This is a genomic window from Cognatazoarcus halotolerans (assembly GCF_009800965.1).
GTDB lineage: Bacteria > Pseudomonadota > Gammaproteobacteria > Burkholderiales > Rhodocyclaceae > Cognatazoarcus > Cognatazoarcus halotolerans.
Map to the genome: position 1 here is coordinate 1 of NZ_WUAF01000025.1, position 55,638 is coordinate 55,638.

Annotated in this window: 57 protein-coding genes and 3 tRNA genes; 40 read left to right on the top strand and 20 right to left on the bottom strand. The window is 61.8% G+C overall.

Annotated features, from left to right (window positions below):
• Positions 1-170: 170 nt before the first annotated feature.
• Together GQB03_RS20530 and GQB03_RS20535 are read left to right on the top strand one after the other, a co-directional pair.
• Positions 171-1,292: a hypothetical protein gene (locus tag GQB03_RS20530; RefSeq protein ID WP_159693301.1), complete on the top strand. Its 1,122-nt coding sequence runs from the start codon at positions 171-173 to the stop codon at positions 1,290-1,292.
• Positions 1,293-1,379: 87 nt separating this feature from the next.
• The gene (locus GQB03_RS20535; protein ID WP_159693303.1) at positions 1,380-1,826 is read left to right on the top strand and encodes a hypothetical protein; all 447 of its coding nucleotides are present in this window, start codon (positions 1,380-1,382) and stop codon (positions 1,824-1,826) included.
• Between the two features lie 39 nt (positions 1,827-1,865).
• Here GQB03_RS20535 and GQB03_RS20540 read toward each other — a convergent pair whose 3' ends face one another.
• Both GQB03_RS20540 and GQB03_RS20545 read right to left on the bottom strand, forming a co-directional pair.
• Positions 1,866-2,879, bottom strand: coding sequence for an IS110 family RNA-guided transposase (locus GQB03_RS20540; protein ID WP_159693305.1), 1,014 nt, complete (start codon positions 2,877-2,879; stop codon positions 1,866-1,868).
• Positions 2,880-3,319: 440 nt separating this feature from the next.
• Positions 3,320-4,558, bottom strand: a complete 1,239-nt coding sequence (locus GQB03_RS20545) for a hypothetical protein (RefSeq protein ID WP_159693307.1) — start codon at positions 4,556-4,558, stop codon at positions 3,320-3,322.
• Positions 4,559-5,246: 688 nt separating this feature from the next.
• On the opposite strand from GQB03_RS20545, the gene GQB03_RS20550 reads away from it, so the two are divergent.
• Positions 5,247-6,203: a ketopantoate reductase family protein gene (locus tag GQB03_RS20550; protein ID WP_159693309.1), complete on the top strand. Its 957-nt coding sequence runs from the start codon at positions 5,247-5,249 to the stop codon at positions 6,201-6,203.
• A gap of 125 nt (positions 6,204-6,328) precedes the next feature.
• Here the strand turns inward: GQB03_RS20550 and GQB03_RS20555 are convergent, their stop codons facing one another.
• On the bottom strand, positions 6,329-7,537 hold the full coding sequence (locus GQB03_RS20555) for an amino acid aminotransferase (protein ID WP_159693311.1): 1,209 nt from the start codon (positions 7,535-7,537) through the stop codon (positions 6,329-6,331).
• Between the two features lie 189 nt (positions 7,538-7,726).
• Here GQB03_RS20555 and GQB03_RS20560 point away from each other — a divergent pair, with 189 nt between their 5' ends.
• The 3 genes from GQB03_RS20560 to GQB03_RS20570 are packed head-to-tail and all read left to right on the top strand — an operon-like array spanning position 7,727 to position 10,691.
• Positions 7,727-8,110: a thioredoxin family protein gene (locus GQB03_RS20560; RefSeq protein WP_159693313.1), complete on the top strand. Its 384-nt coding sequence runs from the start codon at positions 7,727-7,729 to the stop codon at positions 8,108-8,110.
• A 6-nt stretch (positions 8,111-8,116) separates the two neighbouring features.
• On the top strand, positions 8,117-10,165 hold the full coding sequence (uvrB, locus tag GQB03_RS20565; RefSeq protein WP_159693315.1) for an excinuclease ABC subunit UvrB: 2,049 nt from the start codon (positions 8,117-8,119) through the stop codon (positions 10,163-10,165).
• A 46-nt stretch (positions 10,166-10,211) separates the two neighbouring features.
• Entirely contained in the window at positions 10,212-10,691 is a 480-nt protein-coding gene (locus GQB03_RS20570; RefSeq protein WP_159693317.1) for a low molecular weight protein-tyrosine-phosphatase, read from the top strand.
• Positions 10,692-10,763: 72 nt separating this feature from the next.
• Here GQB03_RS20570 and GQB03_RS20575 read toward each other — a convergent pair whose 3' ends face one another.
• Positions 10,764-13,829: an Rne/Rng family ribonuclease gene (locus tag GQB03_RS20575; protein ID WP_159693319.1), complete on the bottom strand. Its 3,066-nt coding sequence runs from the start codon at positions 13,827-13,829 to the stop codon at positions 10,764-10,766.
• A 372-nt stretch (positions 13,830-14,201) separates the two neighbouring features.
• Between GQB03_RS20575 and GQB03_RS20580 the strand changes: the two genes are divergently transcribed.
• Genes GQB03_RS20580 through GQB03_RS20590 form a run of 3 tightly spaced genes read left to right on the top strand, consistent with a single transcriptional unit; the run spans position 14,202 to position 16,133 of the window.
• A complete protein-coding gene (locus GQB03_RS20580; RefSeq protein ID WP_159693321.1) occupies positions 14,202-15,158 on the top strand; it encodes an RluA family pseudouridine synthase in 957 nt (318 codons plus the stop codon).
• The gene (locus GQB03_RS20585) at positions 15,151-15,807 is read left to right on the top strand and encodes an HAD-IIIA family hydrolase (protein WP_159693323.1); all 657 of its coding nucleotides are present in this window, start codon (positions 15,151-15,153) and stop codon (positions 15,805-15,807) included. Before GQB03_RS20580 ends, GQB03_RS20585 begins: the two co-directional genes overlap by 8 nt.
• Complete coding sequence (locus tag GQB03_RS20590; RefSeq protein WP_159693325.1) at positions 15,786-16,133, top strand: Rieske (2Fe-2S) protein; 348 nt, start codon at positions 15,786-15,788, stop codon at positions 16,131-16,133. Before GQB03_RS20585 ends, GQB03_RS20590 begins: the two co-directional genes overlap by 22 nt.
• A 22-nt stretch (positions 16,134-16,155) precedes the next feature.
• On the opposite strand, the gene GQB03_RS20595 is transcribed toward GQB03_RS20590, so the two are convergent.
• Together GQB03_RS20595 and GQB03_RS20600 are read right to left on the bottom strand one after the other, a co-directional pair.
• Positions 16,156-16,881: an SAM-dependent methyltransferase gene (locus tag GQB03_RS20595; RefSeq protein ID WP_159693327.1), complete on the bottom strand. Its 726-nt coding sequence runs from the start codon at positions 16,879-16,881 to the stop codon at positions 16,156-16,158.
• Positions 16,878-17,453, bottom strand: a complete 576-nt coding sequence (locus GQB03_RS20600) for a Maf family protein (protein ID WP_159693329.1) — start codon at positions 17,451-17,453, stop codon at positions 16,878-16,880. The genes GQB03_RS20595 and GQB03_RS20600 overlap by 4 nt, the downstream gene beginning before the upstream one ends.
• Before the next feature lie 74 nt (positions 17,454-17,527).
• Between GQB03_RS20600 and GQB03_RS20605 the strand changes: the two genes are divergently transcribed.
• The 9 genes from GQB03_RS20605 (at position 17,528) to GQB03_RS20645 (ending at position 24,348) form a co-directional block, all read left to right on the top strand.
• Positions 17,528-18,025: a YceD family protein gene (locus GQB03_RS20605; protein ID WP_159693331.1), complete on the top strand. Its 498-nt coding sequence runs from the start codon at positions 17,528-17,530 to the stop codon at positions 18,023-18,025.
• A gap of 27 nt (positions 18,026-18,052) precedes the next feature.
• Positions 18,053-18,232, top strand: coding sequence for a 50S ribosomal protein L32 (gene rpmF, locus GQB03_RS20610; RefSeq protein ID WP_159693333.1), 180 nt, complete (start codon positions 18,053-18,055; stop codon positions 18,230-18,232).
• A gap of 83 nt (positions 18,233-18,315) precedes the next feature.
• Entirely contained in the window at positions 18,316-19,329 is a 1,014-nt protein-coding gene (gene plsX / locus GQB03_RS20615) for a phosphate acyltransferase PlsX (RefSeq protein WP_159693335.1), read from the top strand.
• The gene (locus tag GQB03_RS20620; protein ID WP_159693337.1) at positions 19,326-20,291 is read left to right on the top strand and encodes a beta-ketoacyl-ACP synthase III; all 966 of its coding nucleotides are present in this window, start codon (positions 19,326-19,328) and stop codon (positions 20,289-20,291) included. The genes plsX and GQB03_RS20620 overlap by 4 nt, the downstream gene beginning before the upstream one ends.
• Before the next feature lie 187 nt (positions 20,292-20,478).
• A complete protein-coding gene (fabD, locus tag GQB03_RS20625) occupies positions 20,479-21,411 on the top strand; it encodes an ACP S-malonyltransferase (protein ID WP_159693339.1) in 933 nt (310 codons plus the stop codon).
• Positions 21,412-21,413: 2 nt separating this feature from the next.
• Complete coding sequence (fabG, locus tag GQB03_RS20630; protein WP_159693341.1) at positions 21,414-22,163, top strand: 3-oxoacyl-ACP reductase FabG; 750 nt, start codon at positions 21,414-21,416, stop codon at positions 22,161-22,163.
• 88 nt (positions 22,164-22,251) lie between these two features.
• Positions 22,252-22,491, top strand: a complete 240-nt coding sequence (acpP, locus tag GQB03_RS20635; RefSeq protein ID WP_159693343.1) for an acyl carrier protein — start codon at positions 22,252-22,254, stop codon at positions 22,489-22,491.
• 131 nt (positions 22,492-22,622) lie between these two features.
• Complete coding sequence (fabF, locus tag GQB03_RS20640; RefSeq protein WP_159693345.1) at positions 22,623-23,858, top strand: beta-ketoacyl-ACP synthase II; 1,236 nt, start codon at positions 22,623-22,625, stop codon at positions 23,856-23,858.
• Entirely contained in the window at positions 23,821-24,348 is a 528-nt protein-coding gene (locus GQB03_RS20645; RefSeq protein WP_327517306.1) for a protein YgfX, read from the top strand. Before fabF ends, GQB03_RS20645 begins: the two co-directional genes overlap by 38 nt.
• A 75-nt stretch (positions 24,349-24,423) precedes the next feature.
• On the opposite strand, the gene nadB is transcribed toward GQB03_RS20645, so the two are convergent.
• Complete coding sequence (gene nadB / locus GQB03_RS20650; RefSeq protein ID WP_235027163.1) at positions 24,424-26,037, bottom strand: L-aspartate oxidase; 1,614 nt, start codon at positions 26,035-26,037, stop codon at positions 24,424-24,426.
• A gap of 200 nt (positions 26,038-26,237) precedes the next feature.
• On the opposite strand from nadB, the gene rpoE reads away from it, so the two are divergent.
• From rpoE to GQB03_RS20760, 22 genes are all read left to right on the top strand, one after another.
• Positions 26,238-26,837, top strand: a complete 600-nt coding sequence (gene rpoE / locus GQB03_RS20655) for an RNA polymerase sigma factor RpoE (RefSeq protein WP_159693405.1) — start codon at positions 26,238-26,240, stop codon at positions 26,835-26,837.
• A gap of 2 nt (positions 26,838-26,839) precedes the next feature.
• A complete protein-coding gene (locus tag GQB03_RS20660) occupies positions 26,840-27,391 on the top strand; it encodes a sigma-E factor negative regulatory protein (RefSeq protein ID WP_159693349.1) in 552 nt (183 codons plus the stop codon).
• Positions 27,388-28,350, top strand: coding sequence for a MucB/RseB C-terminal domain-containing protein (locus GQB03_RS20665; protein WP_159693351.1), 963 nt, complete (start codon positions 27,388-27,390; stop codon positions 28,348-28,350). Before GQB03_RS20660 ends, GQB03_RS20665 begins: the two co-directional genes overlap by 4 nt.
• Positions 28,347-28,802, top strand: coding sequence for a SoxR reducing system RseC family protein (locus tag GQB03_RS20670; protein ID WP_159693353.1), 456 nt, complete (start codon positions 28,347-28,349; stop codon positions 28,800-28,802). Before GQB03_RS20665 ends, GQB03_RS20670 begins: the two co-directional genes overlap by 4 nt.
• A gap of 9 nt (positions 28,803-28,811) precedes the next feature.
• On the top strand, positions 28,812-30,224 hold the full coding sequence (locus GQB03_RS20675; RefSeq protein ID WP_159693355.1) for a Do family serine endopeptidase: 1,413 nt from the start codon (positions 28,812-28,814) through the stop codon (positions 30,222-30,224).
• Positions 30,224-30,466 carry a glutaredoxin family protein gene (locus tag GQB03_RS20680; protein WP_159693357.1) on the top strand — a complete coding sequence of 81 codons (243 nt, stop codon included), beginning with the start codon at positions 30,224-30,226 and terminating at the stop codon, positions 30,464-30,466. Before GQB03_RS20675 ends, GQB03_RS20680 begins: the two co-directional genes overlap by 1 nt.
• A gap of 60 nt (positions 30,467-30,526) precedes the next feature.
• Positions 30,527-32,323: a translation elongation factor 4 gene (gene lepA / locus GQB03_RS20685; protein WP_159693359.1), complete on the top strand. Its 1,797-nt coding sequence runs from the start codon at positions 30,527-30,529 to the stop codon at positions 32,321-32,323.
• 34 nt (positions 32,324-32,357) lie between these two features.
• Positions 32,358-33,146, top strand: coding sequence for a signal peptidase I (gene lepB / locus GQB03_RS20690; RefSeq protein ID WP_159693361.1), 789 nt, complete (start codon positions 32,358-32,360; stop codon positions 33,144-33,146).
• A gap of 14 nt (positions 33,147-33,160) precedes the next feature.
• Positions 33,161-33,514: a DUF4845 domain-containing protein gene (locus GQB03_RS20695; RefSeq protein WP_159693363.1), complete on the top strand. Its 354-nt coding sequence runs from the start codon at positions 33,161-33,163 to the stop codon at positions 33,512-33,514.
• Positions 33,515-33,528: 14 nt separating this feature from the next.
• Positions 33,529-34,200 carry a ribonuclease III gene (gene rnc, locus GQB03_RS20700; RefSeq protein ID WP_159693365.1) on the top strand — a complete coding sequence of 224 codons (672 nt, stop codon included), beginning with the start codon at positions 33,529-33,531 and terminating at the stop codon, positions 34,198-34,200.
• A gap of 8 nt (positions 34,201-34,208) precedes the next feature.
• On the top strand, positions 34,209-35,108 hold the full coding sequence (gene era, locus GQB03_RS20705) for a GTPase Era (protein ID WP_407644553.1): 900 nt from the start codon (positions 34,209-34,211) through the stop codon (positions 35,106-35,108).
• Between the two features lie 12 nt (positions 35,109-35,120).
• Positions 35,121-35,843, top strand: a complete 723-nt coding sequence (gene recO, locus GQB03_RS20710; RefSeq protein ID WP_159693369.1) for a DNA repair protein RecO — start codon at positions 35,121-35,123, stop codon at positions 35,841-35,843.
• Entirely contained in the window at positions 35,840-36,595 is a 756-nt protein-coding gene (locus tag GQB03_RS20715) for a pyridoxine 5'-phosphate synthase (protein ID WP_159693371.1), read from the top strand. Before recO ends, GQB03_RS20715 begins: the two co-directional genes overlap by 4 nt.
• A gap of 9 nt (positions 36,596-36,604) precedes the next feature.
• Positions 36,605-36,982, top strand: coding sequence for a holo-ACP synthase (gene acpS, locus GQB03_RS20720; RefSeq protein ID WP_159693373.1), 378 nt, complete (start codon positions 36,605-36,607; stop codon positions 36,980-36,982).
• Positions 36,979-38,034 carry a beta-N-acetylhexosaminidase gene (nagZ, locus tag GQB03_RS20725; protein ID WP_235027164.1) on the top strand — a complete coding sequence of 352 codons (1,056 nt, stop codon included), beginning with the start codon at positions 36,979-36,981 and terminating at the stop codon, positions 38,032-38,034. Before acpS ends, nagZ begins: the two co-directional genes overlap by 4 nt.
• Complete coding sequence (gene uvrC, locus GQB03_RS20730; protein WP_159693375.1) at positions 38,035-39,852, top strand: excinuclease ABC subunit UvrC; 1,818 nt, start codon at positions 38,035-38,037, stop codon at positions 39,850-39,852.
• 36 nt (positions 39,853-39,888) lie between these two features.
• Positions 39,889-40,455 (top strand): CDP-diacylglycerol--glycerol-3-phosphate 3-phosphatidyltransferase, encoded by a 567-nt coding sequence (gene pgsA / locus GQB03_RS20735; RefSeq protein ID WP_159693377.1) that lies wholly within the window; start codon positions 39,889-39,891, stop codon positions 40,453-40,455.
• Between the two features lie 57 nt (positions 40,456-40,512).
• Positions 40,513-40,588: transfer RNA gene (locus GQB03_RS20740), tRNA-Gly, on the top strand.
• An 84-nt stretch (positions 40,589-40,672) separates the two neighbouring features.
• Positions 40,673-40,746: transfer RNA gene (locus tag GQB03_RS20745), tRNA-Cys, on the top strand.
• Between the two features lie 9 nt (positions 40,747-40,755).
• Positions 40,756-40,831, top strand: a tRNA-Gly gene (locus GQB03_RS20750).
• A 180-nt stretch (positions 40,832-41,011) separates the two neighbouring features.
• Complete coding sequence (locus GQB03_RS20755; RefSeq protein ID WP_159693379.1) at positions 41,012-42,259, top strand: alkaline phosphatase family protein; 1,248 nt, start codon at positions 41,012-41,014, stop codon at positions 42,257-42,259.
• Between the two features lie 81 nt (positions 42,260-42,340).
• Positions 42,341-42,484: a hypothetical protein gene (locus tag GQB03_RS20760; protein ID WP_159693381.1), complete on the top strand. Its 144-nt coding sequence runs from the start codon at positions 42,341-42,343 to the stop codon at positions 42,482-42,484.
• Here the strand turns inward: GQB03_RS20760 and GQB03_RS20765 are convergent.
• From GQB03_RS20765 to GQB03_RS20825, 13 genes are all read right to left on the bottom strand, one after another.
• The gene (locus GQB03_RS20765; protein WP_327517299.1) at positions 42,478-42,984 is read right to left on the bottom strand and encodes a DUF1178 family protein; all 507 of its coding nucleotides are present in this window, start codon (positions 42,982-42,984) and stop codon (positions 42,478-42,480) included. The genes GQB03_RS20760 and GQB03_RS20765 overlap by 7 nt on opposite strands.
• Positions 42,985-43,122: 138 nt before the next feature.
• Positions 43,123-43,998, bottom strand: coding sequence for a cache domain-containing protein (locus tag GQB03_RS20770; RefSeq protein WP_159693383.1), 876 nt, complete (start codon positions 43,996-43,998; stop codon positions 43,123-43,125).
• A 75-nt stretch (positions 43,999-44,073) separates the two neighbouring features.
• Positions 44,074-45,414, bottom strand: a complete 1,341-nt coding sequence (locus GQB03_RS20775) for a TRAP transporter large permease (protein ID WP_159693385.1) — start codon at positions 45,412-45,414, stop codon at positions 44,074-44,076.
• Positions 45,415-45,442: 28 nt separating this feature from the next.
• A complete protein-coding gene (locus tag GQB03_RS20780; protein ID WP_159693387.1) occupies positions 45,443-45,988 on the bottom strand; it encodes a TRAP transporter small permease in 546 nt (181 codons plus the stop codon).
• Positions 45,989-46,139: 151 nt separating this feature from the next.
• Entirely contained in the window at positions 46,140-47,135 is a 996-nt protein-coding gene (locus GQB03_RS20785; protein ID WP_159693389.1) for a TRAP transporter substrate-binding protein, read from the bottom strand.
• Between the two features lie 118 nt (positions 47,136-47,253).
• Complete coding sequence (locus GQB03_RS20790; protein ID WP_159693391.1) at positions 47,254-48,684, bottom strand: NAD(P)/FAD-dependent oxidoreductase; 1,431 nt, start codon at positions 48,682-48,684, stop codon at positions 47,254-47,256.
• A gap of 38 nt (positions 48,685-48,722) precedes the next feature.
• Positions 48,723-49,109: a nuclear transport factor 2 family protein gene (locus GQB03_RS20795; protein WP_159693393.1), complete on the bottom strand. Its 387-nt coding sequence runs from the start codon at positions 49,107-49,109 to the stop codon at positions 48,723-48,725.
• A gap of 159 nt (positions 49,110-49,268) precedes the next feature.
• The gene (pdxR, locus tag GQB03_RS20800; RefSeq protein WP_159693395.1) at positions 49,269-50,780 is read right to left on the bottom strand and encodes a MocR-like pyridoxine biosynthesis transcription factor PdxR; all 1,512 of its coding nucleotides are present in this window, start codon (positions 50,778-50,780) and stop codon (positions 49,269-49,271) included.
• A 144-nt stretch (positions 50,781-50,924) separates the two neighbouring features.
• Positions 50,925-51,737: a thiazole synthase gene (locus tag GQB03_RS20805; RefSeq protein ID WP_159693397.1), complete on the bottom strand. Its 813-nt coding sequence runs from the start codon at positions 51,735-51,737 to the stop codon at positions 50,925-50,927.
• Positions 51,738-51,771: 34 nt separating this feature from the next.
• Positions 51,772-51,975 (bottom strand): sulfur carrier protein ThiS, encoded by a 204-nt coding sequence (gene thiS / locus GQB03_RS20810; RefSeq protein ID WP_159693399.1) that lies wholly within the window; start codon positions 51,973-51,975, stop codon positions 51,772-51,774.
• A 2-nt stretch (positions 51,976-51,977) separates the two neighbouring features.
• Positions 51,978-53,894 (bottom strand): phosphomethylpyrimidine synthase ThiC, encoded by a 1,917-nt coding sequence (gene thiC, locus GQB03_RS20815; protein ID WP_159693401.1) that lies wholly within the window; start codon positions 53,892-53,894, stop codon positions 51,978-51,980.
• 17 nt (positions 53,895-53,911) lie between these two features.
• Complete coding sequence (locus GQB03_RS20820; RefSeq protein ID WP_235027166.1) at positions 53,912-54,949, bottom strand: YeiH family protein; 1,038 nt, start codon at positions 54,947-54,949, stop codon at positions 53,912-53,914.
• 144 nt (positions 54,950-55,093) lie between these two features.
• On the bottom strand, positions 55,094-55,638 hold a 545-nt coding region (locus tag GQB03_RS20825; protein ID WP_235027167.1), incomplete at its 5' end, for a thiamine pyrophosphate-dependent enzyme.

A 55,638-nucleotide genomic window follows, 5' to 3' on the forward strand; every position in this document is an offset into this window, starting at 1 on the left:
AAGGCCAGTATCAAGACCAAGCGATTGTTGGCGGCAACATCCGATGAGTACCGCGCCGAGTTGCTCGGATTCGAGCCGGAAGACGAGGATGACGATTGATGACGTTCGCGTAGCTGCGGGAGCCCTGGGAAGTCTACGACAACCAATCCCAAGAAAAATTTGTCGCGGTGGTGTCTGAGAAAGACGGTCAAGGAAAGCCGTTTCTACCGATCTACTACAAGTCGCGGATATACATTGACCTTAGCGAACCAGATAAGTACAGCGACAATTTTGAGAGGCTTCTGCGGTGGGTTTTCGACAAGCCTCTCTATCAAAAGCCGGCCCTCGGGGAAAAGCCAGCGTTTCTAAGCGATGGAGAACACATTTCGCTTGGAACTACTCCTGCATTCAAACGATGCATCGACGCGATAAAGAACAGCAAGCCTTTCGCATCTGGAGCGTTGGAAGAATATTGCGAACTATTCGTGCAGAATTTCGAGCGATTTCGCATCTCAAAGGTTGATGGTCGCGAATTCGATGATGAACTCATCAGGAATATTGAAGATTTCCTGCCTTATAGAAACGAAGCAATCCAACTATTTATTACGGTGGCGCAGTACGCCCCGAATCAGGAGTTCATTGGGCGCATTCATCGCTTCTTTGAGTCTCTCATTCCTTACATGCAGAGGCCCAGTGACATTCAGCAATCGAACGAATGGGATTTTGATAATTTCAAGTTTCTGGTGCACGAGCTGTTTCTATATGCGGTTGCAGCACTACTCAAACAAGACCGATTAGAAGAAGCAGCCGACTTTTTGTCACGCCAGTACTACCTCCCAGGCAACTCGGACTATGGCCGGGACTCAATGGTTGGATATTTGGTGTTCCGTGAATATCTGAAGTCCCTTGAGCATAGGAACGAAAGGCTGAATCTTCGTAAATTGTCGCTCCATTCGAATTTATTGAAGGAGCGATCTGCCGGGATAAGCATCGAGTTCCGCCACTTGATGCAAGCCGACTTCATCGCGTTCCTTCGCGCAGAAATTGAAATCAACGACGAATGGAACCGCTGGTGGCCCGAAACACTTCTTCATGTCGGCCATTTTCATAGTGCTTTCGAGGTGTTTGCACGATCATCCTCTAAAGCCTACTTCGACCGAGCAAAACGTCTGATTGCAATTCAATCGCCGTCCGATCTCGCTCCACTGTTCGAGCAATACCAGACCGGTCGTCGCAAGCTGCCCACCTGGGAAATGAATAGGTTCAGGCCGGCAGCACTTGTCGGTTTTGAACATCTAGCAACCCGAGCGTAATCAGTGAAAAGGCATAACTCTGTGGCCCACTGGACGCTGCGCGATAATGCCGCGCAGCGCCGGTGACCTTCACGTTGGGCATAAGCCATGCGCGACGAAATCTACATTCTCAACTTGTGCGACGCAATCTTGAGATCGCGATCGGAGCGTCAGTGTCGGTTCTCATTCTTGGTGGGTGATACCGGAAGAAGACTTCCGGTCGACGCCTATTACCCGCATCTCCGCCTGGTGATTGAATACCACGAAAGGCAGCATTCCGTGGCGGTGCCGTTCTTCGACAACAAAGCTACGGTCAGCGGTGTTCCTCGCGGAGTACAGAGAGCCATCTATGATCAGCGGCGAAGAGAAGTCCTTCCTCAACACGGGCTGCAATTGATCGAGTTCAGTGTTGCCGAATTCATCTGCAAAGGGCGACGCTTGAAGCGCCGCGAAGGGGAAGACTTGCAAGTCATTCGCCAGAAGTTGCAGCCGTTCATTGCCCAACAAGGCGCTTCATCCGACCGTCAAAATGCTGCGCATTTTGTCGTCGGCTGAGCTTTGTCGTTGGGCGTCAAAGTGAGGACGACATGAGGGTCAGATACCGTCTTTCGAGTCAAGGGCTGGCAGGCAAAAGTCTGGCCGAAACGGCTCTCCAGATCGGACCACGCCATAGATCAGGTGAACGAGCTTTCTCATCGCTGCACCAATGACCGCCTTGGGCGCCAGACCGTTGGCACGTAATCGTTCGCCGAAGACTTTCAGGATCGGATTGTGGCGTAGGGCCACCATGCCGGGCATGTAGAGCGCCTTCCTGATCGACGTATGGCCGGTTCGGCTGATCACGCTGCGGCCACGCACCGATGAGCCTGAGAGTCTCAGGCGAGGGCTCACCCCCACAAAGGCTGCAAGGGCCTTGGCCGATCGGAAGCGGCGCACATCTCCCAGATAGGCGAGGACCTTGGCAACGGTCGAGGGGCCGACACCGGGGATGGATTTCATCAACTCGGCATCCTTCTTCAGTTCTGGATGGCGGTCGATGTGATCATCGATATCGTCGCTCAGGTGTGCAATTTTCTGCTCGAGCCATTCAAGGTGCTCGCGCACTTCAGTCATCATCTCGCTGTCTGCGTTGGCCCGATGGGCTTCGAGCCGGTTCGCTTCCTGCTGATGCATCTGTTTGAGTGCCTCCACGCGCTCGACCTTGAGGCGAAGCTGCCGGTAGGCTGGCGGCGGGGCGCTCCAGGGAGCAGGACGAATCGCAGCACAGAACCGGGCCAACAAGGCAGCATCGGCCTTGTCGGTCTTGTTTCGAACCAGCTCACTCTGGGCAAACCCTTTGATCTGAGCCGGATTGACCACACTTACCCGCCAGCCCCGGTCAGCAAGGAACACCGCCACCGACTCACTGTACGGGCCTGTTGCTTCCAGGCAGATATGGCAATTGCCTTCATGGGCGCCACGCTCACGCACCCACCCTTCAAGCTCCGGATGACCGGTGCTGTCGTTGCTTACAACCTTTGAGCGCACCTTGCCTGCGTGAAGCAGCGCAAGATCAAGCTTTCGCTTTGAAACATCGATACCAAGAACAAACTGGACTGAATTGTTCATCGCACGACCTACCTCGTATGCGGGCTCACGCCGATACCGTGACCCAAGTCACCGTCCGGACTGACGCGCTGAACATAATGGGCGGGGCACCTATCTGACCCACGGGCTCAGAGGCCCAAAGTCTCGCCAATGTCATCCCGCCCAGCCTCGAGAACATCGACTCGATTGTCTTTGTTTGCAAGGCGATCGGAAAGATACGAGGTCTAGAACCGTTTAAAGAGGAGACTATAGCTCTCTCGTTCGCACTGTCCGTGCCCTTATCACAGGCCCGACTGTCGTAAAGTGCATGCCGAACGCCTCGATGTGCGAATCATGACATGAGGTCGGATCAATGTAGTGAACCGGGACCCGCAGCGGTGCGTGCCGAGTCGGTCGGGGAATTGGTTTGCGTGGCCTGCTTTGGCCGCGGACCAAGCGCTGCAGCGGCGTCCGCTTGCACCTCAGCGTGGTTCGGGTGGTGTCAGCAGGTGCTGCTGCAGCCGCCCTGCGGCCAGTTCGGCATCGAGCCATTCACCCAGGATCTCGACCACTTGCTTCGACCACAGCTCACCGCCAGGAAACTCCGACTGCACCACAAGTTGGCGCTTCGCCGCATCGTAGCCGATGGCGACGGGCACATGCGCCATCATCAACCGAGCGAAGCTCGTTGATGGCGGGTCTCCGGCCTCGGCTGCCGCGCGGCGGCCTTGTAGTTCGTCTTCGGCGTAACTTAGCAGGGCCCACCACATTGCCGGCGCAACCGGCCATAGCAGGTAGCGCGGTGCACGCACGGCGCGGCCCATCGGCGCTTGCGACCCGATCTCGTAGCGGGATTGCCAGCGTGGCTTCGGCTCAGCTGGCGGCGCTCGGCGCAGCAGGTGCTCGTCGCCCTTTGGCCCGCGCGTCCACACGAAGTGCTCAGCCAGCCATTCTCGGGTCGTCGCCTCGGGGGTGCTCGCGCCCAGAACCTTGGCATCGAAGTGCAGCAGGTCGCGCTGACCGTCCGCCAGGTTGATGAGCAACAGGGCGCCATCGTGTGCCGAGGCGGCTTCGCTCTGCAGCTGCGACACCAGCTTGCTGCCTTGCGGCGACAGGGCGAGAACCGGCTCGCCCGGGGCCGTGAAGCCGGGCGCCTGCATGAGTTCCACCGCCTGACTTTGCAAGGTGGTCACATCAAGCACCACGCGGTGATTCAGCAACAGACGGCGCCCGCCTTGCAACTGGCGCACATCCTCGGCCGAATCGCGAATGTTCACGTGATGCACCGGGCCGGGTTGACCACCGTCGGCATCGAGCCACTGCACGGTGGCACGGCGGCGCTCATTGGCGGGTGCCACCATCAGGGCCTGCAGCTGACCCGCGTCTTCGGTGAACAGGTAGAGCGCTTCCTTGCCCGCCAGCACGGCGGGGCGGGGCGCGCCGGGCAGCACCCAGGCATCCCAGAAATCCTGGTCCGCCGATTGGCCCGCCGGGCCGGGCAACGCGACCGGACGCCCCTGGTGCAATACCTCGAACCGCAGCACGGTGTGCCGGGTGAAGCCGACGTTGGCATTGAAATCGCGCGTGCGCTCCGTGGTCTCGACGATGCTGATCCCGCCCACGGCGGCCACGGGTGCAGCCGTGCTGCCCTGGCCAAACAAGCCTGCGGAGACCAAGGGCGCCGCGAGGGGCAACAGGGACAGTGCCCACCATCGTTTCATTCGCCACCTCCGAGTAACCCACACGTATGCCAGGCGCGGCCAGTGTGTGCGGGATTTGTTCTGGGCGTTGATCCGCTGATGGTGCGGGTGACAGCCGATAGGCACGGAAAATGGTATTTGCCGGTCGTCGCGCGCAACAGGGCGGTCAGTCAAGCCGCTCGCCAACACAGCCGGCATTCTGCGCCGTGTTGTGAACGGTTTTTGCCATTTTTTTGCGCCCGACGACTCTGCGTAGTGGCGGCGGCTGACCGCCAACCGGGAGGGCGTCCCTCTCTCCCTCAAGCGATGTACCCATGGATGCCGAATTTATCCTCGGACCTGCCGGCAAGGAAAGGACGGTACCTCTGGAAAGGCGCGAAGGGTGAGGTGAGATTGGATCAATGTCTGAAGTGCATTCTGACTCGGCGGGAGGCAACCCCGTTGGCTATGGGGTCAGTGCCCGGGCTGTGCGGAACACCGGTAAATCTGCACATGAGCCTTGGGTCATGAGCCAGACACCGGCATTGACCCCGGTGCTACCACGTCGTACCTTCCTTGCGACGGAGACAGACGGAACAGGCCGCTTGAAATGGGCTGTTGTTCATTGGCCGGTCAGGTGCTCCTTATTTGCTGCGGTGTCCGAGGGGGAAGCCGCGAGGCGGATGCCTATCCCGACTGGATTTGTTGTGAATCGACAGGAAGGTGAATCTTGAAAGAGACAACCCGCATTTTCATTGTCGGCGGAGGGGCTATCGGGTTTTCGCTGGCCGCACACCTCAAAGCAGCTGGTCGGGATGTGACCGTTCTTCGAGTCAGCGGGAACGCCCCGGAGGAAGCAACCCAAACCATCGCTGTGCGGTCGGGAGAGGGGGACATCCTTGAGCAGGAAGTCGTTTCCAGGCCCTTGTCATCGCAGGGCGAGATTGACGGACTCGTCGTCCTGGCAACCAAGGCCAACGTGAACGACTACTTGGCGGAGGTATTGTCGAGGAGCGCACATTCGACCGATCTTCTGGTCATGCAAAACGGCATCGGTGTTGAACGCCCCTTCCTGGGAAAAGGCTTCAGTAGTCTTTCGCGATGTGTTGTGTACATCACGGCTGAGAAGGTCGGAGACGGCAGCTATACAGCGCGGATGGTCAAACCGTCACCGATCGGTTCGGTCGGTGCTGCCGATGACAGGAGCGCAGAGATTGCAGGAAGGCTCAGCACAGAAACGCTGGCTTTTTACAGAGAAGACGACATCGACCGTGAGATCTGGAAGAAAGGAATCATAAACACGGTCTTCAATTCGGTGTGCCCGTTGCTGGATGTGGACAACGGTATTTTTGATCGTGATGACACGGTAATGGGGCTTGCGAGGGAAATCGTCATGGAGTGCGTCCCCGTCGCAAGCAGGCTCGGGGTCGCGGTCAGCGCCGAAGAGATTCTTGATCAGATAGTCATGATCAGCAGAAGGTCAAAGGGTCAGCTTATTTCAACCCTTCAGGACATCAGGGCAAATCGAGATACCGAGATTGCTTACTTCAACCTGGAGATCTGTCGGGTTGGGGGCGAAACAGAACCACCAATTGATCTCCCATTGACAAGGATGTTGGGGCTATTGACCCTGAAGAAGGCAGAGATCGCCAAGGAGCGAGCCAAAATCGGGGAAAAAGCACACTGATCAAGGTCGGATCGTGTTCGCGGAGCGAGCCACGAGCAAATTGTTCTATTGAACGCGACCGGATCTGAAGGCAAAGAAAAAGCGGGGCATCAAGCCCCGCCGTGTGTTGTCAGCTCGGCCTGCAGTCAGGCTTTCACCACCGCTGCGATCGCGTCGGCGACGTAGTCGATGTTTTTCGAGTTGAGCGCCGCGAGGCAGATGCGGCCGGTGGACACCGCGTAGATGCCGAACTCGTTCTTCAGCAACTCGACCTGGGCGACGGTGAGACCGGTGTAGGAGAACATGCCGCGTTGCTTGGCGACAAAGGAGAAGTCCTGTGCCACGCCGCGGCTGGCGAGTTTTTCGACCAGGCCGGTGCGCATGCTGCGAATCCGCACGCGCATGCCGGCGAGTTCGTCTTCCCACATCTGGCGCAGTTCGGGCGAGTTGAGCACCGCAGCGACGACCGCGCCGCCGTGGATCGGCGGGTTGGAGTAGTTGGTGCGGATCACCCGCTTGACCTGCGACATCACGCGGGCGGCTTCATCTTTGCTGGCGGTGACGATGGACAGCGCGCCGACTCGCTCGCCGTACAGCGAGAAGGATTTGGAGAAGGAGCTGGAGACGAAGAACTGCAGGCCCGACGCAGTGAAGGCGCGAACCGCCACGGCATCGGGCTCGATGCCTTCGGCAAAACCCTGGTAGGCCATGTCGAGGAAGGGCACCAGCGCGTGCTCGCGGCACAACTCGACGACCTCGTTCCACTGGGCGTCGGAGAGATCGGCACCGGTGGGGTTGTGGCAGCATGCGTGCAGCACGATGACCGAGCCCGGCGGCAGGCTGGCGAGCTTCGTCTTCATGCCGTCGAAGTTCACGCCGCGGGTGGCGGCATCGTAATAGGGGTAGGTTTCGACCGGGAAGCCGGCGCCTTCGAACAGTGCGCGGTGGTTTTCCCAGCTGGGGTCGGAGATATACACGGTGGTGCCGGGCAGCAGGCGCTTGAGGTAGTCGGCGCCGACCTTGAGCGCGCCGGTGCCGCCGAGAGCCTGGATGGTGACGACCTGGCCATTGGCCAGCAGGGCGGAGTCCTTGCCGAAGAGCAGGTTCTGTACGCCGGAGTTGTAGGCGGCGTTGCCTTCGATGGGCTGGTAGCCGCGCGGCGGCTGGGCTTCGAGGCGGGCTTTTTCAGCGCTGCGAACCGCCGCGAGCAGCGGGATCTTGCCGTTGTCATCGTAGTAGACGCCGACGCCGAGATTGACCTTGCTGCCGCGGGTGTCCGCTGCAAAGGCCTCGTTGAGGCCAAGGATCGGATCGCGGGGGGCCATCTCGACAGCGGAGAAGATCGAACTGGACATGGATGCTCCTGGTGTGCCGTGTTGCGGATGTTGGTGGGTAGATTCCGGGGCCGTCCGGGCAATCCGGAAGGCGCAGTAGTCTAGCACGCCGGAGGGAGCGTACGCGCGGGCGACCCGCGGGCTTGTTGCGGAATATAATCACCGGTTTGCGACACGCCCGGCGAGGGCGGCGCGCTGGAGTCTGGACTCATGGTCGAAGCAGCTTCCTGCGGATTTTCGGTGGTCTGTCTGTGTGCGGACTGGTGCGGTACCTGCCGCGACTACCGCGCGCAGTTCGATGCGCTGGCCGCGGAGTTCGCCGACGGGCGCTTCGTCTGGTTCGACATCGAGGACGATGCCGAACGTGTCGGGCACATCGACGTCGAGACCTTCCCGACCTTGCTCATCGAACGCGCCGGTCATGTGGTGTACCTCGGTGCGGTGTTGCCGGACCCGGGCCATGCGCGACGTCTCATCGCCTCGTTTGCCGGAATGACGGGGGATGAGGCGGGGCGATACGCGCAGGCAAACGCCGAGCGGGCCGAATGGCAGTCGCTCATGCCGACCCTGGAACCTGAAACCCGCGAGGGCTGAGCAGGCATGGACGAACCCCAGATTGTCACCTATCCCGGCAGCCCCTTCCGCCTTCACCAGCCGTTCCCGCCGGCCGGCGACCAGCCCGAGGCGATTCGCCTGCTGGTCGAGGGGATCGACGACGGCCTGTTGTTCCAGACCCTGCTGGGCGTGACCGGTTCGGGCAAGACCTACACGATGGCCAACGTCATCGCCCGCTGCGGCCGTCCGGCGCTGGTGCTGGCCCATAACAAGACGCTGGCGGCACAGCTCTACGCGGAGTTTCGCGAGTTCCTGCCCGAGAACGCGGTCGAGTACTTCGTTTCCTACTACGACTACTACCAGCCCGAGGCCTATGTGCCTTCGCGTGACCTGTTCATCGAAAAGGACTCGTCGATCAACGAGCACATCGAGCAGATGCGCCTGTCGGCCACCAAGAGCCTGATGGAGCGCCGGGACGTGGTGATCGTGGCGAGCGTGTCGTGCATCTACGGTATCGGCGATCCGGTGGATTATCACAGCATGGTGCTGCATCTGCGCGAGGGCGAGAAGGTGGCTCATCGCGAGCTGATCCAGCGCCTGGTGGCGATGCAATACACCCGCGCCGACCTGGATTTCCGCCGTGGGACCTTTCGGGTGCGCGGCGACGTGGTCGATGTGTTCCCGGCGGAGAACGCGGAACTCGCAGTGAGGGTGGAGATGTTCGACGACGAGATCGAGCACCTGACCCTGTTCGATCCGCTCACCGGTCACCTCAAGCAGAAGCTGGTGCGCTTCACCGTTTACCCGTCGAGTCATTACGTGACGCCGCGGGCCACCGTGCTGGAGGCGATCGAGCGGATCAAGGAGGAGTTGCGCGATCGCATCGAGCATTACCAGCGCAGCGCCAAGCTGGTGGAGGCGCAGCGCATCGAGCAGCGCACCCGCTTCGACCTCGAGATGCTCAACGAGCTGGGGTTCTGCAAGGGCATCGAGAACTACTCGCGCCATCTCTCGGGGCGTGGGCCGGGCGAGGCGCCTCCGACGCTGATCGACTATCTGCCGTCCGACGCGCTGATGTTCATCGACGAGTCGCATGTGTCGATCGGGCAGGTCGGGGCGATGTACAAGGGCGACCGCTCGCGCAAGGAGAACCTCGTCGAGTACGGCTTCCGCCTGCCTTCGGCGATGGACAACCGGCCGCTCAAGTTCGACGAGTTCGAACGCCTGCTGCCGCAGACCATCTTCGTTTCTGCGACGCCTGCCGCCTACGAGGCCGAACATCAGGGGCAGGTGGTGGAGCAGGTGGTGCGCCCGACGGGGCTGATCGATCCGGTGGTGGAGGTACGGCCGGCGCTGACCCAGGTGGACGACTTGCTGATGGAACTCAAGCGCCGGATCGAGGTACATGAGCGGGTGCTGGTCACTGTGCTGACCAAGCGTCTGGCCGAGGATCTGACCGACTACCTGGCCGAGAACGGCATCAAGGTGCGTTACCTGCATTCGGACATCGACACGGTCGAGCGGGTGGAGATCATTCGCGACCTGCGCCTCGGCGAATTCGATGTGCTGGTGGGCATCAACCTGCTGCGCGAGGGCCTCGATATTCCCGAGGTGTCGCTGGTCGCGATTCTGGACGCGGACAAGGAGGGTTTCCTGCGCTCCGAGCGTTCGTTGATCCAGACCATCGGCCGCGCGGCGCGCCATATCAACGGAACCGCCATCCTCTACGCGGACCGGATCACTGATTCGATGCGCGCGGCCATCGGCGAGACCGAGCGCCGTCGCGAGAAGCAGATTGCCCACAACCTCGCGAATGGCATCGTCCCGCGGACGGTGAGCAAGCGCATCAAGGACATCATCGACGGCGTCTATGACGAGGCGCAGGATGAAAAGGCCAGCGTCGGCGGGGGCAAGGGCGCGGTCGACTATGCGGCGATGGACGAGAAGTCGCTTGCCAAGGCGATCAAGAAGCTCGAGAAGGAGATGCAGGAGTTCGCCCGCAATCTCGAGTTCGAGAAGGCTGCAGCCGCCCGCGATGAGCTCTTCAAGTTGAGAAGGACGGCGTTCGGCGCCGATCAGCACGGCGATGCTTAAGCGCTGGCTGCGAGGGGCGCTCAAGGGGGAAGAGGAGAATCCCGCAATGCACCGGATACTTTTTGTCTGTTCGGGCAATATCTGCCGTTCGCCGACCGCGGACGGGATAGCGCGGCACTGGATAGGCGAATACGGGTTGTCCGGCCTGATAGCGGTCGACTCCGCCGGCACCGGGGGCTACCACGTTGGCGAAGCGCCCGACCCGCGGGCACAGAAGGCTGCCTTGCGGCGGGGCTATGACCTCTCGAAGCTACGCGCGCGCAAGCTGGTCGCGCAGGACTACGAGAAGTTTGACCTGTTGCTGGCGATGGACGATGGCCACCTTCAATTCATGCGCCGCCAGTGCCCGCCGGAGCATGCCGGCAAGCTGAAACTGCTCATGGATTTTGCCCTGCAGGCGGGTTCGGACGAGGTGCCCGATCCATACTACGGCGGCGAGGCGGGCTTCGAAGTGGTGCTGGACTTGTGCGAAGCCGGCGTGCAAGGCGTTCTCTCGCACTTCCGCGCAAGGTCGGGGGCGGCCTGAGCGAAGCTGCGGTGAAGAAAAAAGGCCAGCCCGCAGGCTGGCCTTTTTCATGTGCGCCTTTCGGAGCGGTGCTTACTTGCCGTGGGTCTGCACCTGCTGCAGTTCCTCGGTCTCGACAACCGGCCTCGGACGCGGACGGCGACCCAGCTTGACCGGGGCCTCCGTTTCGGCAACGACCGCGGTAGCCAGCTTGGCAGGGTTGGTTTCGACCATCTGCAGACCGATTTCCTCGAGCGGCGCGCCAAGGTCTATTGCCTGCTGAACGATTGCGGGTGCCGGTTCGGGCTCTGCTGCGGGAAGCGCCTCGGCGATGGGGGCCGCGGCCTGAACAGGTTCGGTCTCCGGGGCCGATGCGACGACGACTTCTGGTGCCGGCTCGACGGTCGGCGTTTCGGACGACGTATCGACCGGCACATCGGCCACTGCGGCTTCGGCTTGGGTGGAAGTCATTTCTTCCCGTACCTCGGCGATGATGGCTGGTGCCTCGTCGGCCGCGACAACGAGTGCCGGAGCTGCTTCGGGCGTCTCGTTCTCGACGGCAGCGGGTTCGACCGCCGCGATGACGACGCTCTCGCGCGGTTCAGCCTGAGGTGTTTCCGCTTCGACCACAGGCACCGGCATCGGGGCGGGCGCCTCGTCAAGCGCCGGCGAGGTGATTTCTTCTGCCGGACCCGCCGCTACCGGCAGCGGTGCCGGTTCGACCGGTGCCGCGACCGGCTCAGCCAGCGTGGTATCGGCTTCGCGAGCCTCGGCGCGAGGCGTTTCGCTGATTTCGAGCTGGACGGCCTCGACGACGGCCGCTGCCGCGATCGGTGCAGCCGCTGCTACGGCGGCGGCGCCCTCGACACCCAGATTCTCGCTGGAGCCGTCCGCATTGCGCTGCTCGTCGCTGCGACGCTCGCCACGGCGACCACGGCGGCTGCGGCGGCTACGCGGCGGCGTTGCACCTTCAGCGGCCTCGTCGGCCGGTGCGTCAGGGACCGGATTCACGGTCTCTTCTGCGCTGGCCACGACGGCAAGCGGCAAGGTGCTCTGCGACTCGTCAACCGGCTTTTGTGCGGCGTCCTTCTTCTGGCGCGGCTCGCGCGGCGGGCGGGGCTGACGCGGCTCGCGCGCCTGGGCCTGGCCTTCGGCTTTTTCTTCGCTGCGCTCACCACCCTTGCGACGGTTGTTGCCACGCTCCTCGCCACGCTCGCTGCGGTTGCGCGCGGCCTGCTTTTCGGCATCGCGCTCGGCGCGATCCGGGCGTTCCGCACGATCGTTGCGCTCGCCGCGCGACTCGTCACGCTGGCCGTCCCGGCGATTGCGGCCGCCGCGACCACCGTCACGCCGGCCGTCACTGCGACCGTTGCGGCCTTCGCGACGGGCGGGCTCGGCCGGCTTGGGCTCGGCCACCGGTGCGGCAGGCTGTTGCGGCTCGCCGCGGAACCACGAGAACAGCTTCGAGAAGATGCCCTTGGCGGGCGCGGTGACAGGCGCTGCGATGCTTGCCTCGGGTTGCGGCTGGGTTTCGACCACCGGGGCGGGTTGTCCCGGCGAGATACCCTTGACCGCGGCTTCCTGGCGGGCGGGTGCGGCTTCGTTGCGTGCCGAAGGCGGACGATAGCCTTCCTCCGCCGGTTTGGCGGCCATCTGGTAGCTCGGAACGGTTGACTCTTCGGCGTTGAGCTGGTCGTGGCGCAGGCGGATGATCTCGTGCTGTGGTGTTTCGAGATGGCGATTGGGAATCACGACGATGTTGACCTTGTGCCGCATCTCGATATGCGCGATGTCGACCCGCTTTTCGTTGAGCAGGAAGGTCGCGACATCGACCGGCACCTGGCAATGCACTGCGCCGGTGTTGTCCTTCATCGCCTCTTCTTCGATGATCCGCACGATGTGCAGGGCCGAGGACTCGGTGCTGCGGATGTGACCGGTGCCGTTGCAGCGCGGGCAGGGGATATAGCTGGTTTCGGCCAGCGCCGGGCGCAGCCGCTGGCGCGACAGTTCGAGCAGGCCGAAGCGGCTGATCTTGCCAGTCTGGACCCGGGCACGGTCATGGCGAAGCGCATCGCGCAGGCGGTTCTCGACTTCGCGCTGGTTCTTCTGCGACTCCATGTCGATGAAGTCAATGACGATCAGGCCGCCCAAGTCGCGCAGGCGAAGCTGGCGGGCAATCTCGTCGGCGGCTTCCTGGTTGGTGCGAAGCGCGGTTTCCTCGATGTCGGCACCGCGGGTCGCACGGCCGGAGTTCACGTCCACCGAAACCAGCGCTTCGGTGTGATCGATCACCACCGCGCCACCCGATGGCAGGTTGACCTGGCGGGAGTAGGCGGATTCGATCTGGTGTTCGATCTGGAAGCGCGAGAAGAGCGGTACGTCGTCGTGATAGCGCTTCACCCGGTTCACGTTCTGCGGCATCACGTGGGCCATGAACTGGCGCGCCTGCTCATAGACGTCGTCGGTGTCGATCAGGATTTCGCCGATGTCAGGCTGGAAGTAGTCGCGAATCGCGCGGATGACGAGGCTGCCTTCCTGGTAGATCAGGAATGCGCCGGGCTGGGTATTGGCGGCCCCTTCGATGGCCAGCCACAGCTGCATCAGGTAGTTGAGGTCCCACTGCAGCTCTTCGCTGTTGCGACCGATGGCGGCGGTGCGAGCGATCAGGCTCATGCCGTTTGGCACTTCGAGCTGATCCATGACCTCGCGAAGCTCGGCACGTTCATCACCCTCCACACGGCGCGAAACGCCGCCGCCGCGGGGATTGTTGGGCATCAGTACCAGATACCGGCCGGCGAGAGAGATGTAGGTGGTGAGTGCCGCGCCTTTGTTGCCGCGCTCGTCCTTTTCGACCTGGACGATCAGCTCCTGACCTTCCTTCAGCGCGTCCTGGATGCGCGGGCGGCCCTCGCCATTGCCGGCGGCGAAGTAACTCTTGGAAATTTCCTTGAATGGCAGGAAGCCGTGACGTTCCGCGCCGTAATCGACGAATGCAGCTTCCAGGCTGGGTTCGATGCGGGTGATGACCGCCTTGTAAATGTTGCTTTTGCGTTCTTCTTTGGTGGCCGATTCGATATCGAGGTCGATCAGTTTCTGACCGTCAACGATTCCAACGCGGAGTTCCTCGGCCTGCGTTGCATTGAAAAGCATGCGCTTCATCTGGATCTGTCTCCCGCGTAAACACGGGCAGGACAAACCGCGCACCTTCGTGCAGACGGGGATTTCAGCTGATTTTGGGTTTGCTCATCCGGAGTCTTGATTGCTTAACGAGGGGTGGCTGTCTGTTTTTCAAAGCGTCCCGCCTGACGGGCCGGACGAAGAATTCCTGCGTGTGTGTCGTACGCGCAAATAAAACCAACGTGATCAAAAGGGTGTCTGTTGCGGTACCATCGCAGCCTTTTTGCGGCTGCGGCAGACCGTTGATCGTACGGGAGCTCGCTAGTGGGCTCATGACTGTCCACCCGTAGCCGCATTCGTGCGGCAAGAATGTCAGCCCTTACCAGGGCGATCAGTGCAGAAGTATAGGGCAGGATGAAGGACTTAGGCAAAACGCTTGAAGTGCGACGTGAAAAGGTGGACGAGGCCTCGGCAGGGCAGCGTATCGACAATTTCCTGATGCGCCTGCTGAAAGGCGTGCCGAAGAGCCATGTCTACCGCATTCTGCGAAGCGGTGAGGTGCGCGTGAATGGCGGACGCATCCCCCAGACCTACCGTCTTTGCGAGGGTGACGAGGTGCGGGTGCCGCCCGTGCGGGTGGCGAGCCGTGAGGAGCCGGCGGTGCCGATCGGTACGCCGTTCGACATCGTTTATGAAGATGACGCACTTCTGGTCGTGAACAAACCGGCTGGATTGGCGGTGCATGGCGGCAGCGGCGTGAGCTTCGGTCTGATCGAGCAGCTCCGCCGACAGCGGCCGGAGGCTCGCTTCCTTGAGCTGGTCCATCGACTCGATCGCGAGACTTCGGGCTTGCTGATCGTGGCCCGCAGGCGTTCCGCGCTTACCGTCCTGCACGACCAGATGCGCGAAGGGCGGGTCAACAAGCGCTACCAGACGCTCGTTTCGGGGCGCTGGATGAATCCGCAGCAGCACATCAAGGAGCCGCTGTTCAAATATCTGACGCCCGAGGGCGAGCGACGGGTGCGGGTCGACCGTGACGGTAAGCCGGCGCACAGCGTGGTGCGGCTGTTGCGCCGCTGGCAGCGATTCAGCCTGCTCGAGGTGGAACTCAGGACGGGTCGGACCCATCAGATCCGGGTGCATCTCGCGCATCGAGGTTTTCCGCTTGCGGGAGACGACAAGTACGGGGATTTTCCGCTCAACAAGCAGCTGCAGCGCGAAGGGCTCAGGCGGATGTTCCTCCACGCCTGGCAGTTGAAGTTCCGTCATCCGTTGACGGACGCGCAGATAGAATTGTCGGCACGACTGCCGGATGATCTGGCCGGTTATCTGGCCGTGCTGGAGCAAACTGAGGAGCGGGACTATGGCTGAGCGATACCCGTGTCTGGTCTTTGACTGGGACGGTACCATCCTTGATTCGGCGGCGGCGATCGTCGAGGGCATCAAGCTCGCCAGTCGCGATCTGGGTTTGCCGGAGCCGAGCGACGAGCGCGCCCGGCACGTGATCGGGCTCGGTCTTCAGGATGCACTGAGTTATGCGGTGCCGGAACTGGCACCGTCGGATTATCCGCGGATGGTGGAGCGGTATCGCTACCACTACCTCTCGCGGGATCACGAGCTGAGCCTGTTCAACGGGGTATCGGAGATGATCGCCGAACTCGCCGAGCGCGGTCACCGACTCGCGGTTGCCACCGGCAAGAGTCGCAAGGGGCTCGATCGCGCGCTGGCCCACAGCGGGCTTGGCGTCCACTTCCACGCGACCCGCTGCGCCGACGAGTGTTTCTCGAAGCCCAATCCGGCAATGCTTTACGAACTCATGGACGAACTGGGCGCAGCGCCTTCCGAAGTGCTGATGATCGGCGACACCACCCACGATCTGCAGATGGCGGGCAATGCCGGCGTCGATGCGCTGGCGGTCAGCTTCGGTGCGCATCCCCGGTCACTGCTGCTTGCCGAATCGCCGGTTGCGTGCATCGATACCCCGGCCGATCTGCGGACATGGCTGCTCGCGAACGCCTGATCTGCGCGTCCGAAGCGCTGGAGGAGCGCGGCGACGGGGTGCGTTTCGAAATCGGTTCCGGCGCGGGGAAGCGCTGCGGCTTCGTGATCCGCTTTGATGGCCTGCCGCGCGCCTATTTCAATGAATGTGCACACATTCCGGTGGAACTCGACTGGTTGCCAGGGCAGTTCTTCGATGACGAGCGGCGGCTCCTGGTCTGCGCGACGCATGGGGCGATGTACGAGCCTGCTTCCGGATTCTGCGTTTCGGGTCCGTGCCGGGGCGCTCGGCTGCGACGGCTCGAAGTCGTGGAGCGCGACGGCAACATCTATCTGCAGGAAGACTGAGGGTCGGTCAGGTACCGGCTGTTCAGCCCGCGAGCAGGAGGAAGATCGTCGGACGTTTGGTGATCGCCGGTCTTTCGCGCTTGCGCCAGGCGCCGATGGTGTCGGTTCCGATCCATTCTTCGGCAGTCGACAGATCGCAGGCCACGCAAAGACGGGTGTGGCCATCGCAGTTGGCCAGCAGAGCATCGAACATCCTATCGTTGCGATACGGCGTCTCGATGAAGAGCTGTGTCTGGTCCTGACGGCGTGATTCCGCTTCGAGTTCGCGCAGGCGCCTGGCGCGCTCCTTTTCGTCAACCGGCAGATAGCCATGGAACGCGAACCGCTGTCCATTCAATCCGGAGCCCATCAGGGCGAGCAGCAGTGATGATGGGCCGGTGAGCGGGGTGACGCGGATTCCATGGCGATGTGCGGCGCCGACGAGCAGTGCGCCGGGATCGGCTACCGCCGGACAACCTGCTTCGGACATCAAGCCGAGATCGTTGCCGGCAAGCAGCGGCGCGAGCAGTGCCTCGAGCTCTTCGGCGCTCGGCGAGGCCGGAAGCTCACGAATATCAAGTTCGCGCATCGGCTTCGGATGCTCGAGCCGCTTGAGTTCGGCGCGCGCGGTCTTGGCGTTCTCGACAACGAAGTGAGTGAGTTCGCAGGCCTGATTCCGGACTTGTGCGGGGTGCGTGACGTCCCAGGCGCTTTCGCCCAGGCTGACGGGGACGAGGAACAGGGTTCCGGTGCTGGTTGCCGCGCTCATGGCAGGGCGATTCCTTCGTTCCGCAGCATGCCTGCAAGCGCGATCAGCGGCAGGCCGATCAATGCGTTCGGATCGTCGCCGCTCAGGGCGTCGAGCAGGGTGATTCCCAGGCCTTCGGCCTTGGCGCTGCCGGCGCAGTCGAGGGGCAGTTCGCGGGCAACGTAGCGTTCGATCTCTTCGACGCTGAGCGTGCGAAAGCGGACCTCGGTGGGGATCGCCCGCTGCTGGGCGATACCGGTGACGGTGTTGAGCAGGCACAGGGCGGTATGGAAAATAACGGTCTTTCCGCTCATTTCTGAGAGCTGGGCGATCGCGCGCGCCACGCTTCCCGGCTTGCCGTAGCGGCGCTGCCCCATGTGGGCGACCTGATCACTTCCTATGATCAAGGCGCCTGGAAAGCGGCGCGCGACGGCGTGGGCCTTGGCGAGCGCAAGCCGCTCTGCAGTCTGCTGCGGGGTTTCGTCGGCGAGCTCCGTCTCGTCGATATCGGGGCGAGCAACTTCGAACGGGATGCCGAAGCGCTCCAGGAGTTGGCGGCGATATGCCGAGCTTGAAGCAAGAACCAGCTGCATGATGAGAGTAGGCCTGCAAAAGGGCGCGAGCGCGCTTTGACTTGCAAAGCCGAAAATAATATCATCCGCGCCTTATGTCGCAAGAAAGCCTGAACATCGACCCGCTGGCGTTCGCACGGGATCACGGACAACGTGCCGGCGAGCTTGCTGTCGCAGCGTTCGAGCGTCTCGCGGACGTACGTGTCAGTGACGTCGGTTCGGTGCGGTACGTGGCTTCCGGGCGACTGGACGGTGAAGGCCAGAGGTGGCTGTCGGTTCATCTCGAGGGTGCGCTGCAGTTGCGTTGCCAGCGTTGTCTCGAAGCGGTCGACTGGCATTTCGATCTTGACAGCCGGTTGATGCTCGTTCCAGAGGGAAGGGCGCTGCCGGACGAAATGCTGGAAGAGGACGATTGGGATCCGATTCCGGTAGGCGCGAGACTCGATCTGCTTGCATTGTTTGAGGACGAGGTACTGCTGGCGATGCCGGCCGCGCCGCGTCATGAAAGTTGTGTAGCGCCGTCGAGGGTCGATGGCGACGACAGGATTACGCCTTTCGCTGCGCTTGCAAAGCTTCGCAGTCGAGAGGTGTGAAGCAATTAGTTTTGAAGGAGTTTTTCCATGGCCGTTCAACAGAACAAAAAATCCCCGTCCAAGCGCGGCATGCATCGCGCCCACGATTTCCTTACCAATCCGCCGGTCGCAGTCGAGCCGACCACGGGCGAAGTGCATCTGCGCCACCACATCAGCCCGAGCGGCTTCTATCGTGGCAAGAAGGTCGTGAAGACCAAGGGCGAGTAATCCTCTTGCACGTACGGCGCGGCGCCTCTGGCGCACGCGCCGTTTTTGTGTCCACCTATTGAGTTTCGACTGAAATAGCGCCGATGAATGTAACGCTCGCTATCGACTGCATGGGCGGGGATCACGGTGTCTCGGTGACGATCCCGGCTGTGGAGTCGTTTCTGCGTGCCGACGCCGAGGTTTCCGCAATCCTCGTAGGACTGCCTGAGGCGCTCGAGCCGCACAAGGCCGCGCTGATCGCCGGATTCGGTGATCGAGTGCGCTTTCGGGCAGCCTCCGAGGTGGTTGGCATGGCCGAAGCGCCGGCCAGTGCCATGCGCAGCAAGAAGGATTCCTCGATGCGCGTCGCGATCGACCTTGTCAAGTCGGGGGAAGCGCAGGCTGCGGTATCCGCGGGCAATACCGGCGCCCTGATGGCCATCTCGCGCTTCGTGCTGAAGACCCTTCCGGGCATTGATCGCCCGGCGATCGCTTCGATCCTGCCGACCATAAAGGGGCACTGCCATGTGCTCGATCTGGGTGCGAACGTCGATTGCACTGCCGAGCATCTACTTCAGTTCGGCATCATGGGCGCGATGCTGGTGGCGTCGGTCGAGCATATCGATCGGCCCTCGGTCGGTTTGCTGAACATCGGCGAGGAAGAGATCAAGGGCAACGACGTGGTCAAGGAAGCGGCGGAGCTGCTCAGGCAGAGTGGCCTGAATTTCTTCGGCAATGTCGAGGGTACCGATATCTACAAGGGCACTACCGACGTGGTTGTCTGTGATGGATTCGTCGGTAATGTCGCGCTCAAGACCTCCGAGGGTCTGGCTCAGATGCTGGCAACCTTTCTCAGGCAGGAGTTCAGTCGCAACTGGCTGACCAAACTGATGGCCCTCGTGGCGATGCCGGCGCTCAAGCGCTTCAAGCACCGTGTGGATCATCGTCGCTACAACGGTGCGAGCCTGCTGGGACTGCGAGGCGTGGTCGTGAAGAGTCACGGTTCGGCGGATGCATATGCTTTCGAGCGGGCGGTGTGGCGTGCCGCAGAGGAGGCGCGCAACTGTCTGATCGAGCGGATCAGCGAACGTATGGCACTTCGGGAGAATCCTGCATGATCTACGCACTCATTGCCGGAACAGGCAGTTACCTGCCTGGTCAGCCGGTCAGTAATTCGGATCTGGTTGCGAGGGGGATCGATACTTCCGACGAGTGGGTGGTGGAGCGTACCGGAATCCGTGCCCGCCACCTCGCGGAGGCTGGGACGACTGCTTCCGATCTTGCCCACCAGGCTTCGCTTCGCGCGATCGAGGCCGCGGGCGTCGCCGTCGATGAGATCGACCTCATCATTGTCGCGACCTCGACGCCGGATTTCATCTTCCCGAGCACGGCGACCTTGCTTCAGTCGAAGCTCGGTATTCGGAACAGCGGTGCCGCGTTTGATGTGCAGGCGGTGTGCAGCGGGTTTGCATATGCGCTTTCGATTGCCGAAAAGTTCATTCGCTCGGGTAGCCACAGCAAGGCGCTCGTGGTCGGTGCCGAGATATTTTCGAGAATCCTCGATTGGTCCGACCGGGGGACCTGTGTCCTCTTCGGTGACGGTGCCGGCGCAGTGATTCTCGAGGCATCCGATAAACCCGGGATTCTCGCCAGCGCCATTCATGCCGACGGTTCGTACAACCCGATTCTCTGTGTTCCCGGCAGTGTGGCCGGTGGAGCGGTGACCGGTGATCCGTTCCTGCGCATGGATGGGCAGGCCGTATTCAAGTTCGCCGTAAAGGTGCTCGGCGAAGTGGCCGGGGAAGTGCTCGGGCAGGCCGGAATTTCGGCCGCGGAGGTCAACTGGTTGATTCCGCATCAGGCCAACATTCGTATCATCCAGGCGACGGCCAAGCGTTTGGGGATACCGATGGAGCAGGTGGTCACGACCGTGGCTGAGCACGGCAACACTTCAGCGGCATCCATCCCGCTGGCGCTTGATCTGGCCATACGTGACGGTCGTGTGCGGCGCGGCGACAAAATCGTTCTCGAGGGTGTCGGTGGCGGATTTACCTGGGGTGCCGTATTGCTGGAGTACTGATCGCCACGGATCCGGTCTGTCAGTGACGGGGTCGAGAATGCATCGAATTACCGGTAGATGTGTTGTGCAGACCGAGCGCGGGTGGCTGGGTTTGCATGGATTTGACGGCATGCTTTGCCAGGCTGTTGGACGGTGAAGCGGGTCGCGGGATTCAAGAAACCAGGAAGATATGACTAAGGGGGGCGCAATGGCGTTTGCACTCGTTTTTCCGGGGCAGGGATCGCAATCTGTTGGAATGATGACCGCATATGGCGAATCCGCGGTAATTCGTGAAACCTTCGCGGAGGCGTCTGCGGCGTTGGGTGAAGATCTTTGGCAGATGGTGTGCGAGGGTCCGACCGAGCGCCTGGCCATGACGGTCAACACCCAACCGCTGATGCTGACGGCAGGCGTTGCCGTCTATCGGGCCTGGCTTGCGGCAGGCGGGGCGAAACCGGCAATCATGGCCGGGCACAGTCTTGGTGAGTACAGTGCGCTGGTTGCGGCAGGGGTTCTTGCCTTTGCGGACGCCGTTCCGCTCGTCCGGTTTCGTGCTCAGGCCATGCAGGACGCGGTGCCCAAGGGCGAAGGTGCAATGGCCGCGCTTCTGGGGCTCGATGTCGCAGCAGTTCAGGAAGCCTGTGCGGAGGCTGCGGCGGGAGAGGTCGTCGAGCCGGCGAATCTCAACGCCCCGGGACAGATCGTGATCGCAGGTGGTGCGGCGGCAGTGCAGCGCGCAGTGGAAATCGCCAAGGCCAAGGGTGCGAAGCGAGCGGTCCTGCTGCCGGTCAGCGCGCCCTTCCACTGTGCGCTCATGCGCCCGGCGGCCGAGCGTCTGCAGGAGCGCCTTGCCGGGGTTTCACTGTCGGCCCCGCAGATTCCCGTGCTGAACAACGTTGATGTAGCAACGTACGACGATACCGATCGCATTCGCGACGCGCTTGTCCGCCAGGCGTTTTCTCCGGTACGCTGGATAGAGTCGATACAGGCGATTGCCGCGCGTGGTGTCGGGCAGGTTTACGAGTGCGGTCCGGGCAAGGTGCTCGCCGGAATGAGCAAGCGGATCGAATCCGCGCTGGTGGGTGGGGCGATTGCGGATGCGGACGGATTGCAGCAGGCAATCGCGGCTACTGGAGCTTGATTATGCAGGGACAACTAGACGGGCGCGTAGCACTCGTTACCGGGGCAAGTCGTGGTATCGGTCGCGCCGTCGCAATGGCGTTGGCCGGCGAGGGCGCAAGGGTGGTGGGTACGGCCACATCGGAGTCTGGCGCCCAGGATATCTCCAGGGGCTTTGAGGAAGCCGGTCTCGATGGTTTGGGCATTGTCCTGAATGTTACCGATGCCGCAGCTTGCGACCGGGTTCTGGAGCAGATCGAAAAGGACCAGGGCACCGTATCCATACTGGTCAACAATGCCGGTATCACCCGCGACAATCTTGCAATGCGGATGAAGGACGAGGACTGGGATGCGGTGATCGATACCAATCTCAAGTCGGTATTCCGCATGTCGCGACTCGTCATGCGCGGCATGATGAAGGCGCGCGGTGGACGGATCATCAACATTACGTCGGTGGTGGGAAGTTCGGGAAATCCGGGCCAGGCAAATTATGCGGCGGCGAAGGCGGGTGTCGCAGGCATGACGCGCGCACTTGCACGGGAACTCGGGAGTCGCAACATCACGGTCAATTGTGTCGCGCCCGGCTTCATCGATACCGACATGACTAAAGCGCTCCCGGATGCCAGTCGCGAAGCTCTGGTCGGTCAGATCGCGCTGGGTCGGTTGGGCCGGCCTGAAGAAATTGCCGCAGCGGTCGCCTTTCTTGCCTCACCGGGCGCTGCCTATATCACTGGATGCACCTTGCACGTCAACGGTGGCATGTACATGGCGTAAGCCCTGCCCCCATGGCGGTATTCGGGCTTTTTGGTAGAATACGCCGGCTTTTATCACACACCCGCACAAATCAGGGAAGGAGTTTTTCATGGAAAACATCGAACAACGCGTCAAGAAAATCGTCGCGGAGCAGCTCGGTGTTAACGAGTCGGAAATCAAGAACGAATCCTCGTTCGTTGATGATCTTGGTGCAGATTCGCTGGATACGGTGGAACTGGTCATGGCGCTTGAAGAAGAGTTCGAGTGCGAAATTCCGGACGATGAAGCCGAGAAGATCACCAGCGTCCAGCAGGCGATCGATTACGTCAGTGCCCATCTGAAGAAGTAATTTCCTCTACGTTCCGGCTTCCGCTGCGGGCCCGTTTGCCTGAACTGCCTTAATGGGCGGTGGCGCGGGCCCGAGCCCTGTATTGGGTGATTGCCGGATTTTTTCGTACCTAGAACGTTACGGAGTTGCCCGTGTCGCGTCGTAGAGTCGTCGTCACCGGACTTGGTGCAGTGTCACCGGTCGGTAATAGCGTCCCCGAAGCCTGGGACAATCTGCTTGCCGGGAAGAGCGGAATCGGCCCAATCACGCGTTTCGACGCGTCTGCCTTCTCCGCCCGGATTGCCGGAGAGGTAAAGGGTTTTGACATCACCGGCTATCTTTCGGCGAAGGAAGCCCGCCGTATGGATATCTTCATCCACTACGGCATGGCCGCCGGCATTCAGGCAATCAGGGATTCGGGTATCGAGGTCACGAATGCCAATGCCCACCGCATCGGCATAAACATCGGTTCGGGGATCGGCGGCTTGCCGATGATTGAAGGGACCCACCACGAATTTCTTGCGGGCGGACCGCGCAAGATTTCTCCTTTCTTCATTCCCAGCACGATCATCAACATGATCTCGGGCAACCTTTCGATCATGTATGGCATGAAAGGTCCGAACATCGCCGTGGTGACGGCCTGCACTACTGGCTTGCATGCGATCGGGCTCAGTTCGCGGATGATCGAGTACGGCGACGCCGATGTCATGGTCTGCGGAGGGGCCGAGTCGACAGTCACGCCGCTCGCCGTTGGTGGCTTTGCTTCCGCCAAGGCCTTGTCGACGCGAAACGATGATCCGGCAACGGCCAGCCGCCCATGGGATACCGGCCGGGACGGGTTCGTACTCGGTGAGGGAGCCGGGGTGCTGGTGCTCGAGGAGTACGAGCATGCAGTCAAGCGTGGAGCCCGGATCTACGCAGAGCTTTCGGGATTCGGAATGAGCGGTGACGCGTACCATATGACCGCTCCTGACACCGACGGCCCGCGCCGGAGCATGGTGAACGCACTCAAGAACGCGGGAATCAATACCGATGAGGTGCATTATCTGAATGCCCATGGTACGTCGACACCGCTCGGTGACAAGAACGAAACCGAAGCCATCAAGCTTGCTTTCGGTATCGATGATGCAAGGAAGCTTGTCGTTAATTCGACGAAGTCGATGACCGGGCACTTGCTGGGTGGTGCCGGTGGCCTCGAATCGGTGTTTACCGTACTGGCAGTGCATCACCAGGTGTCTCCGCCGACGATCAACATCTTCGAGCAGGATCCTGAATGCGATCTCGATTATTGTGCCAACGAGGCTCGTCAGATGAAGATTGACGTCGCCTTGAAGAACAATTTTGGCTTCGGTGGAACCAACGGAACACTTGCTTTCAGACGGGTGTGATCCGCGTCGGCGCGAGCAAGCTCTGCGCTTTCCGGTTCGTCTGTATCTCAGGCCGTCGCGCCGGATCGTACATCTTCTATGTCTGATCCATGGCGTGACGGCCCTGTCTTTTCTGGCTTCCAGCCTCGGCGTTCTTGGCCGGACTGTCGGTATTTTTGCCGTTCTGCTGAATCTTGGCTTTGCGATTCGAAGGATCCGGAAGACGCTCCCGACACAGCTCGTACTCGAGGAAAACGGAAATCTGCGGTGCGCTGATCAGGAGGGGCTGCCGGAGGAGTCGTGTACGCTGGCCGGATCCTGCCGTGACCTCGGCTGGGCTGTGTGGCTCAAATGGCATGAGCACTCGGGGCCCCGCCGGCATGTCATGCTGTTGCCCGACATGCTTGAAGACGGCGAGGCATGGCGTTTCCTGCGCATCTGGCTTGGACACAAGGTGGCTGGCGCGGTGCTATCCAAAGCATCGGCGGTGGGGGGCAGCGATGCGGGGTGAGTTTCCAGAGATGTCTGAGGCCATTCGATGCCGCTTGCGACGGTACTTCGCGGGCCGCGCGGAGCAGCTTCAGGGCTAAGCTACCCGACGGCGATACTGAGTCGGCCGCAGAATCGTACTGGCTGCCTTGGCCAGGGTTTCAGGATAATCGCGGCTGTAATGCAGCCCACGGCTTTCCTTCCGGCGCATCGCGCTGCGAACGATGAGATCCGCTGTTACCACGAGATTGCGCAACTCAATCAAGTCATTGGTGACGGTGAAGTTCGCGTAGTACTCGTCGATCTCGCGGGAAAGCAAGCCGATACGGTGTTGTGCCCGCTCGAGCCGCTTGCTCGTTCGCACGATTCCAACATAGTCCCACATGAAACGTCTCAATTCGTCCCAGTTGTGCGAGATCACGATTTGTTCGTCCGCATCGGTAACGCGACTTTCATCCCAGCCTGGCAGGGTTGGAAGCGGGTGCATTGGTTGAGAGAGAATGTCTCGGGCGGCAGCTTCGCCAAATACCACGCACTCGAGCAGCGAATTGCTCGCCAGGCGGTTGGCGCCATGTAGCCCGGTACAGGCCGTCTCCCCAACCGCGTAAAGACCCTTCAGGTCGGTTCTGGCCGAAAGATCGGTGACCACGCCGCCACACGTGTAGTGTGCCGCCGGAACGACGGGAATCGGTTCTGCGGTGATGTCGATGCCGAGCTCCATGCAACGCCCATAAATTGTGGGGAAGTGCTCAAGGAGGAACTCAGCCGGTTTGTCGCTGATATCGAGGAACACGCAGTCCAGGCCATGCTTCTTCATCTCGAAGTCGATTGCCCGTGCGACGATGTCACGTGGCGCGAGTTCGGCGCGTCGGTCATGATCGGGCATGAAGCGGTGGCCATCGGGCAACCGCAGGATACCGCCCTCGCCGCGGACAGCTTCGCTTATGAGGAATGATTTTGCCTGTGGGTGATAGAGGCAGGTCGGATGAAACTGGATGAACTCCATGTTTCCCACCCTGCAGCCTGCACGCCAGGCCATGGCGATACCGTCTCCGGTGGCGGTGTCAGGGTTGGTGGTGTAGAGATAGACCTTGCCCGAGCCGCCGGTGGCGAGTACGGTCTGGCGCGCTGCAAAACTGACCACCTGATCGTGCTTGATGTCCAGCACATAGGCACCGAGACAGCCTTCCGCTGGCCTGCCGATCTTGTCGCCGACGATAAGGTCTACGGCAATGTGGTCTTCAAATACCGAAATGTTGGGGTGGGCGAGAACTTGTTCGGAAAGCGTTCGCTGCACGGCCGCGCCGGTTGCGTCGGCGGCGTGGATGATGCGCCGATGGGAATGGCCGCCTTCTCTGGTGAGGTGATATCCCAATGCCGTGGCGTCGTCCCGCGAGAAGGGAACGCCCCGCGCGATGAGCCACTCGATGGCCTCGCGTCCGTGCTCGACGACAAATCGGGTAGCGGCCTTGTCGCATAGTTCGGCGCCGGCGGTATGTGTGTCCGCTTCGTGCGCGTCGAGACTGTCCGACGGGTCGAGGACCGCTGCGATGCCGCCCTGTGCCCAGGCGCTTGCTCCGTCGGAGATGCCGCGTTTGGTGACGAGCGCTACCTTGAGTGTGTCAGCCAGCCGCAGGGCCACCGATTGCCCGGCCAGTCCACTGCCGAGGATAAGGACGTCGAATTGGATCACGGTGGGGACAAGCAGCACTAGTAAAGGCTCGGAGTCTAATCCAAGTCCGTCTCAGGTCAACTTAGATGCAATAACCACATTCGCGCATGAACTAATTTCCACAGGGTGAGTCACTACCTCCGAATTCCGCTTTGGCGGGCATGGTGCGGGTTGGTTATACTTGGCGCGCCCTGGGATGTCTCCAGGCTATATCAACATCAGGTATTCATCTCCCGCTCATGAGCGATCGCGAAATTGATCAACAGCTTGTCGAACGCGCGCAGCGTGGAGACAAGCAGGCGTTCGGCCTGCTGGTATCGAAATACCAGAGAAAGCTGATGCGTCTGTTGTCAAGGCTGGTTCGCGATTCGGCGGAAGTCGAGGACGTTGCGCAGGAAACCTTCATCAAGGCCTATCGCGCGCTTCCTTCGTTTCGTGGAGATAGTGCGTTTTACACATGGCTTTATCGCATCGGGATCAACACTGCGAAGAATTTCCTGGTTTCACAAGGTCGCCGTGCGCCTACGTCGACCGGTTTCGATTCTGAGGAGGCGGAGACCTTCGAAGAAGGTGAACAGCTAAGGGACAACAACACGCCTGAGCGGCTGATGTTGTCGAAACAGATTGCGGAGACGGTGGATGCGGCGATGGATTCGCTGCCGGAAGAGTTGCGGACAGCGATCATGCTGCGCGAGCTCGAAGGCATGAGTTACGAAGAGATCGCCGGCGTCATGGAGTGTCCGATCGGGACTGTGCGCTCGCGCATATTCAGGGCACGCGAAGCAATATCCGAAAAGCTGCGACCGTTGCTCGATACGGCGCCGGACAAGCGGTGGTGATGATGAAAGAACAGATTTCTGCGTTGATGGATGACGAAATTGATGCGGCGTCGAGCGAAGCCGCGCTGGATCGTCTTAGGCGTGACGAAGAACTGCGCCGGAAGTGGAGTGACTACTGCATGGTGGGCGACGCGCTCAGAGGTGAGGCCGGGGTGGCGGACGAATTCACCGCGCGTGTCATGATGATGATCGATGCCGAGCCGACGGTGCTGGCTCCGGTGCGCACCACCCGCGACGCAAAGCGCAGAGGCTCGGCCGTTGAGCGAACAATGCCGTTGGTCGCGTCGATGATGGGGGTCGCCGCCGTTGGCTGGATTGCTTATACGCTCAATTCCGGTGGCGAGGCAGCGTCGGCACAACCGCTTGCGCTGACGAGAGCGCCGGTCGTCTCGACGGTGGCGCTGCAGACACGTGGTGATGCGGGACTCAGTGTGGGTGAGTCGCACCGCGAGTATGTGTTCGTTCACCAGGCGCTCTCGGGAAGCGGTCCGATGCCGGGTGTTACGCAGTATGTGCGCACCGTGGCGGAACAGCCTGCGGACCTCGCTCAATGAAGCAACTGCTGGCGGCAGCGCTGCTTGTATTCGGGGCGCTTACCGCCCGTGCGGAGGGTTCCTCCGATCCGCTCGCCTGGTTGGGCCGTATCACGATGGCGGGCAAACAACTCAATTATTCTGGTTTGGTCGTCTATCACGCTGGAGAACGGAGCGAAACCTCGCGTATCTCGCACATGGTGGTTGCCGGAGATGAGTTCGAAAAGCTCGAGACGCTGGATGGGAGTCCGCGTGAGGTGATTCGGACACGTGACGAGGTTCGCTGTTTCCTTCCCGGTCAGCGTACCCTGATCGTCGATCAGCCTTTGGGGCGTCGCTCTTTTCCGTCTCGTCTCACGTCGTCCTATGCGAGTCTTGCCGAGTCGTATCGCATTCGTAAAGGGGAAGTGTCGCGAGTCGCTGGACTGGAGGCGCAACAGATCGTACTTGAGCCGAAGGACGAGCTTCGCTTCGGGCATGTGCTCTGGGCGGACGTCAAATCGGGCCTTCTGCTCAAGGCGAAGATGGTCAGCCGCTCAGGCAAAAGCATCGAACAGTTTGCATTCAGTGAGATCAATATCGGTGCGCAGATGGAGCAGTCGGAGTTTCGCAGCCGGTTCGACAACGCCAACGGTTGGAGGGTGATCAACGCCCGTGGGACCGAACTCGCTGGCGACTCCTTGGGATGGACCTTTCGCAACCCGTTGCCCGGTTACAGGATGACGAGTGCCGTCAAGCGCAGCATCGGTCCGAACCGGGGCGACGTGACGCACATGGTGTTTTCGGACGGATTGGCTGCGGTATCGGTGTTCGTTGAGCAGGTCTCGGACGATGATACGAGTCCGGAAGGCGCGTCGACCTCGGGTCCCGTCAATATCTTCAAGCGGCGCGTCGGCCGTTTTCTGGTGACCGCGCTTGGCGAGGTGCCCGACAAGGCGCTACAAATGCTTGCCGACGGTGCCGAACCGGTAGTGCGATGATTGAAGCGCATGCAACCGTCGTCAGCGCTTCCGGTGATCGTCTGCGCGTGCGGGTCGATCCCGCACGCGGTGGCTGCGGCCGCTGCAACGAACCGGGTGGGTGTGGAGCAGCAAGGATCAGTGATTTGTTCTGTCCCAACCGGAATGAATTCGAAATCGACAACAGTATCGGCGCACGTAGCGGCGACGAGGTGATACTGTGCATCGCTGAAGGGGCCTCTCTCCGGGCTGCGCTGGTCGGTTACGGTCTGCCGGTCGGTCTTGTCGTCGCGGGCGCAGCGGTGGGGACGGCTTTCGCAACGAGTGGGGCCGAGGATCTGTGGGCGTTTGCGGGCGCGCTTGTCGGGGTGGTCATGGCGCTGCCGATTGGACGCGGGTTGCGGCGTCGTGGTGGGTGGCACTCGGAGATCGAGTTGCGTAGCGCGGCCGATGGCAAGGCCTGTCCGCATTGAGGCACGAATATGGCGGCTCAGTGGCTGAATCGACTCGTTGTGCTGTTGGTGGTGCTGGTCGGTTGTGGTCTGGCCGCAGCCAGGGACCTTCCCGAGTTTTCCGGGCTTGTCGAGACCAACGGGCGGGCGGTAGTCAATATTTCCGCGCAGCGGGATTTTGTCGCCGATGAGGCTCCGCTCAGGCCCAGCCTGATTCCCGGCCGCCCTGGGCGCATTGACCGCATGCCGCCGGGGCATGGGGCGCAACCCGATGAAGAGGACGGCGATCCGGCGGTGGGGTCGGGCTTCATCATCGATCAGGCCGGCTATATTCTTACGAATGCACATGTCGTGAATCGCGCGGACCAGATCATCGTTCGCATGTATGACAAGCGCGAGTTTCGTGCTCGACTGGTTGGCAGCGACAGGCGTACTGATGTGGCTCTCCTGAAGATCGATGCCACTGGCCTGCCCGTCGTGAAGACTGGAGACCCGTCGAAGCTGAAGGTTGGTGACTGGGTTCTGGCGATCGGCTCCCCGTTCGGCTTCGAGCAGTCCGTCACGGCCGGGATAGTGAGCGCAAAGGGTCGATCCCTGCCTGACGAGAGTTATACCCCCTTCATACAGACGGACGTCGCAATCAATCCAGGAAACTCGGGTGGCCCGCTCTTCAACCTGAATGGTGAAGTGATCGGCATCAACGCCCAGATATTCAGCCGTACCGGTGGCTTCATGGGCTTGTCGTTTGCAATCCCCATTGATGTGGCGCTCGCGGTACAGAGGCAGCTGCGTCAGAGTGGCAAGGTCAGCCGCGGGAGGATCGGTGTCCTCATTCAGGAAGTTTCGAGGGAGATTGCCGAATCGTTTGGTCTGACCCGTCCGGCGGGCGCCCTGGTAAGCATGGTCGAGAGGGGGTCCCCGGCCGAACGTGCGGGGATCCGACAGGGGGATGTGCTCGTGAGCTTCAATGGTCAGGCGGTAGGCGTGTCTTCCGATTTGCCGAGAATCGTTGGTGGCACGACTCCCGGTACAAGTGTTCCGGTCCGTTTCTGGCGTGGTCTTGCGCTTCAGGAGGCGCAGGTGCAGGTCGGATTGATGGACGAGCAAATGGAAGCGCCTCGTCGAGTCGCGCACTCGAGCCGCGGCAGCGGTATCTTCGACAGACTGGGGCTGGCTGTCAGCGAGGCAACGACGGTTCAGCGGCTCGAACTCAAGCTGGCGGGGGGCGTCGTGGTCAGGAAAGCGCGTGGGCCGGCTGCGCTTGCAGAAATTGGTCCGGGCGACGTCATTGAAGCGGTGGTCTTGCGGGGCAAGCGGATCAGAGTCGAGAGTGTGAGTCAGTTCAAGAGTCTGATCGAACCCCTCGACGCTGGACAAGGGCTCTCCTTGTTGGTGCGACGAGGCGAAATGTCGAGTTTCGTGGGATTGAGGGTGGACGACTGATGGCTGCGCTTAAGGTATTCATTCATGAGTGGTGTCATCTTTGCCACGATCTTCTTTCGGATCTGGCCCCCGTCGCGCGGGAGCTGGAGCTGTCGGTCGAGGTGGTTGATCTGGCCGGAGATCCAGAGCTGGATGCACGTTGGGGCGAGTATGTGCCGGTGGTAATGGCGGGGGACAAGGCCTTGTGCCATTACCGCCTGGATGCGGATGCCGTTCGTGCCCACTTCCGGAATTTCCGCTAAAATCCGCGACTTACACAGGCGATCGAGGGTGCCGGATGGCACCCTTTTTAATTGGGCAACATGGAACACATTCGAAATTTTTCCATCATCGCGCACATCGACCATGGCAAGTCGACGCTGGCTGACCGGCTGATCCAGTTCTGCGGTGGCCTTTCCGATCGTGAAATGGAGGCGCAGGTGCTCGATTCCATGGATCTCGAGCGCGAGCGCGGCATCACCATCAAGGCGCAGACGGCAGCACTGCAATACAAGGCGCGCGACGGCCAGATCTACAACCTCAACCTCATCGACACCCCGGGCCACGTCGACTTTTCCTACGAGGTTTCGCGTTCTCTGGCGGCTTGCGAGGGGGCGCTGCTGGTCGTCGATGCGTCCCAGGGGGTCGAGGCCCAGACGGTGGCGAACTGCTATACGGCGATCGAGCAGGACGTCGACGTGGTGCCCGTCCTCAACAAGGTCGATCTGCCTGCGGCCGAACCCGACAACGCGCGCAGCGAAATCGAGGACGTGATCGGGATCGATGCGTCGAATGCGATTCTCTGTTCTGCCAAGACCGGTCTTGGCGTTGACGAAGTTCTCGAGGCAATCGTCGCACGGATTCCCCCGCCCAAGGGCAATCCCGACGGGCCGCTGAAAGCGCTCATCATCGACTCGTGGTTCGACAACTATGTCGGTGTGGTCATGCTGGTAAGGGTTGTCGATGGCGAACTCAAGCCCAAGGACCGGATCCTGCTGATGTCGACGGGGATGCAGTATCCGTGTGACCAGGTCGGTGTGTTTGCCCCCAAGGCGCTTGCACGTGACGCCTTGCGGGCGGGGGAGGTGGGTTTCATCATCTCCGGGATAAAGGAGCTGGATGCCGCGAAGGTGGGCGATACGGTGACCACCGGTGGGCGCCCCGCCGCAGAGCCGCTTGAAGGCTTCAAGGAAATCAAGCCCCAGGTGTTTGCGGGTCTGTATCCGGTCGAGTCGAGCGAGTTCGAACAACTTCGCGAATCGCTCGAAAAGCTCAAGCTCAACGATGCATCGCTTCAGTTCGAGCCGGAGGTGTCGCAAGCGCTGGGCTTCGGCTTCCGCTGCGGTTTCCTGGGCCTGCTGCACATGGACATCGTGCAGGAGCGGTTGGAGCGCGAGTTCGACATGGAACTCATCACCACAGCGCCAACCGTGGTCTATCAGGTACTCCAGAAAGATGGTTCGATCCTCAACGTGGAGAACCCGTCGAAGCTGCCGGATCTGTCGAAGATTGAGGAGATTCGTGAGCCGATCATCACAGCGACGATCTTTCTGCCACAGGACTATGTCGGTCCGGTGATCACCCTGTGCAACCTCAAGCGCGGCATGCAGGTCGATATGCGCTACCACGGGCGGCAGGTCCAGCTGGTATACGATCTGCCGATGAATGAGGTGGTCATGGACTTCTTTGATCGCCTCAAGTCGGTATCGCGCGGCTATGCATCGCTGGATTACGAGTTTAAGGAGTACCGGGCAGGTGATCTCGTCAAGCTCGACGTGCTCGTCAATGGCGAAAAGGTCGATGCGCTATCCACCATCGTGCACCGGGCGAGTGCGCAATACCGGGGCCGCGAACTTGCCTCGCGGTTGCGCGCGTTGATTCCGCGCCAGATGTTCGATGTTCCTGTGCAGGCGGCCATCGGTTCGACGATCGTGTCGCGGGAAACCATCAAGGCTCTGCGAAAGAACGTGCTTGCCAAGTGCTATGGCGGCGATATCACCCGGAAGAAGAAACTTCTCGAAAAGCAGAAGGAAGGCAAGCGCCGCATGAAACAGGTGGGCAACGTGGAAATTCCGCAAGAGGCCTTCCTGGCAGTGCTGAGAACCGACGAGGGTAAATAGACTCGGCCTGCGCCGTTTCCGATCAGGAGTTGTTGTGAATTTTGCATTGATTCTTTTCGTTCTGCTGGTCATTACCTGCGTGCTGTGGGTAGCCGACCGCTTTTTTGCCAGGAAACGCCGGGCCCCGGGCAGCCCGGCGCCATGGTGGGTCGAGTGGGGCGCAAGTTTCTTTCCCGTGATCCTGGTGGTCTTCTTTCTTCGCTCCTTTCTTGTCGAGCCCTTCAAGATCCCATCGGGATCGATGATTCCGACCCTGCTGGTTGGTGATTTCATTCTGGTCAACAAGTTCGATTACGGCATTCGTCTGCCGGTGATCAACAAGAAGATCATCGAGATCGGCGAGCCACAGCGCGGTGACGTGATGGTTTTCCGTTATCCGCCGGATCCTTCCATGGACTACATCAAGCGGGTGGTCGGCCTCCCGGGGGACCGTGTCGAGTACATCGACAAGCGTCTGACCATCAATGGTGTTCCGGTCGCGGTCACCAAGCAGGACGATTATCTGAATACGGATCGCCTTCATTTTTCGCCACGCTATCTCGAAAAACTCGGAAACGTCGAGCATTCGATCCTGATCGAGGACGATGCACCTGCTTACGTCCCGCAGGTGCTCGATTTTCCTGGGCGTGAGGGGTGTACCTATACGCGTTCCGGTGTTAGCTGTACCGTGCCGGCGGGGCATTACTTCATGATGGGTGACAACCGCGATGCAAGCAGCGACAGTCGCGTCTGGGGTTTTGTGCCGGAAGAGAACATCGTCGGCAAGGCATTCTTCATCTGGTTCAATTTCGACAATCTGAAGCGCATCGGAAGTTTTCACTGAAAGGGGAGTGGTGAATGTATAGACAGCGCGGACTGAGCCTCATCGGCGTACTGTTCATCGGTGCGATTCTGGGTTTCCTCTTCCTCGTCGGCCTGAGGGTCGTGCCTGCAGTAACCGAGTATCTTGCGATCAAGCGCGCCATCTCGTCGGTGGCGTCGGAGGCGAGTGGGGAGGCGACGGTTTCGGAATTGCGGCGCAGTTTTGACAAGCGAGCCGATGTCGAAGACATCAGGAGTGTTCAGGGCGCTGATCTCGACATCACCAAGGTTGGCGGGAAGGTCGCGATCACGGCCGACTACTCGCGCAAGATACCGTTGGTTGCAAACGTCAGCCTGCTGATCGATTTCAACGCAGCGACAGAGCGTTAGGACAGATCCGTCGGATGGATTACGCGCGCTTGCAGGCGGCGATCGGCTATCGATTCGGGCAGGAGTCCCTGCTTCAACAGGCCCTGACGCACCGCAGCTTCGGTACCCCTCACAACGAGCGGCTGGAGTTTCTCGGTGACAGCATCCTCAATTGCACGATTGCAATCGAATTGTTCGAGCGTTACGAGCGGCTGCGCGAAGGTGAAATGTCGCGTCTGCGGGCGACGCTTGTTCGTCAGGAGGCGCTGCACCAGATTGCGGTTGTGTTGAATCTGGGGTCGTTCCTGCGTCTGGGTGAAGGCGAGCTCAAGAGCGGCGGGTTTCGCCGCCCGTCGATCCTTGCCGATGCGCTGGAAGCGCTTTTTGCGGCAGTGTTCCTGGATGGCGGGCTCGAGGCGGCTCGGGGCGTCATTTCGAAGTTGTACCGTCCGATGATCGATGCGCTGGACAACAGGGCGGTGCTCAAGGATCCCAAGACGGCCTTGCAGGAATGGCTGCAGGGGCGCCGCAAGCCGCTGCCTCGTTACGAACTCGCCGAGATCAGGGGTGAGGCGCATGCGCAGGAATTCGAGGTGACGTGCGTAATCGACCAACCATCGGTGCGGACGATTGGAGTCGGACCCAGCCGGCGGGCTGCCGAACAACAGGCCGCGCAGGGCGCGCTGCAGAGGTTGCAAGGAAAATGAGCGAAAGCATGGAAAGTCAGATCCCCGAGGGATTTCACAGTGGCTTCGTGGCAATCGTGGGGCGTCCGAACGTGGGCAAATCCACGCTGTTGAACAGGCTGGTCGGCCAGAAAATCAGCATCGTATCGCGCAAGGCGCAGACCACGCGACACCGCATCACCGGCGTCCTGACTCAGGACGATGCGCAGTACGTGTTCGTCGATACGCCGGGTTTCCAGACGCGGCACAGCAATGCACTCAATCGCACCATGAACCGCACGGTTACCCAGGTGCTGGCCGACGTGGACCTCGTTTTCATGGTCATCGAGGCTGGGCGGTTCGACGGCGCGGATCGTCAGGTGGTCAATCTGCTGCCGCCCGACGCGAAGGTGGTGCTGGTGATCAACAAGGTGGATCAGCTGGCCGACAAATCGAGGCTCCTACCCTTCATCGACGAAATGCAGAAGGTTTTCGGTTTTGCGGAGATTGTTCCACTGAGCGCTGAGAAAGGAACGAACGTGGATGCGCTGCTCAAGACCGCTCGGCAGTATCTTCCCGAGGGCATGCCGATGTTCGGACCGGACGACATTACCGACCGCAGCGAGCGTTTCATGGCGGCCGAGTTTCTGCGCGAGAAGCTGTTCCGACTGCTTGGTGACGAGCTCCCTTACGGCATCGCGGTCGAGATCGAGAAGTTCGAAACAGAGGGACAGCTGCGGCGCATTCATGCAGCGGTGATCGTCGACAAGGCTGGTCACAAGGGCATCGTGATCGGCAAGGGCGGGGAGCAGCTCAAGCGCATCGCCTCCGAAGCCCGCCAGGAACTGGAGCAGCTGTTCGATGGCAAGGTGTTTCTCGAGGTGTGGGTCAAGGTGAAGAGCGGCTGGTCTGATGACGAGCGCGCATTGAAGAGTCTTGGCTACGAGTAAGCCGGTCCGTCCGTGAGTGCCCGACAACGGGTCGAACTTCAGCCCGGCTTCGTTCTTCACACCCATCCATGGCGGGAAACCAGCCTGATCGTCGAGCTGTTTTCTCGTGATCATGGCCGCATGCCGATGGTCGCGAAAGGCGCTCGGCGCCCTGCCTCGGTCTTGCGGGGCGTGCTGATGTCGTTTCAGCCGCTGCTGGTCGACTGGTCCGGCGGCGGCGAGGTCAAGACGCTTGTGCGTGCGGAATGGCAAGGTGGCCTGCCCCTGCTCGGTGGAAGGGCATTACTGTGCGGCTATTATCTTAACGAGCTGCTGATACGCTTACTCCCGCGCGAGGATCCGCATCAGGCCCTGTTCGGTCATTACGGTGAAGCCTTGCGTGCGCTTTCGTCCGGCGGCGATGCCCAGCGCGTCCTGCGGCGTTTTGAACTCGCCCTGCTGCAGGAATTGGGGTATGGCATCGATCTGTCCGTTGACGCCGATAGCGGCGAGCCGGTAAAGGCCGGCGAAAGCTATGTCTTTATAATCGAGCGTGGCGTGCTTCGGGTCGAAGGAGACTCCGGTGATCTGCCGGTTCTCTCGGGCAGGACGCTTCTGGCGCTTGCTGCTGGAGATTTTTCATCGGCGGAGACGCTCGCGCAGGGCAAGGTGTTGCTGCGGCGACTTATCAATCATTACCTCGGCGGGCAGCCACTGCAGTCGCGCCGAGTTTTTACGGAGCTCATGGAACTGTGATCGAACTCGGCGTGAACATCGACCATGTCGCAACCCTGCGTCAGGCCCGCCTCACTTATGAGCCGGACCCGGTGTGGGCTGCGGTCGAGGCGCATCTCGGTGGCGCGGATGGTATTACTGTCCATCTGCGGGAGGACCGGCGTCATATTCAGGACCACGACGTGCGCAAGTTGCGGGATCTTACGCAGATCAAGCTGAATCTTGAGATGGCGGCTACCGACGAAATGGTCCGTATTGCGTGCGAGGTACGTCCCGAGATGGCAATGCTGGTACCCGAGGGGCGACACGAGGTAACCACGGAAGGCGGCCTTGATGTGCTTGCGCAGGAGGCCCGTCTGCGTGATGTGGTCTCTCGGCTTGCCGATGCGGGCATCGTCGTGAGCGTGTTCATCGATGCGGAGATCGCCCAGGTCGAGGCGGCCGCAAGGATCGGCGCCCGGGTCTGCGAGATTCACACCGGACCGTACGCCCATGCCTTTCATGCTGCCGGGCGTGACGCCGAGAGCGCAGCGGTCCTGGCCGAGATCGAAAAGCTCCGTACTGCCGGAGAGGCGGTCCGCGCCTTGAACATGCGCTTCAATGCCGGGCACGCATTGAATTTCTACAACGTCCAGCCGATTGCCCGCCTGCCTGCGGTGCGGGAGCTCCACATCGGCCATGCAATCGTGAGTCGTGCGGTGTTCTCCGGTCTGCGGGAATCGGTTCGCGAGATGAAGCGCCTGATGCGCGAAGCCGCGGCGCGAGGTGCCTGAGGGTCGGATGTGCTGCACGGAATCGGAACCGATATCGTCGAAGTGGCGCGTGTTCGGGAAAGTCTCGAGCGGATGGGGCAGGGCTTCGCCTGGCGAATCCTCGGCGAGACCGAGCGTCCCGACTTTCTGGCCGCGAGCGAGCCTGCCCGTTTCCTCGCCAAGCGCTTCGCGGCGAAGGAGGCTTTCGGCAAGGCGCTCGGCACCGGGATTCGCGCGCCGGCAACCCTGCACTCGATCGGTGTGACCCACGACCCCCTGGGGCGTCCCGGTTTCGTTTACTTCAAGGCGCTCGAAGGCTTCATGCACGGCGCGGCCCTCAGTGCCCATCTGAGCATCAGCGACGAGCGTCAGTACGTCATTGCATTTGCCGTCATCGAGAAAACATGAACGTGAATCCTGCGGAACGGTTGCCTGGCCCTGTGATGCTTGACGTCGCGGGTTTGCGGATGACCTCGGAAGAGAAGGAGATTCTCAGGCATCCGCTGGTCGGCGGTGTGATTCTTTTCTCCCGCAATTTCGAGAGCCCCGAGCAGCTTGCTGCGCTGACCGCGGAAATTCATGCTCAGCGTTCGCCCGAACTGGTCATCGCAGTGGATCAGGAGGGCGGTCGGGTGCAGCGTTTCAGGAACGGATTCACGCGCCTGCCTGCCATGCGGAGATTCGGCGAACTCTGGCAGGAGCACCCTGGCCGAGCCGTCCAGGCCGCCCGAGAGACGGGTTTCCTGTTGGCCGCGGAGTTGCGTGCCTGCGGCGTCGATCTGAGTTTCACGCCGGTTCTCGATCTCGACTACGGTGTGAGCAAGGTGATCGGCGATCGTGCTTTCCATCGCGATCCACGCATAGCCGCACCGCTGGCTGAAGCGCTCGCCGAAGGGCTGGCCGAGGCCGGCATGGGTTGTGTCGGCAAACATTTTCCGGGTCACGGCTATGTCTGCGCGGATTCCCATGTCGAGGTGCCAACCGACGAACGCGATTTCGAATCGATCTGGACCGAGGACCTGCAGCCCTATCGGGCGCGTATCGGCGAACGCCTCTCGGGGGTCATGCCCGCACATGTCACCTATCGGGCGGTGGACCCGAGTCCGGCGGGGTTCTCGCGATTCTGGCTGCAGGACGTGCTGCGTGGCCGTCTCGGATTCAAGGGCGTGATCTTCAGCGACGATCTGACCATGGAGGGCGCCACCGTGGCCGGCGACATCGTGGCGCGCGCAAGCGCGGCGCACGAGGCCGGCTGCGACATGGTGCTGGTGTGCAACCGCCCGGACCTCGCCGTGCAATTGCTCGATGGCTGGCATCCGACTGTCGATCCGATGAGCCGCAGGCGAATTACGCAACTGCGTGAGCCGGCCCATCATGCAGCGCCGATCGATCTCAAGACCGACATGCGCTACCTCGCCGCGTGCGAGACCGTCGGCCAACTGCTGCCGCCCTCGGCCTAGATGCCGGCCTTGGATGCGACGCCGGGATTCGATGCCAAGGCATTCCTGAAGGGGGTGCCGGAACAGCCCGGCGTCTACCGCATGATCGGCGAAGACGATCTGGTGCTCTACGTTGGCAAGGCCAAGAATCTCAAGCGCCGCGTGTCATCGTATTTCCAGCGCACCCAGGGGAGCCCGCGAATCGCCATCATGGTCTCGCAGGTGCTGCGGGTGGACATCACGCCGACGCGTTCCGAGGCGGAGGCGTTGCTGCTCGAGAACAATCTCATCAAGAGTCTCGCGCCCAAGTACAACATCCTCTTTCGAGACGACAAGTCTTACCCCTATATCTGCCTGACTGGCGACGAGTACCCCCGGCTGGCGTTTCACCGTGGTGGCTTCAAGCGCGGGACGCGTTACTTCGGCCCCTTTCCCAGCAGCTGGGCGGTGCGCGAGAGCATTCATCTGCTGCAGCGGATCTTCCAGTTGCGGACCTGCGAGAACAGCGTCTTCCAGAACCGCTCGCGCCCCTGCCTGCTGCACCAGATCCATCGCTGTACCGCCCCGTGCGTCGGTGCGATCGATGTGGACGCATACGCTGGCGACGTGAAGCTCACGGCGCTGTTTCTGGATGGCCGCACCAGCGAGGTGGTCGACAATCTCACCGACAAGATGCAACAGGCCGCCGAGAGCCTCGCGTTCGAGCAGGCTGCTGCATGTCGCGATCAGATCCGCTCCTTGCAGAAGGTCCTGCATCGTCAGTACGTGGATAGCGGCAAGGACGAGGATGTCGATATTCTCGGCGTCGTCGAGGAGCACGGAGTAGTCTGCATCAACCTCGCGATGATTCGCGGCGGACGGCATCTTGGCGACCGCCCGCTGTTTCCGAGCAATGCCGCGGGCTGTTCGGCGGTGGACGTATTGCTCGCGTTTGTCGAACAGCACTACCTCGATCATCCGGTCCCGGCCCGGCTGTTGCTGAACCTCGGCAACGATGCGGCCCGCCCGTTGCTCGAGGAAATTCTCGAACGGCCGCCGGCCATCGTTGCGCCGCGCTTCGCCGCGGAGAAGGCATGGATGGAGATGGCCGAGAACAACGCCCGCCTGGCGCTTGCCAACCGCGCCCGGGATTCGGGCCGCGTCGGCGAACGGCTCGAGGCACTGCGGGAGGCGCTCGGCATGGACGAACTTCCGCAGCGGATCGAGTGCTTCGACATCAGTCATACGATGGGGGAAGCGACCGTGGCGTCCTGCGTGGTGAACGAGGGCGGCGCGATGAAGACATCCGAATATCGCCGCTACAACATCGCTGGAGTCACGCCCGGAGACGACTACGCAGCAATGCGTCAGGCGCTCACGCGCCGCTACGAGAAAGTGGCGATGGGCGAGGGCGTGCGGCCGGACCTGGTGCTGATCGACGGAGGGCGCGGACAGCTCGGAATCGCCGCCGAAGTCATGGCGGAGGCGGGACTCGAATCGATCCTGCTGGTCGGCGTCGCCAAGGGCGAGGGCCGCAAACCGGGGCTCGAGACCCTGTTCTTCGTAGACGGCCGCGCCGCGGTCAACATGGCGGCAGATCAGCCGGCACTTCATCTCGTGCAGGAAATCCGCGACGAGGCACATCGTTTTGCAATCACTGGCCACCGTGCGCGACGCGCCAAGGCGAGGGGCGGCTCGCGGCTCGAAGACATCGCCGGGGTCGGACCGAGCCGTCGCCGCGCGCTGCTGGCCGCATTCGGCGGGCTCGACGGCGTGCGTGCCGCAACGATAGACGACCTCTGTCGTGTCGAGGGTATCAGTCGAAAGCTTGCGGAACAGATATACAATGCGCTGCATTGACGGTGTTTTAGCCGTGGTCGGCCAGCTGGCACATTCATGCCCTTCAACATTCCCAATTCGCTTACCTGGGCGCGCATTGCGCTGATCCCCATCTTTGTCGGCGTCTATTACCTCCCCGGAACCTGGCTTTCGGATCACGAGCGCAATCTGATTGCTGCGGGAATCTTCATCGTCGCCGCGGTCACCGACTGGTTCGACGGATATCTTGCGCGCACGCTGCATCAGACCTCGGCGTTCGGCGCTTTTCTCGATCCGGTCGCCGACAAGCTGATGGTTGCCGCGGCGCTCATCATGCTGGTCCAGTTGTCGCGCGTCGATGCCATCCTCGCGGTCATCATCATCGGTCGTGAAATCACCATTTCCGCCCTGCGCGAGTGGATGGCCAAGCTAGGTGAAGCCTCGAGTGTCGCGGTGGCCTTCGTTGGCAAACTCAAGACCGCTGCGCAGATGACGGCGATTCCCCTGTTGCTATACAATGCGCGCCTCTTCGGATTCGAGGTTCGCCCGCTCGGGACCTTCCTGATCTGGGTCGCGGCGGCACTTACGCTGTGGTCCATGGGCTACTACCTGCGTAAAGCGGCACCAAGATTCCGGGAAGAATGATCTCCCAAAAGGAGGTTGACGAAGTGGGGATGCGTTTCTATAATGCGCGTCTCTTTTGCGGGAATAGCTCAGTTGGTAGAGCGCAACCTTGCCAAGGTTGAGGTCGCGAGTTCGAGCCTCGTTTCCCGCTCCAGATATTCTGGGGAAAGCAAAGCTTTCCCCTTTTAGTTCCCGGAAGTGGCATTCCGGAGACTAGCCAGGTTGTGATACCGGGCATGGCGCGATGGCAGAGTGGTTATGCAGCGGCCTGCAAAGCCGTGTACATCGGTTCGATTCCGGTTCGCGCCTCCAGAGTTTTAAGCGGGAATAGCTCAGTTGGTAGAGCGCAACCTTGCCAAGGTTGAGGTCGCGAGTTCGAGCCTCGTTTCCCGCTCCATATTGAAAAGGGGAGTGTCTTTTGACACTCCCCTTTTGTTTTGAGTCCGTCGCGGGCGCTTTTGTTGATGACGGATCGAATGCACTCAGGCAATCTGCATTCGGCCGCTCCTCAAGGGATGTGCTCGGTCGTCGTGCTGGTGCAGAATCGGCTATCCGCCGCGTCTTGGATCGATCCCGGATGAATACAGCTGACTTGTCGGAGCAACCGACTTTCAAGGTGGCACGGCTCCGCACCGATACGTCCGGATCGGTTACACGCCAGCCAGAGTGGGTGCTGCCCGACTATCGAGGCGGGTCGATCCTGAACCTGGTGGAATCGCTGACGCGCCGACTCGGGGCGCGGCCCCAGCCTGACGCACCGCCGTTACGCGACGAGGGTGTGCTGGGGGGCCTGCCTGCAGGCAAGGTCGTATTGCTTGTCATTGACGGTCTTGGCGATCACTACCTTCGTTGCCGAGGTCAGGGCAGCCTGATGCTCTCGGAGCGTAGAGGCAGCCTGACGTCGGTCTTCCCATCGACGACGGCAAGTGCAGTCACCACCTTGTCGACCGGGCTCGCACCCGCGACGCATGGATTGAACGGTTGGGTCACGCGTGATCATCTGGGTGCCTTGATCCTGCCCTTGCCGATGGTCGATGCCACCGACGAGCGGCCGTTGGCGAGCCCATTTCATCGTCGACGACTGTTTCCCTATCGCACGCTGTTTCAGCGCATCGAGCGGATGAGCGTGGTCGTTTCGCCTGCGTGGTTGATCAATTCAACCTACAGCCGGCGGCACAACCGGGGTGCGAAGCGGCTGCCCTACGATTCGCTCGAGACGCTCGATGATTCGATTTTCTCTGCGCTCGCAGGTAGCGGAAGGGATGTCTTCGTGCACGCGTATTACCCAGGGTTCGATAGCCTCGCTCACGACGTCGGTATCGGATCAGAGGCCCTGGCTGAGGAGTTTTGGCGTATCGATGCGATGTTCGGGCGCCTTGCCAACCGGCTTGCGGGGTCGGGTACGCTGACGATCGTCACCGCGGATCATGGGCTCATCGATGCGCCGTTGGAGGAAATCTGCCTGCTCGGGGCACATCGGGAACTGGCGGACATGCTGGCCCAGCCGCTGTGGGGAGAGCGCAGGGCAGCATGGTGCGCGCTGAGACAAGGTGCTGGCAGTGAATTTTCAGACGCACTCAAGGATGCGTTCGACACGCGCGTCGATGCACTGCCGGCCGAGCAGCTCACTGGAATGGGACTCCTCGGGCCGGGCCCGGCGCACCGGGACCTCGCGACGAGGGTCGGTGACATGCTGTTGCTTCCACGTGCTGCAGGGACTTTGGTGAACGAGGTGGGCATCGATGGGGTTTCACCGATGCGGGCGGTCCATGGCGGTCTGTCGCCGGTCGAGATGGAAGTCCCTCTCATTGCGCTTCGTTGCTGACACACGACGGGAACATCCGGTTCACCGGAACGTAACGCAGGCTGACTAAGGTGGCTGCAACGATAACTGCGGAGCCGCACCATGAAGCGCTGGATTGGCGTTCTCGGAGCCTGGTGGAATGTGAGAGTCATGCTGCCGATCGAAGAGGTCGAGGCGCTATGCTTCATACCGGACCTTGGCTGCCGGCCCGGCCCACGGGATATGGGGCGGGGAGATGTTCAGTGAAACGGGTCTTCGGCAGGCGGGACTGGCAGTACCCCGATGCCTTCGTCGAGGAGCTCTTCGAGTTCGCCGCGCGAGGCTTTGCCGCGCAGGCTGCGCTCCTCTGTTTCGCCGTAGTGCACCCGTCTGACTTCCTCGGCAAAGCGGTCGCCGACGTCTTCGGCGCCGGAGGCCATCTCGCGCAGGGCCTGAAGTACCTGTCGACGGGAGGGAGTGGTTGATTGCGCGGTGGTGACCGACTGGCTGTCCGAAGCGCCGGGTGCGGTCGCGACGCCCCTGTTCACGTAAGGCGCTGACGGCTTGCGGATGATCGTGTGAGATCCGCAGGCGGGGCAGTTCACCAGACCGCGTGCGTTCTGCGAGTTGAAATCGTCGGACGAGCGAAACCAGCCCTCGAACGGGTGGCCATGTTCACATGTGAGGTCGATCACGATCACGATCTGGGCGCCCGGGCCGGGTTGAAAATACGGCGAAAGACCGTATCGTGCCACGGGCACGTTCATCTTGTCGCCTTGTGCGCGCCGCGACGATACGTATAAACCGGCTGCGCGTCCAGTCGAGCGTGGCGATGCGTGTGCAATCGTCCCGGTCGGCACCATCGGGAAACGGACAGCCCGGATTTTCCGGGCTGTCCGGGGGCGTCAGCGGGTGTAGTAGCCAACGCCGACGAGGCGTCCGCCTTCGATCCTGAAGTAGGTGTGCTTGTGCTCCAGCTTCCTGGTCGTCGGATTCCGCCAGATGTAGTCAAGCTCCCCACTGTCCGATCTGCCGGCGCGCTCGATCATTTCCGTGATGACCGGTCTTCCGTCAGGGTCGCGCAGCTGTCGTGCATCGGTGCCGATCAGGGAAGGTGTGGCGCCGTGGGCAATGAATTTTCCGCTGGCAAGATCCACGGCGAAGACGTACAGATCGTCACGGATGAACGGTCCGTTCAGCTGCTGGAACTCGGCAAGTGCCTTGCCGGAATCGTCGGCAAGCGCGCGAGCGGCCTTTTTGAGCAAGGCTCTGGCTTGTGCCGGATCTGCGCGGGGTGGGTAGAAGCCGACTGCGACGATGATGTCGCCGACGCGCCGAAAGAGTGCCAGCTTCGGTTCGCCGTGACTGTCTGCCGGGTTGAACCAGCGGTAGGAAAGCCGGCCTGCTCCCTCGGCCTTGGCGATATCGATCATCTCGCGGAAGAAGGGCTTTCCCTCCAGATCGGTTTCGGCCAGGACGTTCTGACCGATCAGCGCGGCCGATGCGCCCCCACTGGCGAGAAAACGGCCGTCGATGGTGAGTGCGTAGACGTAGAGATCACGGTCCACGAACTCTGCCTGTCGGCTGAATGCGGTCGTTCCCGGCTCTCCATGACGTTCGACCTGTTCGACGGCGCGTTCGAGCAGCGCCGTTGCGCGACGCTCGGATGCGCTCACGCGGACGTCGGGGGTCGCCGTGGCGTCGGCAGCGGAAGCGATGGAACCGAGGGCCAGGGCACACACCACGGCCAGCGAGCGCGTGCAGCGTCTGAAGCGTGTCATTCTGATTCTCCTGTTGTGCGACTGTCTGTTGATGATCCGTAGATGTGTTGTGCCACGGATCATCGTTTGGCAGGCTCAATAGCCGACCATGCGGGGGAGCCACAGGGACAGTTGCGGGAAATATGCGATCAGGAAGATCGCGACGACCGAGACGATCACGAAGGGATGAATCCGCGCGACGATCGCCTCGATGGTGGAACCGCCGATGCCGGAGGCGACGAACAGATTCTCGCCCAGCGGAGGCGTCATGAAACCGACTGAGAGCGTGCAGATCACGACGATACCAAGGTGGGTCGGATCTACGCCCACGGTGTACATCACCGGTAGCAGCACCGGTACGAGGATCATGATCGCCGCCAGGGTCTCCATGAACATGCCGACGAACATCAGGAAGATGATGATCATCGCCCAGATCAGATAGAGGTTGTCGGTCAGACCGAGCATCGATTCGGCAATGATCGCGGGGATGCGTTGCTCCACCAGCAGACGTCCGAAGACCGTTGCGGTAAACAGGATCAGCAGCACCCGACCGGTAATCCAGGTAGTCGTCCGCAGTGAGTTAAGGAAGGAGGGGAACTTGAGCTCGCGGTGCAGGAAGATACCGACGAACAGGGTGTAGAAGATCGCCACGATGGCCGATTCGGTGGGCGTGAAGAGGCCGGTGTAGATGCCGCCGAGGATGATCACGGGTGCCAGCACCGACCACACGCCCTTGCGCAGCGAGGAACGGATATCGGAGAACGACCACTTGTCGGTGAGACCGACATAGCCATGCTTCTTCGAGGTGAAGTAGTTCATGATCAGCAGGCTGCCCGCCATGATCAGGCCCGGGATCACGCCGGCGATGAAGAGCTTCGGAATCGATATCGAGGCGAATTCCCCATGCTTGGCGATCGCTTCGGGCGGGGGCGCGAGGCCGAGCGCAGCGATGCCGAAGATGACCATCGGGATCGACGGCGGAATGATGATGCCGAGGCCGCCCGACGCGGCCGTTACGGCCGATGCATAGGGGCGGTTGTAGCCGCGCTTGGTCATCGCCGGGATCATGAGCATGCCGACCGCCGCGGTGGTTGCGGGACCGGAGCCCGAGATTGCGCCGAAGAACAGGCAGGCCAGCACGGTGGCAGCGCCGAGGCCGCCGGTAATCGGGCCGGCAAGAGTCTCGGCGATGTCGACCAGGCGTTTGGAAATGCCGGCGGCTTCCATCAGGGCGCCGGCCAGCACGAAGGCGGGCAGGGCCATCAGCGGAAAGCTGCCGACCGAAGTGAAGGCAATCTGCACGAAGGCGATCGGATTCTTCTCGACCGCCATGAAGGTGGCGAGCGCCGCGCCGCCGAGCGCGATGGTGATCGGCGCGCCCAGCAACAACAGGATGAAAAAGCCGCCGAACAGGATCTCTACGATAAAGGCGTCCATGTCTTGTCTCTCTGCGGGGGGCCGCGTTTTATTGTTGAGCCGGCGCGCTGTGCTTCAGCTTCTCGATTTCTTCCGTTTCCGGGTCGACCAGCTCGACGCCCTTCACGAGGGTGAGGTAGTTGTTCCAGAGGATTCGAATCGACATCAGCGTGAAGGCGATCGGCAATATGACGTAGAAGTATTTCATCGGCAGTCCCATGGTCTGGGACTTCCAGAAGGCGTTCATCCGATTGAAGACGAAGTCGTAGCTCAGGTAGACGAAATACATGTTGAAGCAGACCCACAGCAGATCCGAGATGGCCATGCAGATCTTGCGCACGATGGGTGGGAAGAACTGGAACTGGAAGGTCACCCGGTTGTGGGCTGACATCTTCGCCGCCACGGTCGCGCCGAGATAGGCGAACCATACGAACATGTAGGTGGCGAGTTCTTCTCCCCAGGGCAGGGAGTACTGGAAGAACTGGCGCAGCAGGATCTGTGCGAACAGCAACACCACGAAGCAGACCAGCAGGGCTTCGGCGAGGTATTCCTCGATGTTGTTGAGAAGCTTGAGGATGAAGTTCTTGAAGGCCATGGCGGGCTCCGCTGGGTCGGAAGGGGAGGGGTGTTGAACGGGGCGGACGCGATCCCGGGTGGTGCATCGCCGGAATTCCGGCCATGCAGCGGCAGGCGCGGCGTCCTTCCCGCTCGCGGGCCGGGGTGCGTTGCCCCGGCCTCGTCACAGCTTAACGGCCAAGCGTCTTGAGGACGTTGTCGAGCTTTTCCTTGCCGCCGATGCTCTTGTAGAACTTCGGCCATACGGCGGTGGTCGCCTTCTGGATGAATTCCTTCTCGCCGTTGGCCGGGTCGGAGATCTGCATGCCCTTGGCGACCAGATCCTTCTTGATCTTCTCTTCGGTGGCCTGCAGGTAGGCGAAGCTTTGTTCAGTGGCCTCCTTGCCCGCCTCGAGGATGGCCTTCTGCACGTCGGGCTTCTGATCCTGGAAGACTTGTTCGCTGACGATCAGGGGTTCGAGAGAGAACAGGTAGCGCAGGTTGGTGATGTATTTCTGCACTTCGTTGAACTTCATCGCGGATACCGTGATGTAGGGGTTGTCCTGGCCATCGACGACGTGCTGCTGAAGCGCGGTGAAGGTCTCGGACCAGGCCATCGGCGTCGGGTTGATACCCCACGACTGGTAGGTTGCGATCATGATCTCGTTCTTCGGTACGCGGATGACCATCCCTTTCAGGTCGGCCACGTTCTGTACCGGTTTCTTCGAGTTGGTGAGTACGCGGAAACCCGAGTAGGCCCAGCCGACGATGCGCACGCCTGCATCGCGGATCGTGTTCGCGGTGAGTTCCTTGCCCACTTCGCCCTGGGTCAGTTTCTTCGCGTCTTCTGCGCTCTGGATCACGTAGGGCAGCGTCAGTACGCCGACCGTCGGCGAGAAGGGCGTGACGTTGTTGATCGCCAGCACCGAGAAGTCGAGCGTGCCGAGTGCGGCATTGTTCACGGTGTTCTGCTCGTCACCCAGTTGCCCGTTGGGGAACAGATCGATCTTGTGCTTGCCGCCGGTCTTCTGCTCGAACGCGCTCTTGAACTTCTGCCCCAGTTCCCACTGGGTGCCGCCGGCTGCATCGCCGAGCGCCATCTTGAAGGTCGTCGCCATGGCGGTCTGGGTGGCGGCCAGCATGCCTGCCGCGACGAGCGGGATCAGTACGATTTTCTTGAGGTTCATGGTTGTCTCCTGCTTTGGTCCGATTGTGACGTGGGATTTTTGTCGGTCTTGTTGCGTTGCCCCCCTGCTGTGTCGGGAGTCGCTCCGGGGGAGGCGCCGGCGCGACGGCGGTGGGGGTTCAGGGGCGTTCGTCGTTGTAGGCATACCAGCGGTACAGGAACCGTTGTCCGAAGCGCCGGAAGGGCGCGAAGGCCTGCGATTCGACCATCTCGCGAACGTTCGGGAAGGGCAGCCGGGAGGTGAAGATCGGCAATGTGAGTTCCTTGCCCTGCCCGGCGATCCACTGCGCCAGACGGCGGCCGGCCTGGGCGGAATACATCACGCCGTTGCCGCCGTAGCCGAGTGCGTAGTAGATCGTCTGGCTGGGGTCCGGTTGATGGATGCGCGGCATCATGTCGTGGCTTACATCTACCCAGCCCCACCAGGAATAGTCGATCTGGATGCCCCTGAGCGCTGGAAACTTGCGATACATGTCGCCGATCAGGCGGTCCTCGAACTGTTTCTGCGGTGCGTCGTTTCCGGTGATGGCGCTGCGACTGCCGATCTGCAGGCGATTGTCCGGCATCAGCCTGTAATAGTGACGCAGCACGCGGGTGTCGGTGATCACCTGGTGGGTGCGCAGACCGCAGGCCTCGATTTCCTGGCTGGTAAGCGGGCGGGTGACGATGGAGTTCGAGAGGATCGGCAGCAGGCGGTTCTTGAGTTCGCGATGCAGGTGGTTGGAGGTGTAGCCACCGGTGCAGATGCCGACCGCGCGAGCCCGGACCGTGCCGCCGGGGGTCTTGAGGTAGTGGACGCCGTTGCGTGTCTCCCAGCCCTGTACCGGGCTGGCGGGGTGTACCGTGGCGCCGAGCGCGCGGGCCTTCTTGAGGTACCCGAAGGCGAGCTTGCCCGCATGGATGCCGATGCCCTCGGGCTCATGCATCGCGCCGCAGGCTTCCTGGTCGCCAATCCATTCGCGCTTCACGGTGTCGGCGTCGAGAATACGTGCGTCGTACTTGAAGGTCTCGCGCAGCAGTTTCGCCTCCTTCTCGAGGATCGGCATGATCCGTGGGCGATGCGCGACGTAGAGATGGCCACCGGGCTGCGGATCGCAGTCGATGTCCTTGATCAGCGCCTTGAAGTTCTCCATGCCGTCGACGCATTCGCGGTGTAGGGCGAGCGCGGCTTCCTGGCCGTAGCGGGTGATCCACTGCGAGCGCTTGAGGCGCCCGGATGCGCATTGGGCCTGGCCGCCGTTGCGCGTGCTGCAGCCCCAGGCGCTGCGGTTTGCCTCGAGCACCGTCGCCTTTATGCCGTGCTGCTCGGCCAGGAAAATGGCCGTCGTCAGGCCGGTAAAGCCGGAGCCGATGATCGCCACATCGACGTCGATGTCGTGGGTGATCGGGCCGTCGTCGGCGGGGGGCTCGCCTGCGGTGCCGATCCAGTAGGTCGGCGCATAGTCGTGGCCCTGCCCAGGCGTCGGCGAGACCAGCGGATCGTAGGCGGGGTCGTAGGGCTTCGAAGCGGCGGTGGCCCTGGCTTCGGCGCGCAAGGTGGCTGCGTCCATGCTCGGATTCCTCGGTGCTGTGAGAGAAGAGGCCGGGCTCAGGCCGACGTTACAGGCGGACGATCCTTGCGGAACGCGTTCTTTACCGCGATCTTGCCGTTGTGGAAGGTGAAGATATCCACCATGCGGGCCTCGATGCGCGTGCCGTCGGCCTTGGTGCCGACGAAAGTGGTTTCGCTCACCCCGCGGTTGCCGTCCACGAAGTGATCGCCGTCGAGCCACTGTGCGTCAGGGAAGGTCTGCCACGCCAGCATGAAGCCTTCGCGTACCGCGTCGCGGCCAACGAAGCTTCTGCCGAGCAGATCCGGTCCCGCTACCGCGTGGAAGGAACAGTCTTCGGCCATGAAGCTCATCAGTGCGTCGATGTCGTGGCGGTTCCAGGCATCGCCGAAGGCTTGCAGCATCTCTATGGTGGGTTGCGTCATCGTGGTCTCCATCTCGGGCAGGTTGGTCTTGCTTGCCGGCAGGTGTCGCATCGGTTGCGACGTCGCCGCCTTGTGTGTGACCAGATTAAGCCCCTGCCCGGGGACCGAGTAGGACCAGTTCGAGGTAATCGTTTGGTCCAGATAAGTCCTTGTTCTGAATCAACTTAAATCGCTGTTTCGGAGTCCGGCGAGGACTTCGGCAAGGCATTTGATGCCAGGCTCGATCCGCTCGGTGGCGATCGAGGAGAAACCGAGCCGGAAATGGTTTCTGGGGGGCGTGTCGGCCACGAAGAAGACGCTGCCGGTTTCGATCAGGATACCTTGTCGCTCGGCCTCCTCGGCCAGCTGACCGGCATCGAGCCAGGCGGGGCCCTCGATCCAGCACGAGGAGCCGCCCGTGACCGGGATGTAACGCAATTCCGGTGCATGCCGGTCGAGTGCCGCGCAGAGGATCCGTGCCCGCTCGAGGTGAGCGCTGGACAGGCGGCGCAGTAGCGAGTCGTGGTGACCTAGCGAGAGGAACAGTGCAAAGGCGCGCTGCATGTAGGTGCTCGGGTGCCGCAGGTTGAGGCGCCGCACGCGCCGCAGCTCGCGAATCAGTTCGACCGGGCCGACCACGTAGCCCAGTCGTATGCCCGGTGCGATCGACTTCGACAGGCTGCCCACGTAGATCACCCGGTCGTTGCGATCAAGGCTCTTGAGGGTCGGCACCGGCTCACCCTCGAAGCGGTTCTCGCTTTCGTAGTCGTCCTCGATGATGACGAAATCCTCGTCCTCGGCCTGCCTGAGCAGGGCTTCGCGGCGCTCGATCGGCATCGTCACCGTGGTCGGGCACTGGTGGCTGGGTGTCACATAGACATAGTCGCAGCCGGTGAGATCGGGGCCGATCTGCAAGCCCTGTTCATCGACCGGCAGGTAGACCATGTGCGCACCACGGCTGCTGAAGATATTGCGAGCATCCGGGTAGCCCGGATTTTCGATCCCCACCGTGGTGGCGTTGCTCACCAGCAGATCGGCAAGCAGGTAGAGCGCCTGCTGCGCGCCGACGGTAATCACGATCTCGTCGTCAGACGCCCATACGCCGCGGCGCGGCAGTACGCGGGTGCGGATCTGCCGAACCAGCGATTCGTCGTCGCGCACGATCATGTCCTGCGCCCATTCGCTGATCTCGAGGACGCCGAGCGTTTTCATGCAGCACTCGCGCCAGTCTGCCGTGGGGAACAGGGTCGAGTCGAACTGACCATACAGAAACGGATAGGGATAGCGCTGCCAGTCCGGGCGCTTGCAGATGTTGCGCTGGGCGGATGGGCGGAAGCGGTAGCGCGAGGTCCAGTCGGGGGCACGGGATGGCGCTGCAACCGGCGGCGCTTCCGCCGTGCTGGCCCGGCCCTCGAGCATTTCGGGATTGACGAAATGGCCCTTGCGTTCGCGGGAGATCAGATAGCCTTCGTCGGCAAGCTGCTGGTAGGCGATCACCACCGTATTGCGGGCCACGCCGATCTGCGAGGCGAGTTCCCGGCTGGATGGAATCGGTGCGTCGAGCGGCAGCTGCCCGTCGAGGATCGCGGTGACGAGCATCTGGCGGATCTGTCCCTGCAGGCTCAGATTCGGCGAGCCCGAAAGCTGGAAGAACTGGCTCCACATCGTGCCGACCGGTTTGCTGCTGCTCATTGGTGGATCAGTATCCTTCTCTTGGTCCGTTTGATAGTCCTGCCCCGAAACCACGGCGGCGCCCGCATGTTCGACGGGGCCGCGGGGTGCTGCTCGAAATGTACAACTTTAGTTATATTCTCGGCCAGTGTCCGGCAGCCTGTTTCAGGCGGCTTTTGCGATCGCGGCCGGGGCGATGATCCCAGTCTGCGGCGAGGAGGGTTCGGCCGAGTAGAGCTTGCGCGGCATCCTTCCGGCAAGAAATGCCTCACGGCCGGCCTGGACCGCCTTTTTCATGGCGCTGGCCATGAGTACCGGATTGCGCGCATGGCTGATCGCCGAGTTCATGAGCACCGCATCGCAGCCCAGCTCCATGGCAATCGCCGCATCGGATGCGGTGCCGACACCGGCATCGACGAGCACCGGCACGCGCGCCTGGTCGATGATCAGGCGAAGGTTCCAGGGATTGAGAATACCCATGCCCGAGCCGATGATCGAGGCCAGCGGCATCACCGCGACGCAGCCGATCTCTTCGAGCCGTCTGGCCTGGATCGGATCGTCCGAGCAATACACCATCACGTCGAAGCCTTCGCGCACCAGGATCTCGGCGGCCTTGAGGGTCTCTGGCATGTCCGGGAAGAGCGTTTGCGGATCACCGAGCACCTCGAGCTTGACCAGGCTGTGGCCGTCGAGCAGTTCGCGGGCGAGGCGCAGCGTACGCACTGCGTCGTCTGCGGTATAGCAGCCGGCGGTGTTGGGCAGATAGGTGAACTCGGCGGGTGGCAGGTAGTCGAGCAGGCTCGGCTCGCCCGCGTTCTGGCCGATGTTGGTGCGACGGATCGCGACGGTCACGATCTGTGCGCCGCTCGCATCCACGGCCGCGCGGGTTTCCTCGAAATCCTTGTACTTGCCGGTGCCGACGAGCAATCTCGAAGCGTAATGCTTCCCGGCAATGATCAGGGGATCGTTCGATTCCATATGTCTTTGTCCTGTCTTCGGTTTGCGCCGCGGCTCAGCCGCCGCCGACCGCGACGATGATTTCGATGCGGTCGCCGTCGCTGACGACCACCTCGGTGTGACGGCTTTTCGGAACCACCTGTCCATTGCGTTCCACCGCCACGCGCTTGTCTGCGAGGCCGATCCGCTCAAGCATGGTGCGCACCGTCACCGGTTCAGGCAGGGGCCAGTCCTGGCCATTGAAATTCACCGTGTTCATGCTCACACCTTCCGATAGATCTCGGCGCCGGACTTGACGAACTCGACCGCCTTGGTCTGCATGCCCCGGGTCAGCGCCTCGTCTTCGTCGAGCCCCTGCTTGGCGGCGTAGTCGCGCACGTCCTGGGTGATCTTCATCGAGCAGAAGTGCGGGCCGCACATCGAGCAGAAGTGGGCGACCTTGGCGCTTTCCTTGGGCAGGGTCTCGTCGTGGAAGGATTTCGCCTTGTCCGGGTCGAGGCCGAGGTTGAACTGGTCGTCCCAGCGGAACTCGTAGCGCGCCTTCGATAGCGCGTTGTCGCGGATCTGCGCGCCCGGGTGACCCTTGGCGAGGTCAGCCGCGTGGGCGGCGAGCTTGTAGGTGATGATGCCTTCCTTCACATCGTCCTTGTCGGGCAGGCCGAGGTGCTCCTTGGGCGTGACGTAGCACAGCATCGCGGTGCCGTACCAGCCGATGGTTGCCGCGCCGATGCCACTGGTGATGTGGTCATAGCCCGGGGCGATGTCGGTGGTGAGCGGGCCGAGGGTGTAGAACGGGGCCTCCTTGCACTGCTCGAGCTGCAGGTCCATGTTCTCCTTGATGAGGTGCAGCGGCACATGACCCGGCCCCTCGATCATTACCTGCACGTCGTGCTTCCAGGCGATCTGGGTGAGTTCGCCGAGGGTCCTGAGTTCGCCCAGCTGGGCCTCGTCGTTGGCATCGTAGATGCTGCCCGGACGCAGGCCGTCGCCGAGGCTGAAGGCCACGTCGTAGGCCTTCATGATCTCGCAGATCTCCTCGAAATGGGTGTAGAGGAAGCTCTCCTTGTGATGGGCGAGACACCACTTGGCCATGATCGAGCCGCCGCGGCTGACGATGCCGGTCATGCGGTTGGCGGTGAGCGGCACGTAGCGCAGCAAGACGCCGGCGTGGATGGTGAAGTAATCCACCCCTTGCTCGGCCTGCTCGATGAGGGTGTCGCGGAAGATCTCCCAGGTCAGGTCCTCGGCCTTGCCGTCGACCTTCTCCAGTGCCTGGTAGATCGGCACCGTGCCGATCGGCACCGGGCTGTTGCGGATGATCCACTCGCGGGTCTCATGGATGTTCTTGCCGGTGGACAGGTCCATCACCGTGTCGCCGCCCCAGCGAATCGACCAAGTCATCTTGTCGACTTCTTCGGAGATCGAGGAGCCGAGCGCCGAGTTGCCGATGTTGGCGTTGATCTTCACCAGGAAGTTGCGGCCGATGATCATCGGCTCGGACTCGGGGTGGTTGATGTTGTTGGGGATGATGGCGCGTCCGCGGGCCACCTCGTCGCGCACGAACTCGGGGGTGATGGTCTCGGGGATGGCGGCACCGAAGCTCTGGCCCGGGTGCTGGCGGGTGAGCAGGCCGGCCATCTTCTCGCCCATCGGGCCGGTGGCGCGCAGCGACTCGACATAGGCGGCGCGGTTCATGTTCTCGCGGATGGCGATGTATTCCATCTCGGGGGTGATGATGCCGCGGCGTGCGTAGTGCATCTGGGTGACGTTGGCACCGGCCCTGGCGCGACGCGGCTTGCGGTGCAGGCCGGGGAAGCGCAGCTCGTCGAGCTTCGAGTCCGCGGCGCGCTGGCGGCCGAACTCGGAGGACAGGTCGGCGAGCACCTCGGTGTCGCCGCGCGCTTCGATCCACGCCTGGCGCAGCGCCGGCAGGCCCGAGCGGATGTCGATCGAGGCGGCCGGGTCGGAGTAGGGGCCGGAGCAGTCGTAGACGAAGATCGGCGGGTTCTTCTCGCCGCCAAAGCCGGTGGGCGTGTCGGCCTGCGAGATCTCGCGCATCGGCACGCGGATGTCCGGGCGCGAGCCTTCGATGTAGACCTTGCGCGAATTGGGCAGCGGCGCAATGGCCGCCTCGTCCACGTGGGCGCTCGAGGCGATGAATTTTTCGTTGGCGTTCACTTGTGCTTCCTCTGCGGTCAGGCGCCAAAGGCGCGGCCAAGATAGACAACCAGCAGCATGTAGCTGGCAATGAAGATCGATTCGCTCGACATCAGCGCAATCGGTTTCCAGCCGAGCTCTGCCAGCTTCTCCAGCGAGGTCTTGACGCCCAGTGCGGCAATCGAGGTGACCAGACACCAGCGCGACACGGTGGAGCTCGCTTGCACCACCTCATGCGGCAACCAGCCGATGCTGTTGGCGGCAGCGAGCGCGGCGAACACCACGAGGAAGAGAGGAAGAATCGGCGTCTTGGTGCCGGCAGCCTCGGTCTTCTTGCGTTCGGCATGGAAGGTCAGCGCGAGGATCACCACCACCGGCATGAGCATCGCCACGCGGAACATCTTGGCGAGGGTCGCGGCGTCGCCGACGTCCGGAGAGATGATCAGGCCGGCACCGACCACCTGGGCGACGTCGTGGATGGAGCCGCCAAGGAACAGGCCGGCCTCCGCGGTGCTCATGCCGGTGGTCTTGACGATCATCGGATAGAGCACCATCGCGGTGGTCGAGAAGATCGCGATGCCGATCGCCGTCAGCAGGGTGTAGCGCTCGTTTTCGCGGGTGGACGGGAGCGTTGCGGAGATCGCCATCGTCGCCGAGATACCGCAGATGCCGGTGCCGCCGCCCGAGAGCAGGCCGAGCATCGTCGGCAAGCCGAGCAGGCGCGCCATCAACAGACCGAAACCGATGGTCAGTGCAACGGCGCCGATCAGCGCGCCGACGCCGGACAGACCGAGGTCGGTCACGTCACTGGCGACGATGCGCGCACCGAGCAGTGCGACGCCGAAGCGCACCAGCTTCTTCGCCGAAGTCTCGATGCCGGGGATGCACTTCTCGTTGTCGGACAGGAAGTGAAAGGCGATGCCGATCAGCAGCGCGTAGAGAAATTGGGGGCCGCCGTAGTGCTCCGAGACGAAGGTGGCGGCCACGGCGATGACGGCACACAGCATGAAGCCGGGAATCTGCCTGCGAAGGCTCGTAAACATTGCCAGCGGGGCGGCGGTAGTGGAGGTACTCATGGTGTCCTCGTCCGGGGATCTCTGGGGGTCGGGCGTGCGTTTCGGGACGGGTCAAGGCTCGGGCCTTTCCGATCCGCGTATTGGAGGCCCCGCAATGGGGCCGCCCCGGCCGCCCCCGTGCGGGGTTGGCCGGGTGTTGTTTCCTCAGACGTAATCCTTGTACTTGTCGAGGAATCGGACGGGTTTGGAGAGGGCATCGCGGCGGAACGGGTCACCGAGTTCGCGGGTACACATGATCTCGATGATGGTGGTCTTGCCCTCGTTCATCTGCGCATCGATGGCCTTCTTCAGGGCCGGGCCGACATCTTCGATCCGATCGACGGTGATCCCCTCGGCGCCCATGGCGCGGGCGATCTCGGCGAAGCTCTGGTTGTCGAGCTCACCGGCGACGAAACGACGGTTGTAGAAATCCACCTGGTTCTTCTTCTCCGCGCCCCACTGACGGTTGTGGAAGACCACTGCGGTGACCGGAATGTTGTGACGCACGCAGGTCATCGTCTCCATCAGGCTCATGCCCCAGGCCCCATCACCGGCATACGAGACCGCCGGGCGGTGCGGCGCGGCCACCTTCGCCCCGATGATCGTCGGGAAGGCATAACCGCAGTTACCGAAGCTCATCGCCGCAAAGAACGAACGCGGCTTCTCGAAACGCAGATAACTGTTGGCCACCGAATTGATGTTGCCGATAT

Bases quoted from the DNA above. Each gene is read 5' to 3' on its own strand.
- GQB03_RS20580 (WP_159693321.1), top strand. From the start codon at position 14,202: ATGAAGGACTTAGGCAAAACGCTTGAAGTGCGACGTGAAAAGGTGGAC.
- GQB03_RS20680 (WP_159693357.1), top strand. From the start codon at position 30,224: ATGGCTGCGCTTAAGGTATTCATTCATGAGTGGTGTCATCTTTGCCAC.
- acpP (WP_159693343.1), top strand. From the start codon at position 22,252: ATGGAAAACATCGAACAACGCGTCAAGAAAATCGTCGCGGAGCAGCTC.
- GQB03_RS20775 (WP_159693385.1), bottom strand. From the start codon at position 45,414: ATGGACGCCTTTATCGTAGAGATCCTGTTCGGCGGCTTTTTCATCCTG.
- lepA (WP_159693359.1), top strand. From the start codon at position 30,527: ATGGAACACATTCGAAATTTTTCCATCATCGCGCACATCGACCATGGC.
- GQB03_RS20755 (WP_159693379.1), top strand. From the start codon at position 41,012: ATGAATACAGCTGACTTGTCGGAGCAACCGACTTTCAAGGTGGCACGG.
- GQB03_RS20670 (WP_159693353.1), top strand. From the start codon at position 28,347: ATGATTGAAGCGCATGCAACCGTCGTCAGCGCTTCCGGTGATCGTCTG.
- GQB03_RS20555 (WP_159693311.1), bottom strand. From the start codon at position 7,537: ATGTCCAGTTCGATCTTCTCCGCTGTCGAGATGGCCCCCCGCGATCCG.
- GQB03_RS20535 (WP_159693303.1), top strand. From the start codon at position 1,380: ATGCGCGACGAAATCTACATTCTCAACTTGTGCGACGCAATCTTGAGA.
- GQB03_RS20600 (WP_159693329.1), bottom strand. From the start codon at position 17,453: ATGCAGCTGGTTCTTGCTTCAAGCTCGGCATATCGCCGCCAACTCCTG.
- GQB03_RS20660 (WP_159693349.1), top strand. From the start codon at position 26,840: ATGAAAGAACAGATTTCTGCGTTGATGGATGACGAAATTGATGCGGCG.
- GQB03_RS20780 (WP_159693387.1), bottom strand. From the start codon at position 45,988: ATGGCCTTCAAGAACTTCATCCTCAAGCTTCTCAACAACATCGAGGAA.
- rpmF (WP_159693333.1), top strand. From the start codon at position 18,053: ATGGCCGTTCAACAGAACAAAAAATCCCCGTCCAAGCGCGGCATGCAT.
- GQB03_RS20605 (WP_159693331.1), top strand. From the start codon at position 17,528: ATGTCGCAAGAAAGCCTGAACATCGACCCGCTGGCGTTCGCACGGGAT.
- GQB03_RS20695 (WP_159693363.1), top strand. From the start codon at position 33,161: ATGTATAGACAGCGCGGACTGAGCCTCATCGGCGTACTGTTCATCGGT.
- GQB03_RS20595 (WP_159693327.1), bottom strand. From the start codon at position 16,881: ATGAGCGCGGCAACCAGCACCGGAACCCTGTTCCTCGTCCCCGTCAGC.
- thiS (WP_159693399.1), bottom strand. From the start codon at position 51,975: ATGAACACGGTGAATTTCAATGGCCAGGACTGGCCCCTGCCTGAACCG.
- GQB03_RS20795 (WP_159693393.1), bottom strand. From the start codon at position 49,109: ATGACGCAACCCACCATAGAGATGCTGCAAGCCTTCGGCGATGCCTGG.
- plsX (WP_159693335.1), top strand. From the start codon at position 18,316: ATGAATGTAACGCTCGCTATCGACTGCATGGGCGGGGATCACGGTGTC.
- GQB03_RS20585 (WP_159693323.1), top strand. From the start codon at position 15,151: ATGGCTGAGCGATACCCGTGTCTGGTCTTTGACTGGGACGGTACCATC.
- GQB03_RS20760 (WP_159693381.1), top strand. From the start codon at position 42,341: ATGAAGCGCTGGATTGGCGTTCTCGGAGCCTGGTGGAATGTGAGAGTC.
- GQB03_RS20560 (WP_159693313.1), top strand. From the start codon at position 7,727: ATGGTCGAAGCAGCTTCCTGCGGATTTTCGGTGGTCTGTCTGTGTGCG.
- GQB03_RS20785 (WP_159693389.1), bottom strand. From the start codon at position 47,135: ATGAACCTCAAGAAAATCGTACTGATCCCGCTCGTCGCGGCAGGCATG.
- fabD (WP_159693339.1), top strand. From the start codon at position 20,479: ATGGCGTTTGCACTCGTTTTTCCGGGGCAGGGATCGCAATCTGTTGGA.
- GQB03_RS20820 (WP_235027166.1), bottom strand. From the start codon at position 54,949: ATGAGTACCTCCACTACCGCCGCCCCGCTGGCAATGTTTACGAGCCTT.
- GQB03_RS20575 (WP_159693319.1), bottom strand. From the start codon at position 13,829: ATGAAGCGCATGCTTTTCAATGCAACGCAGGCCGAGGAACTCCGCGTT.
- nagZ (WP_235027164.1), top strand. From the start codon at position 36,979: ATGAACGTGAATCCTGCGGAACGGTTGCCTGGCCCTGTGATGCTTGAC.
- GQB03_RS20765 (WP_327517299.1), bottom strand. From the start codon at position 42,984: ATGAACGTGCCCGTGGCACGATACGGTCTTTCGCCGTATTTTCAACCC.
- GQB03_RS20540 (WP_159693305.1), bottom strand. From the start codon at position 2,879: ATGAACAATTCAGTCCAGTTTGTTCTTGGTATCGATGTTTCAAAGCGA.
- rpoE (WP_159693405.1), top strand. From the start codon at position 26,238: ATGAGCGATCGCGAAATTGATCAACAGCTTGTCGAACGCGCGCAGCGT.
- GQB03_RS20590 (WP_159693325.1), top strand. From the start codon at position 15,786: ATGGCTGCTCGCGAACGCCTGATCTGCGCGTCCGAAGCGCTGGAGGAG.
- rnc (WP_159693365.1), top strand. From the start codon at position 33,529: ATGGATTACGCGCGCTTGCAGGCGGCGATCGGCTATCGATTCGGGCAG.
- uvrB (WP_159693315.1), top strand. From the start codon at position 8,117: ATGGACGAACCCCAGATTGTCACCTATCCCGGCAGCCCCTTCCGCCTT.
- GQB03_RS20665 (WP_159693351.1), top strand. From the start codon at position 27,388: ATGAAGCAACTGCTGGCGGCAGCGCTGCTTGTATTCGGGGCGCTTACC.
- GQB03_RS20805 (WP_159693397.1), bottom strand. From the start codon at position 51,737: ATGGAATCGAACGATCCCCTGATCATTGCCGGGAAGCATTACGCTTCG.
- fabG (WP_159693341.1), top strand. From the start codon at position 21,414: ATGCAGGGACAACTAGACGGGCGCGTAGCACTCGTTACCGGGGCAAGT.
- pdxR (WP_159693395.1), bottom strand. From the start codon at position 50,780: ATGAGCAGCAGCAAACCGGTCGGCACGATGTGGAGCCAGTTCTTCCAG.
- uvrC (WP_159693375.1), top strand. From the start codon at position 38,035: ATGCCGGCCTTGGATGCGACGCCGGGATTCGATGCCAAGGCATTCCTG.
- GQB03_RS20790 (WP_159693391.1), bottom strand. From the start codon at position 48,684: ATGGACGCAGCCACCTTGCGCGCCGAAGCCAGGGCCACCGCCGCTTCG.
- GQB03_RS20675 (WP_159693355.1), top strand. From the start codon at position 28,812: ATGGCGGCTCAGTGGCTGAATCGACTCGTTGTGCTGTTGGTGGTGCTG.
- era (WP_407644553.1), top strand. From the start codon at position 34,209: ATGGAAAGTCAGATCCCCGAGGGATTTCACAGTGGCTTCGTGGCAATC.
- GQB03_RS20620 (WP_159693337.1), top strand. From the start codon at position 19,326: ATGATCTACGCACTCATTGCCGGAACAGGCAGTTACCTGCCTGGTCAG.
- GQB03_RS20570 (WP_159693317.1), top strand. From the start codon at position 10,212: ATGCACCGGATACTTTTTGTCTGTTCGGGCAATATCTGCCGTTCGCCG.
- GQB03_RS20770 (WP_159693383.1), bottom strand. From the start codon at position 43,998: ATGACACGCTTCAGACGCTGCACGCGCTCGCTGGCCGTGGTGTGTGCC.
- pgsA (WP_159693377.1), top strand. From the start codon at position 39,889: ATGCCCTTCAACATTCCCAATTCGCTTACCTGGGCGCGCATTGCGCTG.
- GQB03_RS20545 (WP_159693307.1), bottom strand. From the start codon at position 4,558: ATGAAACGATGGTGGGCACTGTCCCTGTTGCCCCTCGCGGCGCCCTTG.